Source organism: Pseudoalteromonas sp. SWN29 (assembly GCF_015864465.1).
In the GTDB taxonomy this organism is placed as follows: Bacteria; Pseudomonadota; Gammaproteobacteria; order Enterobacterales; family Alteromonadaceae; genus Pseudoalteromonas.
In genome coordinates, this window is record NZ_JADYXE010000008.1 from 57,672 (window position 1) to 112,939 (window position 55,268).

Below are 55,268 nucleotides of genomic sequence, written 5' to 3' on the forward strand. Positions count from 1 at the left end.
ATTTCATCTATTAAACCTTTTATTACATCACGGCCTAACTGGCCTGCACTTGATAGCTTTTGCAGCTCAACGGTGTTCTTACCGGTGCTTTTTTCTAATAGCTCCCATACTGGTATACCGCGCTCAATTAGCTGTAGTATTTCTTCGCCTTGTAACTTTTGTTTAGCCCAGGCTTGGCCTAATGCAAGGCTTACGCCCTCGACTTCTTGAAAACCACCGCCTAACTTTAGTGCTTGGTCGGTAATGGCTTGCATGGTGCCATCCATTGGATCAAGGCCAAAGGCTTTAAGCTTTACAAATGCCTGGCTTACTTCACCCATTTGCAATGGGGTGTTTTTAGTAAAGTCTTTTACCCACTCGGTGGCTTTTTCTCCACCAGCTATGCCGCCCATAAGCGCCTGCATTTGCACGCCTAGCTTTTCAAACTTATCGCCAGTGGTAAACACTTGTGTTACTGCTTGAGCCACACGGTCAAGGCCAACATAAGCGGCAGCCAATGCGGTTACTTTACCTATAACGCCGTCTAAGCTTTGTGCTTGGGTGCGCTGCGCTGTAGTTCCTATGCGTAAGTTATTGCTAAATTTATCAACTGAGCGGCCTGTTTTATCAAACTGGGCTGCTAAATCGCGCTTGGCTGCGCGTAGGTTATTGGTGTCTACGTCTGACTTTTTAAGAGCATTTTGTAGTGCCGTGTGCTTACTTGTTTGCTGTGTAAGCTCGGTGCGCATTTGTGTTAGGTCTTTTTCTGCGGCATCGAGTGAGCGTGCAAGCTGCACAAAAGGCTTATCAGTGTTTTTAGCTTCGGCTTGAAGTTTATCAAGGGCGAGCGCCGCAGCGGTTGTAGCAATTTCTTGTTGTTCTAATTTTTGCTTTGACTGCTCAAACGCACGAATAAGATCAGCTTGATTAGCTAACCCGTCTAATTCTTTAGCAAGTTTACCTGCTGTTTGACCTGTTTGTTTTGCACTGTTGTCGGTTTTGTCTAACGATTCACTGAGGCTTTTAGCTGCTGGATTAGCTGCATCTGCGCTTTGCTCAATATTTTCAAGCTCGGTTACTAGCTGCTCAATATTTTGCTTGCCTGTGGCTTCGGCAACAATGCGTAGGGCTAATTCTAGGGTTTTATTTGCCATGGTTTCAACTCAGTTTAAACAGTGCTTAAATGTGGGAGATAAAGGGACGAACGCCCCTTTATAAATACGCTTTATGAGGTTTATTCAGCGTCTAGCTCGTCAATGTAGTACGGCTCTTTTTTGCCTGTTACCAGTTTGGCTGTTCCTTCAAGCGCAGCGGTTACAAACTCACTGCTTGCTAAATCAAGCTCAGAGGTTGGCATCATTGAAGTGTCGTAAATTTCAAAGTTAACTTGCTTACCATTGGCTAAATTTGTGCCTTCACCAAAAATACGTAAGCGCGTTTGCGATACTGTTGCACCATTAATGCGTTTACCGCTGCGGGCGTTGTAACTACCTGTTACGGTAATGCTGCCGCCAGCATCCAATGCACCGCCTTTAATAGCGCGTATCATGCCCAGCGCAAAGTTAAACTCGTAATCAACACCGACAGCCAAGGTTACAGTGGCTTGTTTTACCACTACATCATTTGTAAAGTTTTGCCCAGGTACTGCAACCCATGATTGATTTGCAGGCATTGTTATAGCTTCATCGGTTAATGTACCGGCTGCATCGTTGATGGCAGCTACATCGCCCATAAGCGCCAGCGCGATCATTTCGGCTGGCTGGTCGTCAAACTCCCACGTAACAACCGTTGGCTTACCTATTTTTACGTCATCAAGTGCTTGGCCTTTGCTGCCTTTTTTATTTGATGTACGTACAACCGAATCGGCATCGGCTTTAATACCTAGCTTAGTGGTGTTAATTGGGCCAAAGATTTGGCCGGTGCTTACGCCTTGCTCGTTTAAACGGTCTACAAAAATGTTGCCCGCTAGTAAAATACCGTCGCTCATATTAAAGCGCTCCTTTAAGTCTCATTTGACAAGTAAAAGCCAGCGGGTAATACGCATGGCCTTTGGTGAATTGGGGTTTAGCTGGGGTGTTTACTCTAAGCCATGGCCCAGTACCGTTAAGCACTTTGCCTGCCATAGCACGAATAATGTTTGTTAGGTGCTCACCTGCGTTTGTGTCTTGCTTACGCACCACCAGTACAACAATCCATGTTTGGGTTAGCTGCATTAAATAGCCGGCGTTTTTACTCTCTGGTAAGTTATCGCCGTAGTACATAAGGTGAATACTAGGGGTTGTTTGGCGGTCTTCTTTTACGTCGGCTAACTCGTCGCTTAAATAAACACGCTTAATGCCTGGTACTTGTTCAAGTGCCTGTTTAAGTGGGTTTTGAGCGGCAAAATAGTCGGTGGTAATTTCAAACATTAAATAAACCCCTTTGACTTTTCACGTGAAAACACAGTGCCTGCGCTTTTTATGGTGGCGGTGTTTTGCACTTTTGCGTCCTCGCCTAGTGCGTTTACACCTATGCTTAACTCGCCTTTAGCTACAGAGGTTAAAAATTTAACTGCGTCCTTGTAGCGAGTTTCTATGTGCTCTGGGGTGTCGTTAGTGCCTAATTTATAGCGGGCAATATCACAACAAAATTGCTCAAGTAAGTTAGGCACCGTTACAAGCGGCAATTCATAACGCCCAGCTAAATAGCCGTTAATCATGTCGCTTGCATCGGTAATGGCCTGCTCAATAACTGCGGTATTAATTACATCAGCGGGGGTGTCCTCGCGCTCACTTAAATAAATAAGTTCTTGCTCGCCAAAGCGCTTTTGCATTGCGGCTATCGTTGCGTAGGCCATTTACTCGCCCTCGCCTGCTTTTGCTGCCTCTTGCAGCCATTGCCAAGCCAAATCACGGGTAAGCGCAGGCACTTTAACTTTGATTATCTCTCCCTCGGTTTCGCCTGGCGCTTCATAAGCTACCTGCTCGACAATCGGCTTAATCTCCATTTGAGCATCAATCATTAATGCAATAACGGGTTGCAGCTCTATTGGCGCTTGGGTGTAATCAACGTTTGCATAAAGTTTAGGGGCATCTAAATTTGCACCCATGTTATTTGCGTCCAGCTGTGGGTTCTGCGCAGTACTCGCATCGAGCGGTACAACTTGCACCGATAAGCGTGGATCATTTTCAATTGCTTCAAGCTGCTGTTGTGTAAGCTCGATAGCTGCAATAGTGTTTTTTCCGCTTGGGTGTGCAATGCCACCACGGCGGTAGCCCGTAGGCTGCGTGCAATGCACAATGATAGATGCAAGCGCAGTGAGCTTAAGGTTTTTAGCCATTTCATTATTACTCCTGGTTTAAAGTATGGGGCTAAGCAGCCCCGTACTTAATAGGGTTTTTTATGGGGTTAGCTGTTAAAGGTAATCAGCTACTAGCAGCTCTACACGGCCTTTAAGTTCGTTTGAGCTGTTTGATTCCATTTCACGCTCTAACATGCGGGTTGCTAGCTTTTCCATGCTTGCTGGTACAACCAACATGGTTGGCTTAATACCTAACTTACGGCCACCGTCGGCGGTAAAACTACGCATTGTTTCAATGCTGTCCCATAGGTTATCTGGCGTTAATGCTCGCTTATTAGCAAAAGCTAATTGCCAAAAACCAAAGCCTGCGGCATCACGGCAATCAACGCCGTAACGGTATTCTTTGCGAGTGAATACGGCTTCATCGTCGGTTTTTGTCATCGCAAGTAAGTTAGGCTTTTTACGCTCTTGAAAAATAAGCGGCTTAAGTGCTTTTGAGGTATCTAGCACGTACCAGGCATCACCAGTGTATTCAGCATCAATCGCCATATTAGCTGTAGATACCGCAGTACCTGTGCCGTCGGCTTTAGGATAAACTGGGTGTTCTTCGTCAAAATAGTTTTGCCCGTCGTAGCACAGCGTTGTAAAACCTGCTGCTAGTAATGGAAAAATCATTTCGTCCGGGTGAATGGCCGCCGCGTTACCCATTTCTTTAAAAATAGGTGAGTACACGCCTAGGTTGTCGTCTTCAATATCATTGCGGTCTACGCCTACCGTTGACTCGTAATCGTCGTTGGTAATGGTGTACGCCTGCGATTTCATACTTTGAATATTCCGATCGCCAATCCATTTAGCCAGGCTTGGGAACTTACCCAACCAGCCGTAGGTATTACTGGCCGATGTAGATTTAATTACACTGGCAATTTTATTAAATTGCGGTGCTGCTTCTGATTTACCTTGTTCAAACTCTGTTTTAAAACCAGTAAACAATGCGGTTAAAAGTGCGGGGGTCACTAAAGCCATTAGTTTTGCTCCTGTTTAGCTTTGGCATAAGCCGTGTGCGATAGACCTAACTGATCTGCTGCATACTTTTCGTCTGCGGTGAGTGCTGCTAAGCCTTCTTTGTTTTGCGCGGGCTTAGGTGCATTAGTTGTTTGCTGAGCGGTTAAGCTCGCAATAGGTGAACGAGCATCTAACACCGCTTTTAACGTGGCAATCCCTTGCTGATTACCTAAGCTAGTTAGGTATTCTTCTTCGCTAGCAATCACACGGCCATCTTGTTTAGCCTTGTTAATTTCCTGCTCAACGGTTTGGTTGTCGCTGGTGCTTTTAAGGGCAACCATTTCAGTATGTAATGCGTTGTAGGTTTCAACCGGCACATACTTAGCTAAATTAACCTCTGTAGAGTTATTTGCTTTAAGTGCGGCAACGACATCGTTTGCGTTACTTAGTTGATTGGTAAGCGTATCGGCTTCATCGGCTTTAGCTTTTAAAGCAGTGAGTGCTGTTGTTGCTTGGGTGTAATCTGCATCGGTGACGTTATCACCATCCACAGCTATACCTAGCAAGCTCAGCAATTTTTGAGCTGCATTCATGGTATTTTCTCCATTGTTAACATGGGTTTTAGAGGTCTTTAAAACGGCTACTTTGTCCATACCGTCTACCGCTGGGTCGTTGGTAAGGGCAAAATGGCGTAATTTGGTTGGGCGGCCTGTTTGTTTGTCGTAATGAAAAACAGGACTTATAAACCGGTACTCGTCGTTTTTTAGGTGAGCGCGGGCGCTAGGTGTCCAGCGTACATTAAGGGCATACAGCCCCTCGCCTGGTACGTACTCTAAATCGCTTGGGTTAAACCAACCGCTAGCAGGTGCAGGCTTGCCGTTTTCTTCGGCGTGTAGGGTTTGGTGCTCGTAGTCAAAGTGGTAGTCGTTAGTGCGGGTGCTTGCGGTGCTTTTAAGTAACTCAAATGCTGCTTGGTCTAGTAACCAGGCATTGGCTGGTACATCGAATGGGCGGCCATCGTGCGAGTTAAAATAGCCGTCTGGCATTACCATTACGCGCTCGCTTATGCCTTGCGCGTTTATTTCGCTTGCAAAGCGGCAAGCAGCAAAGCCTAAATCGGCAGGCTTGCTAGCTGATAAAACAGCTAGCCCCGATGTAAGTGAGGCAGTTTCAAGTAAGCATGTGGTAAATGGTTTTTTCATAGCTAAGCACAGTTTGAATAATCTGTGCTCAGTATGGATTTAAATTTGTTTTGGTTGGCCGTGCGGTGTTTCGGGAATTTGCAGAGTATCTTAAGCTAAAAACGGGTTTTATCGCGTTTCAACAATAAATACACCCCAGCATTAGCTATGTGGCCCTGTTTAAAAGGTGTTTAAAATCAACGTAGAGCTAATGTAATCATTTTAACGCCCATTGTATAGGTTTGCCACTCACAAGCGCTTAGGTTTAATTCTACTCGCTGAATACTATACAACTCTTTCATCTAAGAAAATTTTAGCCCTTTCTTTAGAAATTCGCTTACCACCTATATAAGCGTGAGCAGCTAAATCAGTTTGATCTTCATAAACAGAAACAAAACTTGCATGTTCATTTAGAGTATTTATCAGCTCAAATAACTCGTTTGGAAAATCAGGCTTTTTGATAAGAATTGTTTTTAACCTATAACCACGCTTTCGATCATCAGAAATTAAAATGTATGAATGTTCACTAAGCTTACTTTCTAAGACGTCTATATTCTTGACCACTACATCACTTTTTAAAGCAATATCATAATACATTCCTAAGACTGTTTCACAAAATAAAGGGTCTGGTTCACCGCTATCATTTTTATACTTATAATCAACTAAATACTGTCCTGTGGGGTAATCGTCAATAGTGACAGCACTCAAAAAAGACTGCGGGGTGATGTTATTGTTCATTTGGAAATTTAGATTTACTCCACCAAGTAAACTAATTGAAAGTAAGGTTATATTAGCTCCTTTTTTTAACCATTTTTTTAACTGAGATCGACTAAGCTTTTTTTCCACGGTCTGTTCCTTCAACACTCGATTATAAGATAACTTGTTAAGTATGATAGTATTTAGTTACATCAACAATATCAAATTAAAAAGTCACTCAATATCTCAATCACTTCTTTTTCGTCGTTGCTTGATAATCCTAAAAACGGTCTTGCAGGTATGGCGGCCAAGCGTGGGATCATATCACTGCTGCCACCAAATTGATGAATAGCGCCGTACTCCATGTTTGTACCAAACTCTAGTGATTCATCCCCCACGTTATAAGCGAACGTGTCGCGTAGTATGTCGTTTAGCCTGAGTATTTTATCTTTGTTCTTTTTTTTGCTTTTCGCGTAGTCGGGGCTAAGTGCTTGCCATGGGTCGCCGTCGGGGCTGCGCTGCTCGTCAAAGTGATCGCGATGGGTCAACATTAAATGCTCGCCCACGTTGCCAAGTGCTGGGGCTAAGTTATCTAGGTTCTTTACTAACTGGGTTAATACATCACTTACAGCGGTTGCGCCCTCTGTACTTATCTCAATACGCGCGCCTGACATTACACTAGCCCTTCATCAAATGCGTGCATATGGGTTTGTTGGTCAAGCCCTGCGATTAGTGCGGGTAGCAAGCTCGCTATAATATCGGCCTCTGCGCCTTTGGCTTTTGCTTCAAGCTGCGCGAACTGGCGACACGTCTCTATTGTGTATGGCGTTTTTTCTAGCAGTTTATTTACTTGTAATAATATTTTCATTTCTAAATAACCTATTGTCTGTTTTATTTTCATCGCTGTTTACTCTGCGATTTGGCGGCATCTTTTACTAGTTGGTCTATCCAGCTTACCAGATTAGGTTGCCATTTTTTAAGCTCTTTACGTGCAAGCGCCCAGGCGGTAAACGCCTCTGCAAAGCGCTCGTACTTGTTTACTGAGCCATAGTAAGTAACGGGTAATGCACCTTTTAGTAAGTCGGGTGCGCTGGCGTAGTAATGCACTTGATGCCCCAGTTCATGCAACCATGTGGCAATAATGCTGTGAGCGTGGTTTTTATCAAGCACATTTGTAACCGCCGATATTGAATGATCACGTTTTAGGGTTTGCCCTTGATATTCAAATTCGTATTTACCTGCATTGTTAGCGGCAGTTTTAACGCTAAGCGCGGCGGCATCTTTAACTGCTTGCATGTCTACTTTAGCTAAGTTTTGGCTGGCTTTTACTTTTACCACTACGTGCTCAAACCCGACGGAGGTAAACCCGCCTACGTTTTTAGCACCGCGGGTGGCGTATTGCATGCGGGCGTAAAAGTCGTCTACGTCTAGGTACTCGCCTACTTCACTGCGTATGGCGGCGTTTGCTTTAGAACCGGTGCTCATTTCGTTGTTTTTTACAAATACTGTTTTGGTTTTTTTAGCGGTAAGAAAGTCGTTTAAGCGGTTAATTACGTCACCATCTAACTGGGTCAATAATGGATCGAGCTTTAAAGCAGTTACGTTTTTAGCGGTGCTAAACGCCGATGGTACTATGCGCGCGGCCTCCAATGCGGCTGCGCGCTGTGGCAAAGTAGGCTTTTGCGCAACTTGCTTTTTAACCTGGCTTGTAAGCTGCTGGGTATTTGTGGGCGTGTAATCAAACCCCGGATCAATACCGCGTGGTAGCTCATGCTCTTCACCCGTTTTTTTATTAGTCCAGGTATAGCTGCCGCTATCGGGGGCGGTGCCTACACTTAGGCCACGGCGTTTAAGTTCACGTTCGCTTAGGCTAAACTTTTTACATTTACAGCCCCAGCCGTTTTGTGGGCTGTGGGTGTCCCACCAAGGATCATCTACCGATAATACTAGGTTATTCCATTTTAAATGCAGTACGCGTGGGGTTTCGCTATCGCCGTGCTTGTATAACGCATAAGGGCGGCTTGCTTTAAGCGCTTGTATTTGCCCCTCACGCCCTGCGTTGTAGGCTTGGCGTATATTGGTTTCGTATATTAACTGGCTACGCCATGCGGGTTCGCCATTGTGCTCCCATCCGTAACGCGCCTTGATATTATCAAACTCTTTTTGAAACCAATTTAAGCTTTTACCTTCGCTTATGGCTTTATTTACTGAGGTGTAAAAGTCGTTGAGCATATCGGCTTTGGTAACGCCAGCCACCATAAATGCGCGGTTATGGGCGTTTTGCCATACATCATCCCAGCTATCTGTTGGGGTGTTTAGCTTTTGCCTAAAAAACTTTATCCCGTCGTCAAACGGCAGTGAGCCGTATCTAACAGCCATTTAACGGCCCTCATCCACTTCTAATGCGCCTAGTAACTCACTGGCTGCCATAGCCTTTGCCATTAGCTCAGTAAAGCCCTCTGTGCTTATGTGTGGCTCTAATTCAAGTATGCCGTCGCGTATTTCTTCTAAGCTGCTGGCATTTTTAACCAACTCGGTTACAGCGTCGCTCATGCTATTTAAGTGAGTTTGTGCTTGTGCTGCTAGCTGCTCGGCTACTAAGTCAGCGTTGTCTTTTTGCGGTGCGGTTTTGAGTGCAGCAAAACCTTTTAAAGCGGTTTGTGGCTCAGTTGGGGTAAGGCTGAGTATCGCTTCTCCCTTTTCAGGGAGTGGAATTTGGGTTTTTTCGCTCACCCATTTTGCCGGGATTGGGTAGTTTACCTCGGTCAGTATTTTAAGGGCCGGCGCTAATAATGCGATATCGTCGGCTTCGCTTGTATCAAATTTAAAGCGTGGTATACGGCGTGCGCCTGAGTAGCTTTTAGAATTGAGTGCGTGCATTGGGTAAATAATATCGCGCGTTATAGTGTTGGCTACTTGTTTTAAATCGCTTTCGGTTATGTCGTTTAGTACGTCCATGTGTACATTACCAAGGGCGTTTGTGCTGGTTTTGCCATCCGCTTGGCTGGTAAGCGTTGCGCCTAATACGGCTTTACTTTGAGTGGTTTCACACCACTTGATCATAGCTTCAAATGGATCTGATTGACCATTGGCGGCATTTTGAAATTCAATCTCCATACCCTTCGGAATAATGCCGCCTGCGTTATGGCCGATGCTAAGCACGGCACGTAACAAAGTGGCTTTTTCGTCATCACTTGCGCCATTGGGGTATTTACCTAAACGCAGCGGTAAGCCGTAAATCTCTAGGAACTCGGCAAGGTCACGTATTGAATAGTTTTTAAATAAGTAAGGCCATGCCACCGTTGAGGTTAACCCGGTGCGGTGAATATACCCCGATTTACTGCGGTGAATATGCGCGCACCAGCCAAACGGATTTAGTGTTTGCCCTGTGTAGCTGTTGTCGCGCAACATTAACTGGTTGCGGTTATCTGGATGGGTTTTAAATAGGTTTTGGTCGCGAAACTCGTAGCCTGTAATAATGTGCTCGCCGCCATCAAACGCCCAACTTAACTCGTTACACGAAAACGATTTTAGTATTGCGTCGCTGCAATCAAAAAGAAGATCATCCAGCCAAGTAGCATCTTCTAGTATTTCTTGTATTGCTGCGGCGTCTTTTTCTTCTTGCTCTGTGGCGTTGCGCGGCGGCTCTACAGACCAATCGTATTTAAGCCAGCCTCTACGGCGCTTTGTTAGTTCACTAAATAAGTGACCATCTTTGTCTTCCATATCTTTTGCTAAGTCGGCTATGGCTGCTAAGTCTCCAGCTTCAGCATCTTTTAATAGCTGTGATAATTTAGCAGGGGTAAGCGCCTCGCTTGGGTGCTGTGCAAATTGACGCATAAGCATACCAACGCGGCTGTCTTGCTCGGTTTGAATTTGCTTAAAGTTGTTTGAATTTAGCGGGTTGCCGTGAATATCTACTATTTGGTTCATAGGTTTACTCTAACTTTAATGATGGGCTTAATGCTTAGTACGTATATATCAAGCGTTAATGTATGTTGGTGGGCCTTTGTTAAACTGGCGGCGGTTATGTCTAATTGCTGTACTTGTGCGGTGAATATCTCTTGATAAAACACCCTAAATCGCCGCGCTACCATGCAGCTTTACAATCACTTACAAAATCATCGCCGTGGTCTGGGCGTAGGCTGTTAGCGCTTTGCTGGGCTTTGCTTGGGAGTGGTGTAAATTCGATGGCGCTGCCGTCCATTTCTGCAGCGCGTATTAGCATAGCAATTGATACCGCGCTATCGCCGTGGCGTTTGTTGCCATCGCTGCCCGTATTTTTGCCTTTATCTACCTGAGCAATACCGTTTTTAAGTTTAATTTGGCCTAGGTCGTCTAGTACGTCCTGATCTTTAGGTAGCGTGATGTTGTCGGTTTCAAAGTAGTCTTTTAGTTTTGGCATCCATTCGCGATACCAGGCTTGTGATAAATGCACGCTATCTACTAGCTCGGTGCCGTATTTAAGGCTTGCTGCTTCGGCTAAGTAACCGCCGTTACCTGTGGCGTCAAACGCTAGGCCGCGCAGTTTTGGTAAACGGTCACAAATATACAGCATGATTTGCTTTTGCTGCTCGTAGGTTACGTTACGCAGCTCGACCATAAACGGCACGGTTAGGCTGGTGTCTTGGTTTATTTCACCAATACTGAATACGGTTAAATCGCCTTTACGGGCGAAATCTTCACCAAACGCATGGGTTAGATCAGGATTTAACCTACTTATAAGTTCGTCTATATTTTGCTCGCACCACGTACTAACATCTTTTACGCGCTGCTCTTCACTCCAGCTTTCAAAGTCCGTGGGGGCTGTGTAACGTATAACTTTGCAGTCGTCGCTTAGGGCACGCTCACGCAGGCGGCGGCTTAGGTATTGCCCTGCGCCTTGGCTTGGTACGCAGTACAGCTCTTCGTTAGCGGCATCGGCTGTGGGGTAAAAACCAACTTGGTTAGCTAGCCATTCGTCTTCTTTGGCTTGCGTCCACTCTTGCCCACTAACCAAACAAATACGTTTGTATAGGCCGTGTTTTAGTGCTTTATCAATAGGAATATGATGCACTGAATACTTTTTAGTGCCGCGCCTGGCTTGAGTTATTAGGGTGTTAAATAGGTTATCTACCCCGTTATGGGTCGAAATAATACGTACTCGCCCGCCCCACATGGTGAGTGCCATAGCGGCTTTTAGTACTTCGTCTAGCTTGTCATGGAATGCGGCTTCATCTATTACAACGTTTCCTTGACGTCCACGCAAGTTACGTGGGTTAGAACTTAGGGCAACTATTTTTTTGCCAGTGCTTGGGAATTTAATTTCAAAGGTGTTGATTGATCGCTTTGAGCCGTCGGGGTCTTTTTCTTCAAATATGCCCTCTTCTACTTCGCCCATAACCATGTTGAGCTTTTGCGCCCAAAATGCACAGGCGTCTATAAACTCCTTCGCCATTTCTTTATCGGAACCAAGGTAATAAGTGTTTTGTGCACCTTTACTGGCGCATGCGCTTAGCACGTCGTCGAGCGCTTCAGCAAAGGTTAGCCCAGTACGGCGTGACTTTCCGGCAATTTTTATTATTGCTTTGTCTTCCATCCATGCTTTTTGATAACCAAAAAGTATGTCGGTGCCCATGGCAACCGCTAACGAACCTGCCACTTTACTCAGTGGTAGCTCGTTGGTTTGGGTAACGCTTTGCGCTGTGCTAGTCATGCTTAAGCCCTAATATGTCGCGTTTAAAAAAGGCCAGCATGTCGTCTGCAGTTTGCGGTAGGTTTTCGTTTTTGACCTTTTGGTCTAGGTCTTTGGCGAGCTTTTGCGCGTAGGCTTTTTCTATTTCTTGCTGGCGTTTGTGGGCTGCCATAGCTGTTTGCTCTAGGCGCTGAGCTGCAAGCATGGCGTCTTTTATGATTGTAATGTCTATCGGTTCGTCATCTGGATTCGTTACTTGCTGCTGTAATACACGATACAACTGAGTACGAGCCATTTCTAAAATCAGTTTAGTGGTATCGCCCGTAGGTTTATCGCCAAGCTCAGCTGTAAGCGCTTTAGTTGTCTCGCGTAATTCGCGTAGCTTTTGGCCTACAGCTTCGGTTTTTTGTGCATGACGGCTAAGGCCACTGCGGCTAATTGTTGCGCCATCATCTAAGCCCGATTCAATAATAAGGCTGTTTACGGCGTCGAGTATTTCGCCCTGGCTAAAGCGTTTATCGCGTAGCATAGAGTCGAGCTGCTTTTTAATGTCTTCGGGTAGCAGGTCTACTTTGCTGGGTTGGCCTCTGCGGATTGACTCGCTCATAGTTAACCTCGTGGCCCAGGGCGTTTAATACCAGGCACAATGCTAATGCCCTCAGCGACGTCTATGCCCGATCGCGTAATACGTGCAACCCATGTGTTTTCTGTAAGTTTATCAAGTGTTATATAGCCGTTTTGCTCTAACCAATTAAGTAAGGTTTTAAGCTGATCGCGGCTACAACCCAGTGCATAGCGCTGTAGTACATCGGCTAGCATGCTGGTATTCGCGCCAAAATCGGCGGATTCTTTAAGCGTTATTAATATGCTAATTCGTTGGTGCTCGGCTTGAACTTCTAAAAATGCCATGATGTTTTTTCCTATGGGTGGGGCTTAAGGGCTGGCACGGTTTCTTCTACTGGTTCGCCGCATTTCATGCATCGATACAGCGTGTAATCGGTTATGCCTTTATTAAAATCGTCGGTGGTGACAACCTGAGCGGGTATGTTTTTATAACAAGCCTCGGTTTTATCCAACTTTGTAAGTACCGTGATTTTTACGCCGCATTGGCACTTGTCGTTAACTATCGCCACTACGCGTACCTCTGAGTTCGTTTTCCATTAATAGATCGGTTAACCGTTTTAGGTCTGTTAGCTGCGGGTTTAGGCCATCGATTTTGCCGCTAACTTCTATTAGCCGTTTATCAAGTTCGTGTAGGTCGTCCGCATTGGGCAGGTCCTCTACTGTTTTTTCTACGGCGCTTAAACGGCTTTCTAACACCTCATGCACCTTTTTAGTCACAAAGGTGCTGCGCAGCCATGCCAGTGCGCCAGCGCCAACTATGGCTACACAAACGGTTATAAATGCCTTTTGCCACTCCAAAATAAATTCCATACTAATGCCTGTAATGCTGTTGTTGTATTTCAATGAGTGATTGGCAATCAACACAGGTGCTACAGTTTTTAACTGCTTCACGGCGCTGCTTTGGTATATCTATGCCGCACTCTTGGCAGTGCATAAACTCTGCACCTGGTTTGTTTGATTTTTCGCGTTGAATGGATAGCGCAGCATCTAGTAGGTGTTGCTCTATTTTTTGTGCGTCGTCGAGTTTACTCAATTTGGCTTCCTTACTTTTTCAATTACGTTTTTAATACTTTGCTTAACGCTTGGCGCAGCCTTTTCAACTGTGCGACCAATAACGTAACCGCCTATGCCTAATTGCAGTAAATCCCATGCCTGCGCTGATAAGCGAAAAGCCAACCAACCAAATGAGTCAAAGCACACCAACACTAAAAACGTCAACATGGTAATGGGCCGCCAATTACGCTGTAACCAGCTTTCGCCTTTAGCCTCTGCGGTAATGATTTGTGATTGAGCAGCGAGCACTTTGCCTTGAAGCTCTACAATTTTGCCTTCAAGCTCTAATACTTGGCTTTGGGCCATATTTTCAATGCGTTTAAGTTCGTTGGTAATGGTTTGGCGCTCTTCGTCGCTGGTAAAGAGATCATCAATTAAATTGGTGATTGGCTCGACCACGTTAAACCAGTTGCTAATTGCCATTGGATTCTCCAAAGCCTTGTTTAAGGAATGTGCGGGCACGTTTGTAGCTTTGTTGGCCGTCTACGCGTAGTTGAATATCAATGGCTCTTACCGATTGCCAGCCTTTATTAAAGTAGCTTTGCATTGTGTTGCAGTGGCTGTGTAGTGGTATTTTGCGTGGGTCGAATGGCATGTTGTGCATGCGGGCGTCAACTTCCAATCCCATGCGTTTTTCGCGGCCTTTTTGATATGACCAATCCCAGTTTTTACCCATTAAGCCACCTCGCTTTGCTGGTTCACTGCAAATTCAGTTACATGGGCTAGGCGGTTATACCAGCCCTCTAGGTTTGGTTTTTGGCGGGTATCGTTTGCACAAATACGAGCGTACTTGCGACCACGGTTTACACTAAGCAGTACAATGAGGCTAAGGGCTGGGCGATCTAAAATAGCGGCTAGGGTTTTTGGTCCCATCCGGCCATCAGGCTTTGAGTTAACTAGACGCTGGGTTAATTGGGCCATGGCAGGTGCGCCGTGTTGTACTGCGCCATCGAGCAGCATAAAATCAACACCTGCGGGGCTTTGCTCGCAGTACATTGCACGCCAATAGTCGCGGTGATACAAGCTTACGGCTTTGGCGAGTGTTAGGTTTTTAATATCAAGCTTTGGATACGCGCGCTGGCTTATGCCATATTTTGTAAGGCCACCACGGTCTGAGGCTACGTTGTTTAACCCGCCGTCACTGCGTAAACCACCCTCTAAATACAAGATAGGTAATATACACTGGGCAAATTTAAGCGAGTACGGGGCAAGTACCGTGTGTATTTCGGGAGATTGTTTAAAGTAGTTTATAGATGGGAGCATACCGAAAAACCTTGTTGTTTTTCGGTATTGTGGTGCTGACTAGCTAGTTAATGGCCGTGCGGGATTTCGGGAAAGTTTATCTAAAAAGTAGACAGCCGCAGTAAAGTTTTTTATGGTACTGCAACTTAGCATTTTTCGCTAACCACCATTTAAAAGGATTTAACACATTGAGATACCCTGCCCTTATTTTGCTTGCTATATGGACTCTACCTAGCCAAGCAAAAATTTACCAATGCATTATTGATGATGTACCTACATTTAGCCAAACACCCTGCGCACCTGATGCAAAAGAGCTACACTTAAAAGTAACAAAAGCACCTGATACTAGCGCTGAAAGTAATGATATTTTGCAGCAGTGTACTGAGATGGCAAAAAAGAATGGAGGATGGCGAGATCCAAATTCCTTAATGGTTATGTCGCATGAAAAGCAATGGCGTAATGATGCCAGCGGAGCAAGGTTAGTTTTAGCTATGCAAGTTAACGCTAAAAATGGCTATGGCGGGTATGGGGGTTCTAAGCCGTTTTATTGCTTTTTAAATCACAGTGGCACGGGGTTAAGCTCTGTTCAACGGTGGGTTAATTAAGTAATAATTTGAGATAAGTCAACGCGACTTGTAAGCTAAGTAGAATGTTTGGGATTATAAGTAAAATTCTTGAATTTTTTGCCATACAAAATCAAAGGTGTTTTCAAAGTCAATCTAAATAAATTAGTTAATAATTCATGATGTTAACTGTTATATTTGATTCATAATATTCAATCAAATATAACAGTCTAAATGTGCCACAACTTTAATTTTTATAAGCTGCTATCGTCCATTTTCAGCATCATAGCGACAAATTTGGCATTTAAAGTCTTCCTCTAAATAACTTTGATAAAGAGATTCATCATCAACAACGCCTCCATTTACACAACTAGTATCCCAATTACCTTCATCGTCTTCGCGCATCCCAATAGGGCCTTCACATTGAACTCCTTCTAATAAAGGCTTAATAACTTTTTCATAATGAAAAGTTTGTTTGCCTTTTAAAATACTTAAGTCACCTGCATTTTCTTTAAGCAATTTAGCTATCCCAACACTGGCATTAGAGTCAACACCAACACTATTCGCCATTTCTTCAATGTAATTTTCGTTTTCAAGCAAAAATTCTAAAACTTCCAAGTTCATTTGTAATACTCCACTGTATTAGTTCAATTTAAATGTATTATTCAGTACCGTTTAAAAGCCAACAATAAATGATGGTATTTGAAGACCTTGATAAGAAGCTATTGTGCATAACAATAATAAAAACCAAATTCCACCTAAAGATATCGCCACCTGAATTGGAATACGGCTTACTGAGTGTCTATTCATTATCATTTTATTTATAAATGAAGCTGAACTAGAGCCAATCTTTTCTCTCACCATAGAGTTATAAACTTCTTGATCATCATGAAATAAAGCAAAAAGAGCACAACGCTCATCATTTGAATTTCTTAATTGAGAAAGTAATGCTCTTTCAAGTTTTGTGAGCGTAGCTTCCCAATATTCCTGCCAAAATTTAGCTCCAGAAGCCATGCGAGCTTGGAAACAGGATGTGACCAATCCAACTATACAAATCATAAAACTTACAATTGGAATTTCGTGCGTAGATTGAATAAGCCCCATAAAAATAACGCCTTGAAATATCATAAAGTAATTATTTCTTTGAACTAATTGAGTAATTTCAAAATTACGGCTATCTAGAGCTATTTTGAATAATTGTTTTAGTGCCTTTTCATCACTATTTTTAGGAATATCTATAAGTGTTTGAGGTTGATAACGGATCTTTTTCTGGGTATTGAAGCTATTATTTTTGTTATCTTTTTCTATTTGAGGCATAAATCAAAACTTCCTTTTTTGAAACTGAAAAATGTATTAAGCTTTTCTGCTCTATCAGAGAGCACTTCATTATTATCGTACGAAAATCCCTTGCGCTATTAATTTTACTAATAGCAAAAAATATAACTAATTGCCATTTATAAATATTATACTTAGAATTGACTTTTTTACTATATGTATAAAAGAACGATTACCTTATAGTATGTACACGAACAGCTATAAAATAGTAAAAAGCCGCTTTACGCGGCCCATTTATAATTAAACAAGATTATTTAGGTTTTGCTTCATTCGATGGGCATTATCAGCAAGTACCGTGGCGATATCGCTCAAACCTATAGGTACATCATTGCTGTTGGGGAGACTTGCAAGCTCTGCAAATAAAGATAAGGTGACTTGAATGTTGTGTAACTCATTTAATGCATGCTCTTTTAATTTGTTATCCATTACCTATTCCATAATAAACATTTACGTAATTATTGAGTAATTCAGCAGTTACGGAAGTACTTCAACGATTTCAGCCTCTAACTTAACTTAAAACGTAAATCGCGCAACTGATCAGGATTAACTACTGTTTATTTACGTAACTCCTTAATTTTTATCTGTAATTCAGCAACCCCCTTTAGTAATTCACTCGGTTTATGTATGAGCATAAACTCCAAATCGCCTGCTTTTACGCTCTCAAGCGCTGCCGGTGCTTTAGCTATCAGCGGAGCGCCTACTTCATCTATAAATTTGTTTTCGTCTTGCATTACGTGCAGTTGTACTTGTATATCGGTGTGTTGCATTTGAAGTGTGCCCAATAGCACGTAGTTGTTTGGGTGCTTGCCTTCTAGCATGTCTACTATTAGCGTATCAACACACTCTACCGCCTCAGCAGCTACATTCACTGCTTCATTAAGTACGTTACCCATTAATACTTTACTCATTAAAATAACCTCCGTTGGCGGCGCTCGGTTTCAACAGCTCGTTGACGTTGGACTATTTCAGCTATTCGTCGCTCTGTTAGTTTAAATTTATTACCTAGCTGCTCAATGTTATTACCTTTGTACTCTTGCCATATTTGTATATCGCGTAGTGCTGCTTTTAGGCGTTGGTCTGTTGGTATGTAAACATCACGCCCTCCAAAGTAGTGACCTATCGCAAGGGTGATAGCTTCACCTAAACCTTGAGGATCGTTTACGCCAGCTTTAGTAAGTTGTGACTCAATAAGCAACGCGAGCGATTGTAAGTTACTAGGCCAGCGCTTGCGTACCTCAGCTGCGTCTGCTGTAGATAGTTTGTTTAGGCAATCTTGCAGTTCTTCGATGCTCTCACCAAATAGCTCTGGTTGTTCCTCTTTTTGGTTAGCCATTATTACCTCGATGTTGCTCTTTTTGTAATTCGCGCTTTTGCCACTGCTTAAGTGATTCGAGTACTTTAAGCGCTTGTTGTTGGGTTAAAAAATGAGTATGAAAACTGATATTCTGACCTAGCTTATTACGATTTAAAACGCGATTAACGTAGCTATCTAGGGCGGTTTCTGAGCCATCACGCACAAAACCTTGTTTGTGCATGGTGATCCAAATTGCGCGAATTTTGTTTATCTCACCAAATTGCTTTGGATCTGATTTTGGGCTTAAACGGCGTTTAGCCTTTGTTTTAAACCCTGCTTTTTTAAAATGCTCTAACACTTTGTTTAGCTCTGGCACACTCATTTGGCTGCATGACGTTTTACCCGATGCGCCTAGTAGTGCTGCGCGGTAGGTATCGTCGTCTAGCCCTAGTTGGCTTTTCGCAATATGAATTAGCTGTATTAGCTTTACTTTAGTCATTTTTAAACTCTTCTAACTGCTCACGTAGGCTTAAATAGCTTTGGCCTATGTCGGTTGCTTCTTGAGCTGTAAATACGCTGGTGTCTATTGCCAGTTTATGTGAGCACTCTAAAAATTTAACGAGTGCAACAAGCTGCTTTAGTTCTAATGTGGGTTGTATTAATAGGGCCATGTGACCTCCTTTTGTTGCTTTGTTTTTATCAAAGTGCTTTTAGTTTTAGATAAAGCACTTTGATAAAAAGCCGCATCCGTGCGCGCTTTTTGGTTACTTAATTAGGCTTTATGGTTGTGCCTATTGGTGTTACTGGGTTTATGCTTACCAGTTGGCTTTGCACTACAAAGGTGATGTTTTGAAATACAAAGTTAAGGTTTACTGGCTCTTTACTTTGGGCTACCTGGTTAACGATATTTTGTAGCTCGCTGTATTCGCTTACTTGAATTGTTATGCCTTCCATGAATTACTCCTTACAGCTTGGCTATATCAAGTGAAATTGCGTGTTCTTGCTCGCCTATGGTTTCGTAAAAACGAATAAACCGAGTGGAGTCTATGACTTGAATTGCATCGGCTATGATGTCCATTGCGCGCTGCCATTTACCGGTATCGTCAGTAATTTTTAGACGACGCAAGCCAAGTACTTTTTGCACGCTTACTTTGCCTTTTTTATCGGTGGCAAAGGTTTGCTCAATAATGAGTTTTAGGTTTTCGTTTGCGCCCTCGCTCCATTCGTTTAGACACTCGTCTATTAGCTCTTTTGCTACTAATAGCTCTGGGCCAAGTTCTATGCTTTCTTGCACTTGTAGCGTTACTTTTTGTGAGTGATCAAAACTGCGTAGTGTGACGTTTCCTTTTTTACCGCCCATTTCTACTGCGTACTCTTGCGCTAGTAAGCCAAGGAACGCGTCGAACTCGCTAAATTGTTGTGCTTTAAATTCAGCCAAGGCTTTGCTTTGCTGTTTGGCTTTAGCTATTGCTGTTTGCACAAATTCATGGCGAATTATGTCGGCTGGGCGAATAGCCTTAACCGGTACTTGATGGCCTTTGTGGTTTATTAAAAACTCTTGTGGCATGGTGGTTTATCCTTCTATAAACATGATGATTTGACCGTGTAACTTGGCTGGGCGAACCTGGCGAGTTTGCCCGTTTTTAGTTTCAGTTATTACTGGTAAATGTGCTGGGGCTTGGCCTGCTACCTCGATTACATGGCAGCTAAAGCCTTTGTGCGAGCTGATTACTTGCAGCCCTCTTTTTTGTAGTTCGATTAGTGTGTTACGTAGTTGCATGGTTATTTACTCCCGCATAGTTTTGAGTTGGAGCAACCATTGCGGCATGCTTTATAAAGAGCGACGCGTATATGATTGGTTGCTGCGAACTTTCTGTTTTGGTGCTCAAGACACTGATTTACTGCTATATCGCCAAGGATTGGGCAATCAACTGTAAATGCCATATAAACGCCCTCTACACGCTGCTGTATTACGTGTGTAGAGGCTTTATATTTATTGTTTAGTACCTGGCTTACAGTTGCTTTGCTCACGCCAAGTTTTTCTGCTACTAGGCGCATTCCCTGCCTTTCAACTTCGTCTTTTAAGACGTGTAACCAGTTATTGGTAATCATGCGCCTCTCCTAATGTTACGGGTGCTATTACATTGGCTTTGCGCTTTACTTCTCTGAACTTTACGAGCTTGTTTAGGTTAGTGTCGTATATACCTGAGGCCTTTGGTATTGGTCGCGTTGGGCCGGTATTTTTAAGCAGTCGATAAATTGTTGCTTCACCCGCTCGCTCTATTATTGAGCCTGTACGCGGAGCTGATTTAGCAATAAATACATATCCTGCTTTTTTTAAAATTGAGATATATGATCGGGCCGAGGCTAACGACACATCGGATGTACTGGCTACTTGGCCCGCGTCAAATTCGTTGAGGATTCGCATTGATTGCCACATGCGCTGTCTCCCTGAGTTTTGTTTAGTGGCACCATCATTTATAGGCTGTTCAAACGGGTTATATTGGTCGTTTAAAAGCGAGTATGTGACCTCTTCATGGTCTACATGCTCAGCAAGTGCTTTTGCTATGACTAAGCGTTTAGCAAAGGTTTTTAACTGAGCTAATGTGGTGTGCTCTATTGCATCGCGCACTTGCTGCAATGAGAATTTTTTTAAGATTCTCATTGCATCCCATGCATCTTTTAGTTGTGGGCGGCTCACTAAGTTTCTCCTACGCTTTTTTAAGGAAAAATTCTTTGCTGCCCCACTGCTGTAGGTCGATGCTTGTTAGCCCGTTTGCCAGCGCGAATGCTTCAACTTTTGAAAGCCCTGTAATGATGCGGCGCACTTCTCCGTCGGTGTCGCTTAAGAGCTGTTTTAGTAAGTCATCTTGAATCGTTAAGTTTGGTTCTATCACTGCACTTACGATTATTTGTAGGTCGTTGAATTGCAGTGGTTTGAACTCTAGCCATTCTGATATGCGGTTAAAAAACTGGCGGTGGCGCTGTAATTTACGGCGTACTGATTCCATGCCAATAAGTACAACTGGGCAGTTAGTTAGATCGTGTATGTCGCGCACAATTTCGAGTGTGTTTTTGTCGTTTAGCAGGTAGTCGGCTTCGTCTATGAATAGCGGACGATTAGAGATTGCCATGTGCTCTATGATGTAATTAAGCATGGCTTCACGGGTGTAAATGTCAGGGCCACTTAGTTCTTTAACTATTTGACGTAACAACTGGGCTAATGTCATGCCCGATGTAGCACGTATGTATATGCCGTCGCAGCGGTTAACCAACCATGCTGTTGCGGTGGTTTTACCAAGACCTGGATCACCGTAAATAAGGCCAATACCTGGCACTCCATGAGCGCGTTGATTTAGTGCTTCTACCATCATTTGTGTAGCTACTACGTTGCTTACGATTGCTATTTTAGTTTTCATGGTTTTTCCTTTTACTGGTTATGTAATTTTGTGGTTGCAGCGGGTGCTGGGTTCATGTCGTTTAGTAAGTCGTCTAAGCGCTTTGACGTTGCGCGATTCTTTTGCTCCCATCCGTTTAGCCATAGCGCATCTACATCACTTAACTGATTATCTCGGCACTGCTTTTTATGAAACATGGCTTTACTTTGCGGGTTGTCGAATAACGGTGTTGGGTTTACCTTTGCTATTGCGGTTTCTTCATCTAACTGCTTACGGCGCTTTTCAAACTCACTTAATTGCTCGTCACTAAAGCCAACTGCTGGCTTACTATCGAGCGCTTTAATAGCTGATTGCGTTATGACGTTGGTGTGTTCTACTGACTGTTTAGGCAGTGTTGCAAGTGCTTTATTTTGGGTTGTGTAATGCCCTAACACTTCGTTTGCTATGTTTGAAACGTTGACGCTTTTAGCGGTCTTTTTAAGCTCTTTTAGCTTGCGTGATGTTTCGGCTGATTGGCTGCGTTTTGCATGCTGCGCTACGTCTTGGCGTGTCATGCCTGCTGACTCTATTTCGTGGTCTACTGCGATACAGATAAACTCGTTATTCATGCGATTAAACACGTAAATACGGCCTACGTTTTTAGGGTCCCACTTACATAGCACTTCATCGCCTACGATTGCGCCTAGTTCCGGTGCTATATAGAAACCACCACTTAATTTTATGCCCTCTTTGCCTACCATGCGTAAACCGCGATTTGATGGTATTGGCTGTAGCATTACATCAAGCAAACGCTCGTCTTTGATCACTTTGATTTGGTCGCGACTTGCTGCGAATAAATCGAATGGCGTTTTGTTACCTATGTTGCTGTGTGGCTTGTGGTGGTAACGGCTGTCAATCCAATTATCTACAAACTCTTGCAGCTGCTGGGCTGTCATGTTGATTTCGATAGCTGACTTATCACCGCCTTGCTTTGCTAATAAGCGTTGTGCAAAGGTTTTTCGCGCTTCGATTGCTTGGCGTTCTGATACGTTGTGACCAACATAGCCTGTTAATAACTCTGCTATATCGTGCGAGAATGTTTTGAAAAAACGTTCAATGTAAGGCTTTTCTTCGCCTGAAAACGGGCGTGTTGTTTCGTGCTTTATGTCTAGCGCGTCAAACACACTTTTAATTTGTATTGAGGTGTAGTCTTTACCGTTATCTGTGCGTGCTATTTCAGGGATACCCCAATCAAGTATTGCTTTACGGATAACTAAACAAATACCGGTGCTGTCACTTGTTGGGTGAATAACGACTTTTGCACGGCGACTAAATACGTCAATAATTCCGATTAATGAGTGACGGCCATCGGTTAGCATTACGTCTGATGGGGTTGAATCGAACTCCCATAATTGGTTTAGACGTTTTACGTTTTCGTCCATTTTACCCATGGCGCTCATATACTTGTTTTTCCAAGCATCTGGGTTTGCCATTTTGGTATAAAGTGCGCTGTTTTCGCGCTTCCAACGTGTTAGCCAATCGCGAATTGTGGTTTCAGCTGGTAGTGCTTTACCTACTTGGTAAAAGCGAGCGATTAAACCCTCTTTTATTTGTGTGGCTTTTACGTGTGGGTATTGGTAGATCATGGCTATGCAAAAATCGGCTAGCTCTTTGTCTGAATCGATGATTGATTTGCCTGTACGCTTTGGCTTTAAAGCAAGCCCAGCTATACCTTTTTCAGTAATGGTTTTTTGCCAGCGTATGAGTGAGTTACGCGACACTGATGGTATAAGTGCCTTGTACTCTACTGGGATGTCTAACATGCACTGGTTGTAGTGTTCACTAAAAAGCTTTAAGCCTGCAATCTTCCCTAGCTTGTTTAAAGCTATAAATGAATCGGCAGCCTCTAATATGCGCACTTTCGCATTTACTTTAGGATCTATGTTTTGCAATCCGGCCAAACTTTTAAGATTTGACTGGCGCTGTTGATTGATTAAATCTTTATTTAAGCAGCTCACTTTTTCATTAAGAGCTAAATATGATTCGCCGCTTTTAGATGCGGACGTATCTAAGGATTTAATAATAGCCTCTTCGATTTGTATACGTACGTATACAGGTAACTCACTGAGCGCGTATTTACGCACTTTCCCACCACGGCTTTTAACTTCGGTAAAAGGCCAGTTTTCATTTTTTGCTTTAATTTGAATGCTGCGTTTACTAAAAAGTAAGTAATCAGCAATTTGCTTAGCAGTGTAAAGTTCCATGACTTATGCCCCGTTCATCTTACGACGTCCGATCTTACGGTTTGGCTTGCCATCTTTACCGTAACGCTCTGGCCATATTTCACAGGCACTTACACCGATTACATCTGCAATGATTCTTTCAATAGCTGGGTATGGTCTATGCAGTGCGGTTTGCACTGCATTTGAGGTGTAACCACGACTAAAAGATAATTGGCGACATGACCAACCCTCATCTTCTAACGCAGCTTTTATGTCTGCTTTTGTCCAACCGAGGTATTCTATGCTATCCATTTTAGTTACCTTTTATGTATATTCTTGTATCCATGAACACAAGCATATACATACAATCGTATACATTCAAACTATAATTTATACGATTGTGTACATTCATTATTAAAGTGTTGATATTTATAATTATTTATTTTTAATTGGAGGGGTTCGCAGTTCGCACTTTTAAAGCGCGAAAGATCGCACTTGATAACATGGTTCGTGTTAATTTTTTATTTTGTATGCACGCGCTTGTGTGATTAAATACATGATAAGTCCATCATCCGAACACAGACCTAAAGAAACATGACTGCATTCAATGACTATTTAAAAGCGCTAAGAGAGCAAAAGTCCCTAGATATAGGCACTGTGGCTAAGCGTATTGGTGTGCATAGGCATACCCAATCAAATTATGAAGGCCATAGAGATCCTCCTATTGATTATTTGATTGAGTTTGCTGAGGTGGTTGATGTGCCATTTACCGACATTCTTAAGAAGCGCCTGGATGATTCAAAGGCTACAGAACAGGCAAAGAATAATGCCCTCGATTCACTAAACTCTGTGAAATCAAATGACAACACGCTTGATGATATTTACGCAAGAGATAACGATCTTTTGCAAGTTAAGCTGAGTGAAGTATCCCATACCTCTATCCCTGTGGATGCAACTGTATACATAGACACCAAGGATAAATCCATAGCGCCAGGTAGTATGTACGGTTTCCTCAGCCCAATGAATGGTTGCTACTTTGCTGCTAAACTGGCTATAACCGATACCAAGCTCAAGCTAGTATTTGATAGCATCGAACGTAAAGATACTGAGTTTTATATTGAAGATGGAAGTACTGAATCGCACTATATTTTGAAGACTCTCGGGTTATTGGGTAAAGTTGTCAAAGCAGAGATTGTTTTTTAGTTACCCACCTGTTCCCGTGTAGCAAAACAGGGTTTTAATTTTACCCATTTTATTCGCTCTTTCTTTTTCGCACTTAATTTTTATTAAACTCCTCTTAAACCCTTATTTCTCCCACCTATTCCCATATATTCTTATCTATTCCCTATTACCCAGTTAGATCTGTCAGTTACACTCACACTAAAAATTGTAGCTCGCCGGTTTTTCTTCTTAACATAGTTGTACGTTGGTAAACAAAAAACGTTTAAGACAAAGTTAAGTTATTGATTGTTCTATTTTTGAACGCAGAAAATAAATACCCTATTTATAAATAGTGATTAGATCACAATTAAGGGTAAAAAATACTTCTGTGAATATTCACAGAAGTATTTTTTTAGAAAATTAAAGCAAAAAAGTAAATAAATGCGAAGAATACCCACTAAGAAAAAATGAGTTTTTATGTTTTTGGGCCGATTTTTAATTACAAGTGACTTTAATAGCGTGTTTAATTTAACCAATTTAAAGACTCAACAATAATAAAAGTCACATTGTTATTCTTAAATTTTTAAAAAAGTAACTTTAATAGAGCTACAAAACACGCAGATCGAACACAAAAACAACGAATAAACCTCTTTTTTCAATTTATGACTTTTATATGTTGACACTTTGCGGCTCGGTCATTAATATTTCGCCCCGTTGAAAGGCAAGACGCTTCCCCCTTAGCTCAGTTGGTTAGAGCGACGGACTGTTAATCCGCAGGTCCCCCGTTCGAGTCGGGGAGGGGGAGCCAAGTTTATGATGTAGTTCCCCCTTAGCTCAGTTGGTTAGAGCGACGGACTGTTAATCCGCAGGTCCCCCGTTCGAGTCGGGGAGGGGGAGCCAAATCATCATAATAATATCACTACTTTAGTTCCCCCTTAGCTCAGTTGGTTAGAGCGACGGACTGTTAATCCGCAGGTCCCCCGTTCGAGTCGGGGAGGGGGAGCCAATTCTAAGAATTTCATAGACATCTCAAGCTAATTCCACTACTCTTCCTTATATAACTAAAGCATTAGTTTATTATTCTTATGCATTGTAACTTAGTTTATTAATCAAGGACTTGATTTCTTCCATTTTGAATTATTAAAAGACTGAAAACATGGCTGGATTTAAAAAACTTATTTTTATACAAATTATCTCTTGGTTATTGTGTGTGGCAGCAGGAAGCTACTTCATATCTATAAACTTTGATACTGCGGTGAGTGATGCGCAAAAAAGTGCACAAACTACTGTTACTAAGTATATTAATGACCTTTCTTTAGACGATATTTCTGCTCAAAATCTAAAACAATCAATTGCAGATGGTAAAACGTTTACAAGCTTTACTCTAAGAGACTACCAAGGGGCTGAAATATTCAGCGTTAAACCCCCTACCCAATTACCAATGTTTGCTGATTTTGTACTATCAAAATTGAACTCTGTACGCCCTCAATTTGCTGTAAACGATGCAGCAGATATAAAAGTTGAATTTGTACTTAACATTGAGCATTTAGCTGCTCAGCTGCAAACATCCCTTTTTATCGTTATTTTGATTTCTGCTATTTTGGTTATTATTCCAATAATCCTAATGCAATCTATTTTTTACCGTTTAAATAAAAACATAAGTACAACGGTAGCTGACATTATCGATATTTATATCAACCAAAACCAAGTTGATAATGATTTAGAAACAGCATTAGATGGCACTCGATTAAAAAAACTAGGTAAAGATTTAGTTCCTAGCTTTAATCGTTTATCTCACTTTTTGAAAAGTAAAAGTGAAGATATACAAAACGCTGCATTAAACATTAAACATGAAGCATATAAAGATGTAATTACTTCGCTTGGCAACCGTAATATGTTTGTTGAGTATTACGAAAAAAACATTGAAAACAGTGAGCAAAGTACATTTGGCTCTTTAGCTATGATACGTTGTAGCGAGTTACAAGCAATAAATCAGAGCCGTGGTTATCAAAAAGGTGACGAGTACGTTAAAGGCGTTGCCGATATTATTAAGCACATAAGCGGCACTTACACGGGTAGCCAAGTGTTTAGATTAAACAGCTCTGACTTTGCTGTAGTACTGCCCCACACTCCATTGAAAGAAGCAGAGCGCTTTGGTGAAAATCTACAATCGCGTTTTACTCAGTATCAACAAAACCAAGAGCTAAGCTCTGTTGCTAACACGGGCATTGTCAGTTACGAAAAAGGTAAGCCTTTGGGTGAACTACTTTCTGTTGTTGATAACGCGATGAGTATGGCGCAATCAAAACAAGTAAATGCATGGCACGTGCAACGCGAGACCGATTTAGTTAATAACGTAAGTGCAGGTTTTGGTAATCAAAACTGGCGTAAGGTTATTAACGAGGTTATTGAATCTAAGCGTGTACATTTAGTTATGCAAAACATTATGCCGCTTGGTAAAAGTATTAAAGCCTATGCTGAAATACAAGTGCGATTTAAAACAGAAGACAATCAAGTACTTCCTACGGCCTCTTTTTTAGCGATGGCCGAAAAGCTTGATATGGCAATAGAAATTGACCGCCTGATAATTGACTCTTCCCTTGAAAAAGTGAAAAGCCGTAATTTATCTGAAAAGTTTTTTGGTTTAAACGTTACAGCCTCAAGTGCACACAACGATCAGTTTGTTATTTGGCTTGAACGCCGCTTATTAAAAGACACGCATATTGCATCAAAGCTTATTTTTGAAGTAAGTGAGTTTGGCTTACAACAAAATATTAAAGCCAGTAAGCGCTTTATTGATATGGTACACCGCGTAGGCGCCCGCGTTACAGTTGAACGCTTTGGTGTTGGTTTAACCTCATTTAAGTTTTTCCGCGATTTAAAACCTGACTTTATTAAAATGGATGCAAGTTATACTCGCGGCCTAGAAGATGATAAAAACAATCAGTACTTTATGCGCTTAATGGTCGACTTAGCCCACCGTATAGGTGTTAGCGTATTTGCTGAAGGTGTTGAGAGCCAAGAAGAAAAACATATTATAGAAACGTTGTGTTTAGATGGCGTTCAAGGTTATTACATAGAAAAACCTAAAGACATTTAATTAGTTTTAACAAATACAAAAAAGAGCATTCGTTGCTCTTTTTTTGTTTCTGCTATTTTATCCTTACATCAAAATCACATTAATTTTACAGCCTTGTGATCAATATGTTTGTCCTCGCGTTTATTTAACTGATAACGACTCGCAAATGTTGTTTATCGGGGCAGAAAAAAGGATAATACGCAGGACTTTAATAGCGTGAGGCACACATGACAGAATATGTCTTGTTATTGATTGGAACCGTTCTAGTTAATAACTTTGTATTAGTACAATTTTTAGGCTTATGTCCGTTTATGGGCGTATCAGGTAAGCTTGATACGGCGATTGGTATGTCTTTGGCAACCACGTTTGTGCTTACGCTTGCCTCGGTGACTAGCTATTTAGTTAATCAATATATTTTAATCCCTCTGGATATCGAATTTTTACGTACCATGAGTTTTATTTTAGTAATTGCCGTTGTAGTGCAATTTACCGAAATGGTTGTGCGTAAAACAAGCCCTACCCTATATCGTTTACTAGGCATATTTTTACCGCTGATCACCACTAACTGCGCGGTATTAGGTGTTGCTCTATTAAATATCAAAGAAGATCATTCGTTTTTACAATCTGCAGTGTATGGTTTTGGTGCTGCAGTTGGTTTTTCTTTAGTGCTTGTATTGTTTGCAGCACTACGAGAGCGTTTAGCGGCGGCTGATGTTCCTACGCCTTTTAAAGGCGCCTCCATTGCAATGATCACCGCAGGCTTAATGTCGATGGCGTTTATGGGTTTTACTGGATTAGTGAAGTTTTAATATGACCTTGTTTTATGCCTTGATAGCGATTGGCTCGCTAGCACTCGTTTTTGGACTTATTTTAGGATTTGCAGCAATACGCTTTCGTGTTGAAGGCAACCCTATTGTTGAACAAATTGACACTATTTTGCCGCAAACTCAATGCGGTCAATGTGGCTACCCAGGTTGTCGCCCTTACGCCGAAGCCATAGCCAATGGCGATGAAATAAATAAATGTCCACCGGGCGGCGAATCAACCATGAAAAAGCTTGCCGGCTTAATGGGTGTTGATGAAAAACCACTTGCTGGCGGCGAGCAAGCAGAACCTATAAAAACAGTGGCTTATATTCGCGAAGACGAATGTATTGGTTGTACCAAATGTATTCAAGCCTGCCCTGTTGACGCTATTTTAGGCGCAACTCGTCAAATGCATACGGTGTTAATTGATGAATGTACCGGCTGTGACTTATGTGTTGAGCCTTGCCCTGTAGATTGCATTGATATGCTACCTGTAGCCGAAACTAAACAAAACTGGAAATGGCAGCTAGATGCTATTCCTGTTACACAAATAGATTAGAGGTTTGAGTGGACAAGTTACTTGAACAAATAAAAAAAGGCACCGTGTGGGCATTTCCTGGCGGCATACACCCACCACAACAAAAATCACTCTCTAATAGTGCGAGTATTACTCGCCTACCGTTGCCCGATAAACTTATTGTTGCGCTTAAGCAACACATAGGCGCAAATGGCAAGTTACTGGTAGAAAAAGGCCAACACGTATTAAAAGGCCAACCACTCACAGCGCCTGCTGCTAACTGGTCGGTACCTGTGCATGCGCCAAGCTCTGGTGTGGTTACTGACATAGCACCTATGCCATCAGCTCATCCATCAGCCCTGCCTGAGCTAAGCGTTATTATTGAGCCAGACGGCAAAGACGAATGGACAGCACTTAATAAAAATAAAAATCCTGCTGAGCTTAGTCATGACGAGCTGATAAATATTATTCACCAAGCCGGTATTAGCGGTATGGGTGGTGCTGGTTTTCCTACTTATGTGAAAGCAGATACCAAGCAACCTATCGAATTTTTGATTGTAAATGCCGTTGAGTGCGAACCTTATATTACTGCCGATGACGTTTTAATGCGCGAACACGCTAAAGAAGTTATCCAAGGCATTGAAATAATGCAGCAGCTTTTAAACCCAACGCTATGCATTGTGGGTATAGAAGATAATAAGCCGGAAGCGATTGCCGCGATGAAGCTGGCAGCTGAGCATAACTCAAAAATTATTATTCAAACGGTTCCCACTATTTATCCATCGGGTGGTGAAAAGCAATTAATTAAATTACTTACCAACCGTGAAGTTCCCAGCATTGGTATTCCTGCTGATATTGGTATTTTAGTGCATAACACGGGTACTTTATTTGCCGTACAGCAAGCCGTTTATGAAGGTAAACCACTGATTGAACGTGTAGTTACCGTAACAGGTAACACTATACATAATCCAGGGAATGTATGGGCGCTCCTTGGCACTGAAATAAAGCACTTACTTGATTGCCAAGGTTTTTCGCCTGTACCGCAACAAAGTGTTGTAATGGGCGGCCCTATGATGGGCTTTACGCTACCAACAGTTCGTATTGGTATAGTTAAAACAACTAACTGTATTTTAGCGCCTGATCATAAAGAGCTCGCAGAACCTGGCCCTGAAAAAGCCTGTATTCGATGTAGCGCATGCGCCGATGCTTGCCCGGCTTCTTTATTGCCTCAGCAACTACAATGGTTTGCTAAATCAAAAGAGTACGACAAGCTACAAGAACATAATTTATTTGATTGTATTGAATGTGGTGCCTGTGCATATGTGTGCCCAAGCGAAATTCCACTCGTGCAGTATTACCGTATAGCTAAGGTTGAAATTAAAGAACAACAAGCAGACAAAATTAAAGCAGACAGAGCAAAAGAGCGCTTTGACGCAAGAAAAGAGCGCCTAGAGCGCGAGCAAGAAGAACGTAAAAATCGTCATAAGCGTAAACCTGCCGCTAAATCAGACGACGAAAAGCAAAAAGTGGCCGATGCCCTCGCCCGAGTTAAAAATAAACCCGATAACGGCGGTGAAAAATCAGCGGTTGCAGCCGCTATTGCTCGTGCTAAAGCTAAAAAGCTAGGCGATCAATCTGCTGAATTAGAGCCAGACAATAGCGAAGTAGCAAAAGAGCGTGCACTGCGCAAAGAACAAGCTCGACAATATAAAGAACAAAAATCTCAAACAGAGGTATCAACCGATACTGCACCCGTTGATGATAAAAAATCAGCAGTAGCGGCAGCCATTGCTCGTGCTAAAGCCAAAAAGGCAGCACAAGCAAGTGAAGAGCCACAGAACGATGCTCCTGTTGATGATAAAAAAGCAGCAGTAGCGGCAGCCATTGCTCGTGCTAAAGCTAAAAAAGCAGCACAAGCAAGTGAAGAGCCACAGAACGATGCCCCAGTTGATGATAAAAAAGCAGCAGTAGCGGCAGCCATTGCACGCGCTAAAGCTAAAAAAGCGGCACAAGCAGTGAGTGAAGAGCCACAAACCGATGCCCCAGTTGATGATAAAAAAGCAGCGGTAGCGGCGGCCATTGCTCGTGCAAAAGCTAAAAAAGCAGCTAAAGCATTAGAAGAAGCTGAGCAAACCGTGAGTGAAGAGCCACAAAGTGCGGCCCCTGTTGATGACAAAAAAGCAGCGGTAGCGGCGGCCATTGCGCGCGCAAAAGCCAAAAAAGCGGCTAAAGCACTTGTAGAAGCCGAGCAAATTCAAGAGCTACAAATTGATAGTGTTGCACCAAAGGGTGCAGACAATAATACCGATGAATCATCCAATTCTACTGAAGCAGATAAACCTAAATCAGCCGACGATAAGAAAAAAGCCGCCGTGGCCGCAGCAATTGCGAGAGCAAAAGCTAAAAAGTTACAAAAAGAAGGAAATAATCAGTCATGAAATTAACCATGGCCAGTTCGCCGCATAATCACAGCCATAAATCGTTAACGCGATTAATGCTTAGCGTTATTGCTGCGTGTATTCCTGGGCTAATTGCTCAAGTTTTCTTTTTTGGAACCGGTGTACTTATTCAACTGGTGCTCGCGCTCGTTGCTGTAAGCGCTTTTGAAGCTGCCATAATGCTAATGCGAAAGCGCCCTGTTTGGCCTGCACTGAGTGATGGCAGCGCATGGCTTACTGGTGTGTTATTGGCATTGAGTATTCAGCCCCTTGCGCCTTGGTGGGTAATTGTTATTGGTTGTTTATTTTCTATCGTTATAGTTAAACAGCTTTATGGCGGCCTTGGGTTTAATTTATTTAATCCAGCAATGGCTGCTTATGTACTGCTTTTAGTGTCGTTCCCTGTACAAATGACCGCGTGGCTGCCTGTCACCGATTTAATAAATACGCCAATAGGCTTTGCAGATCAGCTAAGGCTCATATTTACCGATTTTACGGCCTCTGGGTTCAGTCTAGATCAAGTACGTGCAGGGGTTGATGGCCTAACAATGGCAACACCACTGGACACAGTTAAAACAGATATAGCCCACGGCTTAACCGTAACCGAAAGCATGCAAAAACCATTATTTAACGAATGGGCTGGCCTTGGTTGGGTATGGGTTAACTTAGGCTTTTTAGCCGGTGGTTTATACTTATTAAAAGCAAAAATAATTAACTGGCATATTCCCGTCAGTTTTATTGCAAGTTTAGCTGTATGCAGCGCAATTGGCTATATTGCTGCATCAGGTACTGAGCCGGGCACCCTATTTCACTTATTAAGTGGTGCCACTATGATGGGTGCATTTTTTATAGCGACCGATCCGGTATCTGCAGCAACCACCAATAAAGGGCGCTTAATTTATGGCGCGCTAATTGGCTTACTAATTTATTTAATTCGCACTTTTGGTGGCTTCCCTGATGCCATCGCCTTTAGCGTATTATTGATTAATATTGCAGTACCGCTAATTGACTACTACACACAGCCGAGAACTTACGGTCATGGGGCAGTAAAATGATTATTTCTTCAATGGCCAAAAACGGCGCCATTTTAACGGCTTTTGCGCTGGTAACAACGGGTTTAGTTGCCTCTATCAACGCACTTACTGCTGATAAAATTGCAGAGCAAGAACAGCTGCAACTTACTGCGCAACTACAAGAAGTACTCGACCCAAAATCGTACGATAATCAATTATCACAAGATTGCGTAGTTATTTCTAACGAAAAGCTAGGCCCACACGCAGACCAAGTAATTTATCGTGCTCGTAAAAACAATAAACCGGTCGCCGTTGTTATTAGGCATGTTACGCCAAACGGTTACAGTGGCGATATTAACTTATTAACAGCCGTATTGAGCGATGGCACTATTGCTGGCGTTCGTACCACTAAACACGAAGAAACACCTGGGCTTGGTGACAAAGTAGAAGTTAAAAAATCGCTTTGGATCACCACCTTTAAAAACTTAACAGTTGAAGGTGAAGAAGACGCTCGTTGGGCTGTAAAAAAAGATGGCGGCCAGTTTGATCAATTTACAGGTGCAACCATAACGCCTCGTGCTGTTGTGGGTTCGGTTAAAAACGCCGTATTGTTCGCACAAACTAATTTTGATGATATTTTTGCAGCGCCTAATGGTGAATGTGTAGAGGCAACTAAATGAGTGAGTTAAAAACATTATACAAAGACGGTATATGGGTAAATAACCCTGCTCTTGTGCAGCTGTTAGGCTTATGCCCGTTACTTGCCGTTACATCAACTATTACAAATGCTTTAGGTTTAGGTTTAGCTACTTTATTGGTACTCATAGGCTCAAACGTGACCGTATCGGTTGTACGTAACTGGGTGCCAAAAGATATTCGCATACCTGTATTTGTCATGATCATCGCAGGTTTTGTAACTATTGTTCAATTACTGATGAACGCTTACACCTTTGGTTTGTATCAATCATTGGGGATTTTTATCCCGTTGATTGTAACTAACTGCGCCATTATTGGCCGCGCCGAAGCATATGCATCTAAAAATCCTGTTCATTTATCAGCATTTGACGGCTTAATGATGGGTTTAGGCTTTATGATTGTGCTTGTTGTTTTAGGCGCAATGCGCGAGCTAATTGGCCAAGGTACTTTATTTGACGGTGCCGACTTATTACTTGGCCCATGGGCACAAAGTTTACGCATAGAAGTGTTTAACTTTGACAACCAGTTTTTACTCGCCATTTTACCACCGGGTGCCTTTTTAGGCCTTGGGTTACTTATTGCCGCTAAAAACGTAATTGACGCACAAATAAAATCAAAACAAATTGCACCGCCAGAGGCTGAAAAAGGCCCTCGCGCACGCGTTACTAGCTTAACTTAAGGGGAAAACGTATTGACTTAGTAAATAGTTAATACGTTTTAAGTTGCATGAATAAAGAAAAACGTCACCAAATACTATCGCGCCTGCGCGACGATAATCCACACCCAGTAACAGAGCTTGAATATTCAAGCCCATTTGAGTTACTGGTTGCCGTTACGCTCTCAGCGCAAGCAACCGATGTAGGTGTTAATAAAGCCACTCGAAAATTGTTCCCTGTTGCTAACACACCCCAAGCCATTTTAGATATAGGCCACGATACACTGCGTGATTATATAAAAACCATTGGCTTATTTAATTCTAAAGCCGCCAACGTATACAAAATGTGCCAAATATTGGTGGATGAACATAACAGCATCGTGCCAGAAAATCGTGAAGCCCTAGAAGCTCTACCAGGCGTTGGCAGAAAAACAGCTAATGTTGTACTCAATACCGCCTTTGGCTGGCCTGTAATAGCCGTGGATACACATATATTTCGTGTTTCTAATCGTACTAAGCTTGCCATGGGTAAAGATGTTGTAGCCGTTGAACAAAAGCTTGAAAAAGTAGTGCCTGCTGAATTTAAAGTAGACGTACATCATTGGTTAATACTTCACGGACGTTATACCTGCGTAGCCCGTAAGCCCAGATGTGGCAGCTGTATTATTGAAGATTTGTGTGAGTTTAAAGAAAAGACTGATTAGCCCCAAAAGCGCGGCATGTAGTCGCGAGTTTACCTCGCGCAATAAAGCACAAGCTTCAAAACCCCAAAAGCGCCGCATAAAGCCGCGCCTACAAACATAACGCCAACCCCGTAGTCGCGAGTTTACCTCACGCAATAAAGCACAAGCCCCAAAAACGCCAAAAACGCGGCATAAAGCCTCACCTACAAACATAACGCCAACCCTGTAGTCGCGAGTTTACCTCGCGCAATGAAGCACAAGCCTCAAAACCCCAAAAGCGCCGCATAAAGCCGCGCCTACAAACATAACACCAACCCTGTAGTCGCGAGTTTACCTCGCGCAATAAAGCACAAGCCCCAAAAAACGCGGCATAAAGCCGCGCCTACAAACATAACACCAAACCTGTAGTCGCGAGTTTACCTCGCGCAATAAAGCACAAGCCCCAAAACCCCAAAAACGCGGCATAAAGCCGCGCCTACAAATACAACACCAAACCCTGTAGTCGCGAGTTTATCTCGCGCAATAAAGCACAAACCTCAAAACCTCAAAACCCCAAAGCGCGGCACAAAGCCGCACCTACAAACATAACGCCAACCCTGTAGTCGCGAGTTTGCCTCGCGCAATAAAGCACAAACCTCAAAACCCCAAAAGCGCCGCATAAAGCCGCGCCTACAAACATAACACCAAACCCGTAGTCGCGAGTTTACCTCGCGCAATAAAGCACAAACCCCAAAGCCCCAAAAAACCCAAAAACGCGGCATAAAGCCTCACCTACAAACATAACACCAACCCTGTAGTCGCGAGTTTACCTCGCGCAATAAAGCAAAAAACCCCAAAAGCGCAGCATAAAGCCGCGCCTACAAACATAACACCAACCCTGTAGTCGCGAGTTTACCTCGTGCAATAAAGCACAAGCTTCAAAACCCCAAAAGCGCCGCATAAAGCCGCGCCTACAAACATAACGCCAACCCCGTAGTCGCGAGTTTACCTCGCGCAATAAAGCACAAGCCCCAAAAACGCCAAAAACGCGGCATAAAGCCGCGCCTACAAACATAACACCAAAATATTTCTCGACTTTCATCTTTCCCCAACTCACTAGGACGTGTAAAACTAACAGGTGAAAATTTTCAAAGTATTAATTTCACAAGTCTCACTCCTTTAGTTATGCTGTTGAGCATTATAAAATTTTATTGTGAAATCCCTATGCTACCTTTACTTCGTATCTTGATTATTGAGCAAGACCCAATCATCCTGCAAGAACTTTGCGCTAACCTGTCAAAAACGATTCCTAATTTTGAGCGAGTTGATATCGATATCGATATTATTGAACGTCTCGATCTGAAGCAGGCACTGGAATGTGTAAAGGAAGATGGCGATATTCAAGCCGTGGTTCTCAGTTGGGATGTACACAATAAAGTGGGTGAACAAATTTATAGTCGCTTTATCGAAGACTTAAAGGCAATTCGTCTCGAGTTACCAGTTTATGTTATAGGCGACGACACTAAAGGACTGGAAATCATCAACGAATCGGAAGAAATCGAATCCTTCTTTTTTAAAGATGAGGTAATTTCTGACCCTGAAGCCATTTTAGGTTATATGATCAACGACTTCGATGATCGCTCTGAAACGCCATTTTGGACGGCCTATCGTCGTTATGTTGGCGAAGCGAACGACTCTTGGCATACACCGGGTCATAGCGGCGGTTCTAGCTTTAGAAACTCTCCTTATATAAACGATTTTTATCAGTTTTACGGTCGCAATGTATTTGTTGGCGATCTGTCAGTTTCGGTAGACTCACTAGGTTCATTGTCAGACAGCACCAATACCATTGGCCGTGCTCAAGAATCAGCAGCGGCAACGTTTGAAGTTAAGCACACCTACTTTGTTACAAACGGTTCGTCTACCTCAAATAAAATCATCTTGCAGACTCTACTTCGCAAGGGAGATAAAGTCATTGTAGACCGTAATTGCCATAAATCTGTGCACTATGGCATTTTGCAATCAGCCAGTTACCCCATTTATTTGGCGAGTATACTAAATCCAAAATACGGTATTTTCGCGCCACCGTCGTTGGCCGACATTAAGTTGGCAATTGAAAACAATACAGATGCTAAATTATTGGTGCTTACTGGTTGTACTTACGATGGCCTACTTAGCGATCTTAAACAAGTGGTAGATTACGCTCATCAACATGGTATTAAAGTGTTTATAGATGAAGCCTGGTTTGCATATTCTTTGTTTCATCCTAGCTTTCGTCATTATTCTGCCATACATGCTGGGGCTGATTACATTACACATTCCGCGCATAAAGTGGTATCAGCATTTTCTCAGGCGTCTTATATTCATATTAACGACCCAGATTTTGATGCAGATTTCTTCCGCGATATTTACAGTATCTACGCCAGCACATCGCCTAAATATCAGCTTATTGCGTCTCTCGACGTATGCCAAAAGCAATTAGAGATGGAAGGCTATAAGTTGCTTAATGCGCTGCTAAATCATGTTGAAGAGTTTAAACAACAAATGGCATCACTCAAGCAAATTAAAGTGCTCGGTAAAGAAGATTTTATGAAAATATTCCCGCACTTTAGTGGCGATAACATGGGTCACGATCCGCTAAAAATCCTTATTGATATTAGTGAACTACCTTATTCATTAAAAGATATTCATAAATACTTACTGGATGAAATTGGCCTTGAGATAGAAAAATACACGCACAGCACCATTTTAGTTTTACTTACGCTTGGTGGCACGCGCTCGAAAATCATCCGTTTGTACAATGCGTTGAAAAAGCTAGACAGCGGTAAGGTGAAGCTGTCGAAATCGACGCGTAGAGCCCGCTTACCTGAAAATTTACCTGCTATCGACTTAGCATGTATTCCAAGTGATGCATTTTATGGCGATCGCGAATCTGTGCCTATTAGCAAAAGTAACAACCGCATTTGTGCCGGTTTAGTTACTCCATATCCACCGGGCATTCCGCTTTTAGTACCGGGCCAGCATATTACTGAAGATCATATCGAATATTTACAAGAGTTGGCAAGCCAAGGGCTGACGATTCAAGGCAGTTTCGATGGTGAAATTTATGTTCTTAAGGGTAAGGTTAATAAGTAAAGTATTCACATAATACTACCTCAATAATGATAACTGGCGGCTGTGGTGTCGCAAGACATCGCCGCTGTAATATTGAAGATTTGTATGAAACCACAGCACAGACTTGTCTAAGTAGCTTACCTCAAAGCTACTTATTTCTGTTCTGGCTTTTTTATTAATTTACACCTTCTATCCTTTAGCGAATAAAACCCGAATTATAAACGTGGAAAAGGCGGTTCATAAACCGCCTTTTAAATTTGTTCTAATATTTAGCTAAATTACAGCTTGTAGCTTAAGCCTAAGAATAAGCGTGGGCCGTAGTCATTCACTTCACCTAGGTTGCCTTCAACAAAGAAATCTTGTGATTTAGGTGCGCTGAACAAGTTAATTGCTTCTGCTTTAACTCTAAAGTGCTCATCAATTTTGTATGATGCGCGCATTTCCCATACACCTACAGCATCAACATAGCGTAAGCGTGTGCCATTGCTTGTATAAGGTTGGAAATACTCGCTGCGATATTTGTAAATAACAGCAGTGTCAAATCCACCAATTTGGTAATACAACTGGCTGCTAAATACGTGCTTAGAAAAACCAGGAACTGAGGCCGACTCAACAATACCGTCAGTTAGTTGTGAAGTATTACCGTCTACGTCAGTAACAAACGTATCGCCGTATAAGCTATCTTGGAACTCAAAATCAGTGTCTGCATAGTTGTAACCAAATTTCATACCGATGCCATTATCCCAGCGGTAAGAAAATGAAGCTTCAAGACCTAATATTTCACTGTCTTCGTCTGATGTAACAGAGTTAGTAATTGGTAATGAAACAGTTTCACCAGCAACAGTAAATTCTTCAATTACTGTTTGTTGTTGAAAGCCACCGTTGAACTGTTTGTAGTATAGGCTTAACGCTAAGATTGAATCTTCGTTAGGGTACCATTCAAATGCAGCGTCGTAGTTCCACGACATAAGCGGTTGAGTGTCTGGGTTACCAGAACCATTTACACCGACTAATAAATCGCTGATTGATGTTGCTGTACCTTCTGTATCTTCTTGGAATGTACGGCTGTAACCTAAATCAGATGGATCTGCGCGTGACATACCACGGTATATACCAGCTCGTAATAAAATATCTTCACTGTAATCAATAACTAGGTTAAAGCTTGGTAAATACTTAGTGTAATCACCACCGCTTTTTATTTTATCCAATGAGCCATTATCAGATTCAACAAGAGAAAGTACACCAGTATCACTTGTTACTACATCAAAGCTGTTTCTAAAGCCAATTGATGTTACTTCTGTATCTACAATACGAAGGCCAAAGTTACCACGAATGAATTTACCAAAAATTTCAGTATCGTAATTCGCCATTAAGTACACTGATGTTGTTTTTTCTGTTACATCAATTGTACCTGCATTTTCGTATTCAACTTCTGGGTAAGCAAATACACCATCAACGTTAGAACCGGCAACCGCTTGTGAGAAACACACATTGTCGTATGTAGCCCATGATGAACCGGTACCGCTATCTACAACGTTACCGTCACTATCAACATTTGTTACGATATCGCCATCAGATACACTCGATAAAAAGCCTGATTCTGGGAAATCAATTTGACAACCTTGTAATACGTCAAGCGCTTCAGTGCCTGAATCTAGTGTGTATTCATTTCGTGAACCATTACCTTGGCCACCGCCATACTGTAGGAAGGTCATTTCAGATGTTCTAATACCACCTTGAACACTGGTAAAAACATTGCCATCTAGCACATAGTCAAAATCTAGTCGCGCTGAGATAACTTCGTTTTCACGAACATTTTCACGGTCAAGTCGTGTTCTTAGGCTATCTGTAAAGTTTGAAATATCTGTTACGTCAAAGTCTGTTAATGTGAAATGAGGGATCTCATCGCCCATATCCCAAGAAAAGAAATTACGACCTGATGTTCTACCACGGTTAGATATTTGAAGTTCTTCGCGTTCTGTTTTTGAGTACGCTAAATCTAAATCAACAGTTAATCTATCTGTAACTGTATGCTCTATATTTATGCCGTAACCTTGGTAGTTTTCTTCACGAGAAAATTGCTCACCCGCTGACTCAATACGCTCTTCACCTTCCCAATGTAAAATACCGCCTACATCGTTAGTTACAAGTGTTGGACCGGTTACACCTGGTGTTGCACGTTTTTGTAAAAAGATTAAATCGTGGCGTGCTTCTTTTTGTGTTCTATCTGAAATTTGCGCATCAAAATTAACATCCCAATCAGCTGACGGCTGGTACTGCAATGCAAAAAACATTGCATCACGCTCATCTGATGTTTCATTTTGACGAAAGCTTCGACTACTGCCAGTCCAAGCATACGGAGTACCATCGCTTTCGGCTTTACCAGTTTGTGAATCAATTTCGGGTTGGTAACCTTGGTTTTTTAATTTGTCGCCGCTTACTTGATCTTCACAGTCACCTGCGCTGCTACGGTAAAAGCCTTCATTGGTATTATTAGGATCGTTTAAACACGCCCATAATGAAGAACCTGATGGGCTAGAGCTTCTGTATTCAGCTTCTGGTTGGCTAATATCTTGACGTTGTACACCAAAAGACACACCAACGGCTTGGCCGTTATCAAATTCAAACTGGTCAACATAACTAAACGTGCCACGGTAACCCGCGTCACTTTGAAGTGAGTTATCTACATTACCTTCATCAGGGTTGTAGTTTAATTTAACTTCAGCAGATACACGTTGCTTGCCAAAATCAAGTGGAGTTATAGTTTCAAGTGCAATAACACCTGCAACACCACCTTCAATCATTGATGCATCTTGTGTTTTATATATAGCTACTTTTTTAACAAGTTCAGAAGGAAACTGCGAAAAGTTAACTGAGCGGTCACCACTACCATTCGTCGCTTCACGACCATTAATGTGAGTTGCACTTAAAAATGGACCAAGACCACGAATAGTGATTTCTGTTGCACCACCGTTTTCACGGTGAGATGCAGCACCTGTAATTGATTCCAGTGCTTCACCGATAGACAGTGCTGGTAAGTCACCAATATCTTCAGATGAAAGACCATCAACTACCGTTGTTGACTCGCGTTTAATTGCTATTTGATCTTGTATTGTTCTACGTGTACCGGTAACACTAATTATTTCAACGTCTTCTTCAACTTCTGTCGCTTTTCCCTGATCTTCCTGTGCGCTTGCTGTAAATGCGCAAGAACTTGCCATACCTGCGATGACCGCTGTTCTTACCCACTTTGCAACTGGGCGCATTGCAAACTGCCCTGTTGTAGAATTATTATTCTTTTCTGACTTCAACGACATGTGAATTCTCCGCTGGTTGTTGTTGTGTGATTTTAGTGTGTTAGCTTGTTATGCTTATGTATATTTTATGTATTCACTGACGTTAATATACTTAAACACAACGTTATGATCAACCAATTTTGAGTTTTAATATTACCATAAGGTATACCAATTTTAACTTAACGACATTACCACGGTGTAAGATGGGTTCAAAGCGAAGAATACTAACAATTAAGAACAGGGAATGATTAGTAAAAATAAGTCAAATAAAACCAAGTACTCGAAGCTAATAGCACACAAGTTTAAAGAATTGATTAATACTGTTCCTTAATAGCTATTTAAGAAACTAGGTTCTGATACCGATTGAGTAAGGGAAGTGGATATTAGGGATACGTTAGATAAATTGTTAAAAAGTAGGGGCTGTTATCTTGCCCCCTACTTTATTTATATACTAACTGATGCTTTATAACATAGCGTTATTATAAAACTCTACAGGTTCGTTTGAGCCTAAAGCAACCGGCACACGTTGATGCAAACTAGTTGGTGCAATATCTAAAATTCGCGCTCCTCTAGAGGTTGCTTTACCACCTGCGTTTTCAACTAAAAGTGCTAACGGGTTTGCTTCGTAAAGTAGTCTGATTTTTCCGTTATCATTACCGGTACGTTTATCTTGTGGATACAAAAATAAGCCACCTCGGCATAAAATACGATGAACGTCCCCTACCATAGCTGCATTCCAGCGCATTGAGCTTTTTTCAAAGGTTTCGCAGGTATATAGCAATTTATCAAAATACACTTGAGTCGGCTCATCCCAATAACGGTAGTTAGCCATATTAACGGCAAACTCACGACTTTGCTCAGGCACACTCAATTGCTTATTTGTCAGCAAATAGCCACCATGTGTTGAGTCTAATGTATAACAACGTGTTGGACCGCCAGTGCTCATTACAAGTAATGATGAAGGACCGTATAACACGTAGCCTGCACATACTTGATTTACACCAGGCTGACTAAATTGCTCGTCGCTGTCGAAGGCAACATCATCACGGGCTAAGTAAATAGTAAATATAGTGCCTATTTGGCCATTAACATCAATATTAGAAGAGCCATCTAGTGGGTCAAAAGCAACAATAAACTTGCCTTCTGGATGACCACCTACTGCATGATCTTCTTCCTCTGATGCAACTGTGCGTACGCTGCTGTCGTCAAGTAGTATGTCTTTAAGCAGTTGGTTTGCAATTACATCCAACTTTTTTTGCACTTCACCCTGAATATTTTCGTTAAGCGTTGAGCCTAAAACACCGGCTAATTCACCTTGGCTTACTCGAAAAGCAATTTCTTTACTGGTCGCTAAAATTGTGCGAATAAGTAAAATAAGATCGGTATCTACGCCATCTTCTTTTAATACTGTATTTAGTCTTTTCATGCGCTATACCTATTTACACAATTTAGATCGTCAAAGCATTGCTCTAGTCTTGCAACCATACTTTGCTCTGAATGACGCAGCCATACGCGAGGGTCATAGTATTTTTTGTTTGGCTTATCATCCCCATCAGGGTTACCAATTTGCTCTTGTAGGTATGCTTGGTTAACTTTGTAGTAGTCTAAAATACCTGTCCAACACGCCCACTGCGTATCGGTATCAATATTCATTTTAACTACACCATAGGTTAAAGACTCTGCAATTTTATCGTACTCAGAACCACTACCACCATGAAACACAAAGTTGATTGAGTTGCTTGGTAGATTAAATTTTTCTGAGACGTAAGCTTGTGAATCTTTTAGTATAGTTGGCGTAAGAACAACGTTTCCTGGCTTATATACACCGTGAACATTGCCAAAAGACGCTGCAATTATAAAGTTAGGGCTAATACGACTTAAGCGTTCGTAAGCAAATGCAACATCTTCAGGCTGAGTGTATAAAGAAGAGCTGTCTAGGTGTGAGTTATCAACACCGTCTTCTTCGCCGCCTGTACAGCCAAGCTCTATTTCTAGCGTCATCCCTATTTTTGCCATACGTGTTAAGTAACGTTCACAAATTTCAATATTTTCTTCTAGAGGCTCTTCTGAAAGATCAATCATATGTGAGCTAAACAATGGTTTGCCAGTCAGTTCAAAGTGTCTTTCACCTTCGTCAAGTAAACCATCAATCCAAGGTAGTAGCTTTTTAGCTGCGTGATCAGTATGAAGCATCACTGCTACTTCATAATGTGCTGCCACTGAATGTACATATCTTGCAGCACTTACCGCCCCAAGCACCGCTGATTGTTGCTCTGGTAAAGATAGGCTTTTACCACAAAAAAACTGCGCTCCACCATTAGAAAGCTGAATAATAACGGGCGAGTTTTTCTTTTTAGCAGCTTCTAGCGTCGCATTTATAGATGTTGTACTAACAACATTTACCGCTGGCAACGCATATTGATTAGTACGCGCATGTTCATACACAGCACTTACTTCTTCGCCAACGATTACGCCTGGCAGTATTGTTGGGGCTAAATAATTCATTTCTAAGATCCTTTCTACTTTAAAGCTTGGATACAAGAATCGGTAATTGCTTGCCAATTTTCTTGCTCAACCCATTCTTTTTTCGCTATCCAAGTACCGCCAACGGCGAATACATTATTTAATGAAAGGTAGTCTATTTTATTACTTTCGCTAACGCCACCTGTAGGGCAAAAACTTACTGATCTAAATACTGTTGAAACAGCTGATACAAAAGGTGCTCCACCAGCAAGCGATGCTGGGAATAATTTTTGCTCTTTAAAGCCATATTCAAGCGCCATTAAAATATCACCTGTGTTTGATACACCAGGAAGTACTGGTACATTACATTTAGCAAGTGTAGTAAGTAGCGCAGGAGAAACCGCTGGTGTTACAATAAAGTCAGAACCCGCTTCAAGTGCTTGCTCTAAAATGTCAGTATTTATGACTGTACCCGCACCTACTTTTAGCTCAGGCACTTGTGCTTTAATAGCTTTTAATGCCTCTATTGATGCCTCTGTTCTAAGTACTACTTCAACTAAAGTAAGACCAGCTTTAGCCATAGCTTTCGCTATTTGAACACCTTGCTCTGGTGTATCAGCTTGGATTATAGGTAGCAGTGTTTGTCCTGACATAAGTTCAGAAAAGCGAGTCATAACGTTGTTCCTTTATAAAAAGTAATGTAGCCGATGTAGGGCGGCCTTTAATGTTTGATTATTGTGTTAAATCCCAGCTTCAATCATTGCTAGCTGAAATATATCTTTTGGAGCAATGGCGCCTGGCTGTTGTATAACAGCACCTGCCGCTTTTGCAGCAAGTTGTACAGCACTTGAAATTGATTTATCAGATAAACGAGCACCTAAATAAACACCGTTAAAGGCATCCCCTGCGGAGGTAGTATCTACAACATTTGTTACCGGTATTATAGTGTGGCTTTGAAGCGTATCGCCCTCTTTTGTCACTACCGATTCAGGGCCATTTTTAACAATAATTTCTTCAATTTGGTAAGGTTTTAAATATTCAACAACCGCTTCTACGCTATGTACGTCATAAAGTGTTGTTAAATCTTCAACGCCAGGTAGGGTAATATCTGCAAGCGTAAAGGCTAAATGATACTGCTCTTTAGTTTCCTCTACGCTATTCCACAAACGCGCTCTGTAGTTAGGATCAAAAACTATTTTAACCCCAGCATCTTTAAGCTGCTTTACCACTTTCCAAAATTGCTCACGTGCACTTTCTTCAATTATTGCTAATGAAATTCCTGAAAAGAAAAACATATCACCTTGGCTAAGCTGCTCGAGTGCATCAGCATCTAAAAAATCAACAACCTTTTTAGCTGCAGAATCATTACGCCAATAAATAAAGCTACGCTCACCATGCTCATCGGTTTCTATGTAATACATGCCGGGTACTTTGGTATCGTGAGCAAATACGAGTTGTGTACTTATTTGTTCACTTTCAAAGCGCTCAAGCATTTTTTTACTTAAATTATCTTGACCTAAAGCCGTAACAACCGAGGTAGTAACCTGCGGGAAGCAACGTTTTAAATACACTGCAGAATTATAAACATCGCCTGCAAATGATTGGTGTAGTGTGGCTGCGCTCATAGCTCTAAGCTCGACCATGCATTCACCGATAAAGTAAATATTTTTCATCTTGGAAGTTACCCTATGTAGTTAACTGCTATGCGCTTATACAAAACATGTTGGCATAGCAGTTATTATCTAGATTATTGAGGCTTTTTAAGAGGTTCTATTTTTGGAATTAAAATCCAAACAGCTGCCATTGCAATGATGGCTAAAGAAGCACCAATAACAAATGCTGGCGTATAGTTACCATCAGCAGTAAGAATTGGCACTAGCGATGTAAGGCCTACAGCGCCAAGTTTTGCCGCCATACCAGAGAAACCTGATAGTGTACCTACAGCTTTTTTGCCTAACAAATCACTTGGTAGTGTTTGCACATTACCAATTGCAGTTTGAAAACCAAATAAGATAACAGCCATAATTAGTACCGCAGTTGTTGGTCCACCTGGATTTGCCATTGCAAGTAACGCAGGTAGCATAATTAAACAACCCAGCGTAATAGTTAGCTTACGTGTTTTGTCTGTATTCCAGCCTGCTTTAAGTCGGTTTTGAGCCAATAAGCCACCAAACCAAGCACCAAACATAGCGCCAACATAAGGTACCCAACCGTATATACCAATAGACTTAACATCCATGCCATATACTTCGTTTAAGTAAATTGGAATCCAAAAAACAAATAACCACCAAATAGGGTCAATTGCAGCAGAGGCAATAATTACGCCCCAGCTTTGTTTACGAGAAAGTAGCTCTTTAGTCGAAGGATTATATTCTTCTTCGTCTTCACCAGTTACATCGCCGTTATCATCAACACGTCTTTGACCTGTTAAGATGTACTCGCGTTCTTGTGCAGTAAGCCAAGGATGAGAGCTAGGCGGCGCTTTAACTAAAATTAACCAAGGCACTAACCAAAGAAAACCTAATACACCGACAAAAACAAACACCATTTTCCAGCTAAAGTAGATAGTTAAGTATGCAATTAAAGGAATCGCAATAATACCGCCAATAGCCGCGCCAGAGTTAAAAATACCCTGCGCTAAAGCACGCTCTTTGGTAGGAAACCATTCTGCGTTACCTTTAGCTGCACCAGGCCAGTTACCGGCTTCTGCTACACCTAAGATTGCGCGAAAAATACTAAGACTAAGTACACCTTGTGCAAATGCATGCGCAACGGTGGCAATAGACCAAACACCTATCGATAAAACAAAACCGAAGCGTGTGCCAACCCAGTCAAATATTTTTCCAAATATGGCCTGACCAAATGCATAAGCAAATACAAATACAATTGAAATGTTAGCGTATATTTGTTTACGCTCTAATGCTGATTCATCAGGGAACAAATCTTCAACAATGTCCGGCCAAAGCACACTAAGTGCTTGGCGGTCTATATAGTTAATAATGGTAGCTAGCGCAATTAGCGCTATAACCCACCAACGTAAGCCTTTAAGTTGCATAATTAGTCCTCAAGAAAGTCTTCACGCGCTGGGCTAAAGGTATCAATCAGGATTCCGCCTGTTGGACAGGTAGCACCATGATCAGCAAATGGAGGGATTAAGCAGCTATCACCCGGTTTTAAGATTTTAGTTACGCCATCAATGTTAAAGTGAAACTCACCTTCAACAACATACGTTACTTGAGAATGTCTGTGAGCATGGTTATACCCAATAGCCCCTTTCTCAAACCAAATTTTAACGGCCATTAGCTCTTCGTTATAACCTAGCATTTGACGTTTTAGACCATTTCCTAAATCTTCAATTTCGGTCTCGCTGCCAAATGAAAAGTTTGCGCTTTGCTTTTGCATCCTGTTTACTCCTGATTATTGTTCATCATATAAATGCCTAATCGGCCATTTAAAGTGAACTCTTTATTTTGATAATTGAATGTGTGTTTGCCAGGCTTAGCTGATTCAGCAACTTTGTTAATAGCCACTAAATACGAATTGCCTTTAATATCAAGTTCAACAAGTGTTAAATCGCCCTGCTGACTATATTCAAGCTTTGTAACTCTACTAACAGCTTCTAACGTATATTCTTTACTTGGATTGTATTCACCGTGAGGCTCTAATACTGATATAAATTTATGATTTTTTTGACCCTCAACACGACGAATAAAACCGTTTTCGTTGCGTAAATTAAAATCTGGGTCATTTGCGCCTATTTGAGTAAATAAGAAAGACTCATCACCTTCAACCAAACTCGTTTGCGTATAAAATCGGCCGTTTTCGTTCAGCCACGTTACTTTAGCTAAACCACTTTGAGGTTGCGCTTGAGCTTTAAGCCATAGATGCTGGTAACCATTTTTAGTACCTAATGCAGCGAGTTGTGTTGTATTTGCTTTTAACTCAAAGCTGGTATCTATAAGCTGACCTTTATAATGCAAAGGCAAATCAAGTTGGTGTGCTTTATTTGCAGCAACATCAAATATATCAAGTGCAACGGTGCTTTGTAGTTCAGGTAAGTTAATAAGTGCAAGCGTACGCTCAAGATCAACGCCCTTATAAGCTGTGCTTATTTCGCCGCTTGAAACCGTGCCGTATTTATTTGTTTCGAAAAAGTTAAGTGAAGGGTAATTACTATTTCCTACTTCAACATTTGCATTAAAATGCGTTGTTTCGTCAACCACTACCGTATTGTGCGCAACAGTGTGTTTAGCGTAAGTTTCGTTTTCAGGTAAATAACGACCGCCGTATTTAGCTTCTACATTTAAAAAACGTGCTGCGCCATAATCAGATACAATTTCATTACCGTGGTCGTAAAATTGCCATGTTAGTTTATCAAAATGACCATGGCCCAAGCCTTGTGCAGCAGGTTTAAATAGTAGAGCTTGATCGCCACCTACCTGCGTTCTCATTACAACTAGAGCACCTTGCTTTCCGTCATTACCATCACCGAAGGCAACAGATTTAAACGAATAAGGTTTTGCCATGTTGTTATCAAGTGCTTGAGCTACTTTTAGCCCATCACCAGAGAGAATTATTTGGTCTTGTTGCTTAGCAATATCTAAATAACCTGCATCGTTGGTTAAGCCATACGCTGCCGTTACCCCATTTACTAACTCAATGGTATCGATACCTTTACTTTTTATTGCATCGTTAATTGGGAAAAACAAACCGTTGTAGCTAAGTTGAATCGTCGTATCAATCGCTTTTAATAATATGCCATCGCGATATTCAAATATTTTTCGTTGTGGTTCGTTGTTTTCAATCGCTTTAGCAAACGTTACAAAAGGTAGTAGTGCAAAGCGTTGATAGTAAGGGCCTTCGTTATAGTAACCTTGTGGTGAAAACAGCATTTCTAGCTGCTTAATAAAGCCACCCTTACCCGACTTTTCTAAATCGTATAATGATTTTTCTACCCACTCAGGTTCGCCTAATACATACCCTGCCATGCCAACACCCGCTGTTGCCCATGTTCCATGATTATGTACTTTATTAAATGTAGACGGTTGTCCTACAGATGTGAACAACGAAACAGGACGTAGTAAGTCATTTTCGATTGTTTTAATGTTATTGGCATTTAACGAGTCATGAATTAGATCATAAGCTTGTATTGTGTACACAAGCCACATTGCTTCATTTAGGCTTTGCCAAAAAAACTTACCTGGATTTTGCGAGTCCATTTTACGTTTTGGATGCAGACCAAGCGTTGGGTATAATTTTGCGTACTCAAGCAACATATCACGTACATAGTTTGCATATTTATCATCTTGGCTTAATTGATAAATAATGCCCGCGTTGTACATAAGTTGGTAATTTTTCTTATGACGCTCATGTGTATAACCACCACCGCCATCTTTTGGAACTGGTACAGTTATAGGTTGAGCAATTTGCCCATCAACTTGCGCTTTTAGCGATTCAAACGCAGTAGCAAACTTTGTGCTGCCGTTGCTACCAATTGCTTGGCGCATTTGCTTAACATCATCAGTGGTAATCACTAAGTTTGGGTGCGCTGCATGCGCACCCAATGATGTAAGTAATGTAAGTGCAGCTACAGCAGCTATTTTAAAACGTGTTTGGCATTTTAATAAGTACATAGTATTTACCCTGCCTTATTTAAAATGTTGTTGTTTTTTAATACTGCCGTGTGTGGGCCTTTTACTCTTAGCTCTTTAACGCTTGGTGCTTTAGTTGCATCAAATATATTGTCTGAGATTTCAGTTTTAGGCTCGCCTACTGTGTGCTCTACAACAATAGGAGCAGATTTAACAAATTTATTTTCTTTAATATTAGTAACCTGAACACCGTGAACATAAATGCTCGCTTGCTCTTTGTTACGCTTACCAAGGCCAACGTTATTAAGCGTGTTATTTGTCATTTCAAAATGAGGGCCAAATGTACTTTCATCAGTGCCACCACGGTAAAGCTTAAGTACACCGCCTTCTACATTATTAAATGTATTATTATTTACAATAACGTATTCCGCGTTATAAACACCTAAGTCTTCAATTTCGGTGTTTAGGCGTAAAATGTCACCGGTTACTGTATTAAAGGTATTACCTGTAACAATAATTTCATCAGCCATTGCACCTTTACCCGTAATAAAGAAATGGAATGAATGATTAATATCTAAAGCATTTAACTCTGAGTCGGTCATTACAAAGCGGTAATTATCAACCATACCCCATTTTTGCGTACGAACAATGCTGTTACCTATTGCATCTGGCGCGTTTTCACCTGAAATTGATAAACCATCTAGTTTTAAGCTGCCGCCATCATGTATTTCAAACAAGGTAGAGCGTTGAAAAGTAAGTTTAGACTTTGTGCTCTGCTTCGCTTTAATTGTCAGTGTTTTATCAATTTTAACCAGTTTAGAAACATCATACTGGCCAGGCGCTAGTTCTAGAATATCGCCCGACTCTGCATTATCAATAGCGTCTAGTAATGCACTTACATCAGCTTTAACAGAATGTGTCTTACCAGAATCAAAATCAACTAAAGCAGGTACTTTTGCATACCAGCTAACACCGGTATCTTCTTTTTTAAGTACTTTTAAATCGCGCTTTGCACCTACATTTAAACTTTTAGATGTTGGATAAAGTAGACCATTACTTGCTTTTTTAAGTGTGATTTTTTCTTTTTTTACACCGTACGTTAGCTCAGAAAGTACTTTTGTATCAGCAATGTTGTTACTTAGTACCAGCCCGCTTACATCATCAAATGTTGTAAATGGCTGTTCACCATCTTGATTTATGATTAAGTTGTTTTTCATTACGCTATCTTTAGGTGCAGCGCTACGCTCAGCATCGCTACCTGCGGCAAGTTGAATATGACGCACATTTATAAATGTGTTGTTTTCAATTGTCGCATTTTCAACTTGGTGATAACGATTTATAGATGAATTTGGTACGCCGTTCATCACAGTAAAACCACTGCCAAAACGGTACCCCGTTAGACCTTGTAGGTAGTTATTTCTTACAATTTGGTCTTTATTGATAACGCGAATACCACCGGTATGGTCAACACCATTACCAATAAATATATTTTCTTCTATAAGGTTACCGTTACCGTGGCGCAGCGTTAATGTACCGCGCGCTTCATAAAACACGTTATTACGAAGGATGTTTTTGCCTGACTTAACCGACACAATTTCTACTTCACCATTGGTGCGTTCAAAATAGTTATTTTCTACCAATGTATGCGAATCAGTTAATGAGTAATGACTAGTACCAATACGAAGAGTTTCACCACCGTTCGAACCAAAAGTAGGACGGTAGCCAAAATAGTTATTATCTATGCGGTGATAGTTTTTCTGACTTGCTTGAGTGTTTAAACGAACAGCAACTGTCACGCCTTTATTTCGTTTGCCAACTAAATGACTATGATCAAAGCGGTTATGTTGTCCATATAATGCAACCCAATAATCAGACTCTCGTTTGTCTGGATTACTGTAATTATCAATTACAATTTCTGTTACTCGTGAATTGTAGGCTAATTCATTTTTATTTTTACGAAATTCTATTACAGCTGAGCTCGGTGTGTAGCCGTCTTTAAATACTAAACCAGAGGCTTCAAGGTATTTACCTGCAAGTCTTAGGTTAGATTGACCCGATAAAATTACTTTACCGTTAGTTTCAGCGGTCAATAAAATAGGAGCGTTTTTTGTACCTTGGCCTTCAAGTAGGATTTCGAAGTCAGACCAAGTACCATTTTTGAGGATTATTTTATCGCCAGCAACTAAGTTAGACGAAATATTAAGGAAAGCTTGTTTATCATCTACAAAATAATCTTTGGCCGCTATTTGTGTGGATATGCAACCGATGAGAACTAGACTAAGCTTTATTGTGTTAATCAAACGCATAGTTAACTCTTTTTCGTTGTGACTGAAAGTAGTGCTTCATCAGAATTTAAAAAAGCTGACATTGCACAAAGACTTTAGTCAATTGGTGTCATGTGTGTTAAAGCGCCTTAAGCTAAAAGCCTAAAGCGCTCAATAAGGTCGAGAAGTATTACTTTTCTAACTTTTTGAAGTAATCAAAAATTTCAGGAACGTTACCTTGACCCATACCAGCGTCAAACGCTGCTTGTAGGTTAGCTGATGAACCTTCAGCGATTTTTGATTCAGTACCTAGGTCTTCTACCATTTGTAGGAAGTAGCCTAAATCTTTGTTTGCATTAGCAATCGAGAAACCGAGGTCACTAACATTATCAACTGCATAGTTTTTACAAAATTGCATAAACGGTGAGTTAGATGGACCAGTCGACATAATGTCGAAAAGTTGTTGACGGTCAACACCAGCAAGCTCTGCAACTGCAAATGCTTGTGACATAGCACATACTGTAGTCATGCCCATGAAGTTGTTGATAAGTTTAGTTGTGTGACCTGCACCAAGTTCGCCAAGATGGAAAACGTTTTCACCTTGATCCTCTAGTACTGGTTTAACTTTATTGAATGTATCAATATCGCCTGCAGCCATTATGTTTAAAAGGCCGTCTTTAGCATGTGCTGGTGTACGACCAAGAGGAGCATCAATCATGCCTGCGCCTTTAGCTGCTAAATCAGCACCAATTTTTTTAGTAGATGATGGGATAGAAGTACCAAAATCAACTAGTACTGCACCTTCTTTAATACCCGCTAGGATACCGTCTTCTGCATAAATGATTTTTTCTACAACTGCAGAAGTTGTAAGACAAAACATAACAATATCTGAACCTTCAGCTAGCTCTTTAGCAGTGCTTGCTGTTTTTGCGCCTCTAGCAACACATGCTGCAACCGCATCTTTGCTAAGGTCCATAACAATTAGCTCATAGCCTTTGTTTTGTAAATTTTCGGCCATATTGCCGCCCATTAAGCCTAAGCCGATGAAACCGATGACAGGTTTTGACATGAATAACTCCTAAATATGTGGCGCATACTTTTATAAGAACAAGTAAAATCTACTCTAAAATACGCTGTGTCTTTGTTTCAATTTGTAGAGTAACTTTAAGCTTGAGTTATTTATAAATTAACCTGTGCAAAACGTAACTCTGATTAATTACCAATACATTGTATTCACTCAAACCAAGCAACTTACCAATTGGTATGCAAAAACTGTATTACCATACGCCTTTTTTGTCAACCAATAAGTTAACCAAGTAAATCCCATACTTTTACAAATTACATACAAATAAATTTAATATCAATTAAAAACAAATAGTTAGGAACAGAAAACCCAATCAGACATAGGTTAAATTTTGTTGAACAATCAGTAACTTTTTTTATACTAATAGGTTGACCAATAATTGAGTGTTCTTTATTTAAATATCCAAAATTCAATAAAATGGTTCATTAATTGGTAATTTACAATTGATGTTATTGGTAAAATTATAAAGCTCATATTCAAACTGCTTTCAACTCCCCTCACATTAAGGTTGTGATTTATATGCAATGCCTACATATATGGCTAATACATATAAAAACTATAGAATGCGCTTAATAATAGCGCTTAGTTAAAAACATACTGAACTTTGAAAAATCACTAAAGGAACTGAAAAATGCGTTTATTACATACTATGCTGCGTGTAGCTGATTTAGATAAATCAATTGCTTTTTATACTGAAGTATTAGGTATGAAAGAGTTGCGACGCGCAGACAATGACGAGTATCGATATACATTGGCTTTTATTGGGTATGGAGATGAGAAGGACACGACAGTACTAGAATTGACTTATAACTGGGATGAGGATAGCTACGATCTTGGTAATGCTTATGGCCATATAGCCATTGAATTTGATGATATTTACAAAGCCTGTGCTGATATTAAAGCAGCCGGTGGTAATGTTAGTCGTGAACCTGGGCCTGTAAAGGGCGGTACTACTGAAATTGCTTTTGTAAAAGATCCTGACGGTTATTCAATAGAACTGATTCAGAAAAAAGAAGATATGAGTAACTTTTAAGTTATGTAAGTTATAGGTGCTAGTTTAAATTAAAAAAGGTGCTTTGTAGCACCTTTTAACGCAACTGACTGTCTTTGCTGCCACGTCTATTAAACGATTTAGCGCTAGCACCATTACCTTCTATTGCAGCTTGGCATGCAACACAGTAGCGCACTCCTGGTAACGCGAGCTTTCGTGCTTGTGGGATTTTCTCATCACACTCGTCACATAGCTCTGCACTTGCACCTGATATTAAATTGCTTCTCGCATATTGTACGGCGTCGTTAACACTCGCATCAATTTGATCTTGAATTGCACCGTCTCTAGCCCATCCACTTGCCATAAATCCTCCTAATAAAGTTGGATGTTTAAATTTATGCTACCAAATCGAATCTTTATAAGTACTGAATATTTTTGGATTTTTGGATTTTTGGATTTTTGGATTTTTGGATTTTTGGATTTTTGGATTTTTGGATTTTTGGATTTTTGGATTTTTGGATTTTTGGATTTTTGGATTTTTGGATTTTTGGATTTCATCTTAATAACACTGCACTTCCCTATTAAAATAAGTAAGTGGCGTCCCCAAGAGATTAGTACTCTTGATAACGTCGTGCATAGAGAGTGCGGTGTCACACTGCTTTACACAATACTTAAAATAAGTAANGTGGCGTCCCCAAGGGGATTCGAACCCCTGTTACCGCCGTGAAAGGGCGGTGTCCTAGGCCTCTAGACGATGGGGACACAGAAAACTGCTACCCTAGGACAAAACACTAATTTTTGGTGGAGCCATGCGGGATCGAACCGCAGACCTCTTCACTGCCAGCGAAGCGCTCTCCCAGCTGAGCTATGGCCCCAACTTAATCAATACCCGTTGTGATAAACACATCGTGTATCGCTTAGTGCGGGGCGCATTCTATGCACCACCCAAAATAAAGTCAACAGTTTTTTACCTAGCTTTATTTAAATGGTTTAATTTTCAACAAACTGGCTATCAAGCGTGCTAAAAAATACAATTTGAATAAGATTCTAGCCCTACTGCTTATAATTACATCACTATTTTGCAGCGAATACTCAATCACGCCCTACTCTCCCTAATTGATGCAACAAAGTTGTATCAAAGAAAAGGTATACATTTATATGCAAATTGAACTTATTTAAAAAACTACCGAGTTAGGCCTTACTAATCATCTTAATCTTTTAACCGGTTGCAAAACAACAGGGCTTAAATATAAATCTGTAAGTATCGTCATCTTCACTCTATTACTAGATAAGTTTAATTTAGAAATGCTCGCTTATTTTTGAATAGAGGATTTTGAATAGAGGAACTACGGCGCCTTATGATTCTGCGTACAGGATAGTAATGATATCTGATCTATCCAGTTTTAAATCGAAGGCTATTACTGAAGAATGCATCTTTACGAGTTAGCTAGGGCTGGCTTGTGAAATAAAGTAAGTATAAAAAGAGAGTTAAAGTGCTATTAATTCACTCACTTTGAGAAATTTAGATTAATTTTATTCTAAGGTCCTGCCCTATTAACTAAATAACTAATCCTAATATTAATCCATTTTGTCCATAGCAATGAAAAGTGATACCAAATAAAAAGACAATGAGCTACGTACTATTACAACTCCCTACTCACTTTTAGGTGCTTATTTGAACTGCAATCTTAAATTTGACGATAAAATATACTTCAACTGTATCCTATTGTTTATAAAACCTTCACTCAGTACATTTTTATCATTCAAGTGTTGACACATTTCCAACTCTATCTATAATAGCGCCCCACAACAACGCAGCAATGTGATGTTGTTTAGATGTGGGTGATTAGCTCAGTTGGGAGAGCATCGCCCTTACAAGGCGAGGGTCACTGGTTCAAGTCCAGTATCACCCACCA

At 41.4% G+C, this 55,268-nt stretch carries 59 protein-coding genes and 6 tRNA genes (1 of these 65 only partly in view); 16 read left to right on the forward strand and 49 right to left on the reverse strand.

The window, feature by feature from the left end:
- The 21 genes from I6F53_RS04680 to I6F53_RS04780 form a co-directional block, all read right to left on the reverse strand.
- On the reverse strand, nt 1-1,133 hold the beginning of the coding sequence (locus I6F53_RS04680) for a tape measure protein (protein ID WP_197238663.1). The gene continues 2,470 nt to the left of window position 1, outside the view; only the first 1,133 of its 3,603 coding nucleotides appear in the window; its start codon is at nt 1,131-1,133; its stop codon lies beyond the left edge, outside the window.
- 80 nt (nt 1,134-1,213) lie between these two features.
- Nucleotides 1,214-1,966: a hypothetical protein gene (locus tag I6F53_RS04685; RefSeq protein ID WP_197238665.1), complete on the reverse strand. Its 753-nt coding sequence runs from the start codon at nt 1,964-1,966 to the stop codon at nt 1,214-1,216.
- A gap of 1 nt (nt 1,967) precedes the next feature.
- Nucleotides 1,968-2,387 carry a phage tail terminator protein gene (locus tag I6F53_RS04690; protein ID WP_008172265.1) on the reverse strand — a complete coding sequence of 140 codons (420 nt, stop codon included), beginning with the start codon at nt 2,385-2,387 and terminating at the stop codon, nt 1,968-1,970.
- The gene (locus I6F53_RS04695; protein WP_197238666.1) at nt 2,387-2,815 is read right to left on the reverse strand and encodes a gp436 family protein; all 429 of its coding nucleotides are present in this window, start codon (nt 2,813-2,815) and stop codon (nt 2,387-2,389) included. The genes I6F53_RS04690 and I6F53_RS04695 overlap by 1 nt, the downstream gene beginning before the upstream one ends.
- The gene (locus I6F53_RS04700; RefSeq protein WP_197238667.1) at nt 2,816-3,298 is read right to left on the reverse strand and encodes an HI1506-related protein; all 483 of its coding nucleotides are present in this window, start codon (nt 3,296-3,298) and stop codon (nt 2,816-2,818) included.
- Between the two features lie 75 nt (nt 3,299-3,373).
- Nucleotides 3,374-4,282: a Mu-like prophage major head subunit gpT family protein gene (locus I6F53_RS04705; RefSeq protein ID WP_197238668.1), complete on the reverse strand. Its 909-nt coding sequence runs from the start codon at nt 4,280-4,282 to the stop codon at nt 3,374-3,376.
- Nucleotides 4,282-5,463: a phage protease gene (locus I6F53_RS04710; protein WP_197238669.1), complete on the reverse strand. Its 1,182-nt coding sequence runs from the start codon at nt 5,461-5,463 to the stop codon at nt 4,282-4,284. The genes I6F53_RS04705 and I6F53_RS04710 overlap by 1 nt, the downstream gene beginning before the upstream one ends.
- A gap of 264 nt (nt 5,464-5,727) precedes the next feature.
- Nucleotides 5,728-6,288 (reverse strand): hypothetical protein, encoded by a 561-nt coding sequence (locus I6F53_RS04715; protein WP_197238670.1) that lies wholly within the window; start codon nt 6,286-6,288, stop codon nt 5,728-5,730.
- Nucleotides 6,289-6,359: 71 nt separating this feature from the next.
- A complete protein-coding gene (locus I6F53_RS04720; RefSeq protein WP_197238671.1) occupies nt 6,360-6,812 on the reverse strand; it encodes a phage virion morphogenesis protein in 453 nt (150 codons plus the stop codon).
- Nucleotides 6,812-7,006 carry a hypothetical protein gene (locus I6F53_RS04725; RefSeq protein ID WP_197238673.1) on the reverse strand — a complete coding sequence of 65 codons (195 nt, stop codon included), beginning with the start codon at nt 7,004-7,006 and terminating at the stop codon, nt 6,812-6,814. The genes I6F53_RS04720 and I6F53_RS04725 overlap by 1 nt, the downstream gene beginning before the upstream one ends.
- A gap of 29 nt (nt 7,007-7,035) precedes the next feature.
- Nucleotides 7,036-8,517, reverse strand: a complete 1,482-nt coding sequence (locus I6F53_RS04730; RefSeq protein ID WP_197238674.1) for a phage head morphogenesis protein — start codon at nt 8,515-8,517, stop codon at nt 7,036-7,038.
- Nucleotides 8,518-10,071, reverse strand: a complete 1,554-nt coding sequence (locus I6F53_RS04735) for a DUF935 domain-containing protein (protein WP_197238676.1) — start codon at nt 10,069-10,071, stop codon at nt 8,518-8,520.
- Nucleotides 10,072-10,228: 157 nt separating this feature from the next.
- Nucleotides 10,229-11,833 (reverse strand): terminase large subunit domain-containing protein, encoded by a 1,605-nt coding sequence (locus tag I6F53_RS04740; RefSeq protein WP_197238677.1) that lies wholly within the window; start codon nt 11,831-11,833, stop codon nt 10,229-10,231.
- The gene (locus I6F53_RS04745) at nt 11,826-12,419 is read right to left on the reverse strand and encodes a DUF3486 family protein (RefSeq protein ID WP_197238678.1); all 594 of its coding nucleotides are present in this window, start codon (nt 12,417-12,419) and stop codon (nt 11,826-11,828) included. Before I6F53_RS04745 ends, I6F53_RS04740 begins: the two co-directional genes overlap by 8 nt.
- A gap of 2 nt (nt 12,420-12,421) precedes the next feature.
- Nucleotides 12,422-12,721: a VpaChn25_0724 family phage protein gene (locus I6F53_RS04750; protein WP_197238680.1), complete on the reverse strand. Its 300-nt coding sequence runs from the start codon at nt 12,719-12,721 to the stop codon at nt 12,422-12,424.
- An 11-nt stretch (nt 12,722-12,732) separates the two neighbouring features.
- Nucleotides 12,733-12,945 carry a hypothetical protein gene (locus I6F53_RS04755; RefSeq protein ID WP_197238681.1) on the reverse strand — a complete coding sequence of 71 codons (213 nt, stop codon included), beginning with the start codon at nt 12,943-12,945 and terminating at the stop codon, nt 12,733-12,735.
- Nucleotides 12,932-13,246, reverse strand: a complete 315-nt coding sequence (locus I6F53_RS04760) for a DUF2730 family protein (protein WP_197208723.1) — start codon at nt 13,244-13,246, stop codon at nt 12,932-12,934. The genes I6F53_RS04755 and I6F53_RS04760 overlap by 14 nt, the downstream gene beginning before the upstream one ends.
- Before the next feature lies 1 nt (nt 13,247).
- Nucleotides 13,248-13,469, reverse strand: coding sequence for a TraR/DksA C4-type zinc finger protein (locus tag I6F53_RS04765; protein WP_182692949.1), 222 nt, complete (start codon nt 13,467-13,469; stop codon nt 13,248-13,250).
- Nucleotides 13,466-13,912 carry a 3TM-type holin gene (locus I6F53_RS04770; RefSeq protein WP_197238682.1) on the reverse strand — a complete coding sequence of 149 codons (447 nt, stop codon included), beginning with the start codon at nt 13,910-13,912 and terminating at the stop codon, nt 13,466-13,468. The genes I6F53_RS04765 and I6F53_RS04770 overlap by 4 nt, the downstream gene beginning before the upstream one ends.
- Entirely contained in the window at nt 13,902-14,165 is a 264-nt protein-coding gene (locus tag I6F53_RS04775) for a hypothetical protein (protein WP_197238684.1), read from the reverse strand. The genes I6F53_RS04770 and I6F53_RS04775 overlap by 11 nt, the downstream gene beginning before the upstream one ends.
- Nucleotides 14,165-14,752, reverse strand: coding sequence for a glycoside hydrolase family 108 protein (locus I6F53_RS04780; RefSeq protein WP_197238685.1), 588 nt, complete (start codon nt 14,750-14,752; stop codon nt 14,165-14,167). The genes I6F53_RS04775 and I6F53_RS04780 overlap by 1 nt, the downstream gene beginning before the upstream one ends.
- Before the next feature lie 167 nt (nt 14,753-14,919).
- On the opposite strand from I6F53_RS04780, the gene I6F53_RS04785 reads away from it, so the two are divergent.
- Nucleotides 14,920-15,336: a DUF4124 domain-containing protein gene (locus I6F53_RS04785; RefSeq protein WP_197238687.1), complete on the forward strand. Its 417-nt coding sequence runs from the start codon at nt 14,920-14,922 to the stop codon at nt 15,334-15,336.
- 222 nt (nt 15,337-15,558) lie between these two features.
- Here I6F53_RS04785 and I6F53_RS04790 read toward each other — a convergent pair whose 3' ends face one another.
- The 15 genes from I6F53_RS04790 to I6F53_RS04860 all read right to left on the reverse strand — a co-directional run bounded on the left by I6F53_RS04790 (nt 15,559) and on the right by I6F53_RS04860 (nt 23,834).
- Complete coding sequence (locus tag I6F53_RS04790; RefSeq protein WP_197238688.1) at nt 15,559-15,918, reverse strand: hypothetical protein; 360 nt, start codon at nt 15,916-15,918, stop codon at nt 15,559-15,561.
- Nucleotides 15,919-15,969: 51 nt separating this feature from the next.
- The gene (locus tag I6F53_RS04795) at nt 15,970-16,611 is read right to left on the reverse strand and encodes a RipA family octameric membrane protein (protein ID WP_197238689.1); all 642 of its coding nucleotides are present in this window, start codon (nt 16,609-16,611) and stop codon (nt 15,970-15,972) included.
- A 258-nt stretch (nt 16,612-16,869) separates the two neighbouring features.
- On the reverse strand, nt 16,870-17,055 hold the full coding sequence (locus I6F53_RS04800) for a hypothetical protein (protein ID WP_197238690.1): 186 nt from the start codon (nt 17,053-17,055) through the stop codon (nt 16,870-16,872).
- Nucleotides 17,056-17,183: 128 nt separating this feature from the next.
- Nucleotides 17,184-17,537, reverse strand: coding sequence for a hypothetical protein (locus I6F53_RS04805; protein ID WP_197238692.1), 354 nt, complete (start codon nt 17,535-17,537; stop codon nt 17,184-17,186).
- Nucleotides 17,537-17,962, reverse strand: a complete 426-nt coding sequence (locus tag I6F53_RS04810; protein WP_197238693.1) for a Mor transcription activator family protein — start codon at nt 17,960-17,962, stop codon at nt 17,537-17,539. Before I6F53_RS04810 ends, I6F53_RS04805 begins: the two co-directional genes overlap by 1 nt.
- Entirely contained in the window at nt 17,955-18,422 is a 468-nt protein-coding gene (locus tag I6F53_RS04815; RefSeq protein WP_197238695.1) for a gp16 family protein, read from the reverse strand. Before I6F53_RS04815 ends, I6F53_RS04810 begins: the two co-directional genes overlap by 8 nt.
- Nucleotides 18,415-18,594: a hypothetical protein gene (locus tag I6F53_RS04820; protein ID WP_197238696.1), complete on the reverse strand. Its 180-nt coding sequence runs from the start codon at nt 18,592-18,594 to the stop codon at nt 18,415-18,417. The genes I6F53_RS04815 and I6F53_RS04820 overlap by 8 nt, the downstream gene beginning before the upstream one ends.
- A gap of 97 nt (nt 18,595-18,691) precedes the next feature.
- The gene (locus tag I6F53_RS04825; RefSeq protein ID WP_197238697.1) at nt 18,692-18,877 is read right to left on the reverse strand and encodes a hypothetical protein; all 186 of its coding nucleotides are present in this window, start codon (nt 18,875-18,877) and stop codon (nt 18,692-18,694) included.
- Nucleotides 18,878-18,887: 10 nt separating this feature from the next.
- Nucleotides 18,888-19,490 carry a DUF3164 family protein gene (locus I6F53_RS04830; protein ID WP_197238699.1) on the reverse strand — a complete coding sequence of 201 codons (603 nt, stop codon included), beginning with the start codon at nt 19,488-19,490 and terminating at the stop codon, nt 18,888-18,890.
- Between the two features lie 6 nt (nt 19,491-19,496).
- Nucleotides 19,497-19,703: a hypothetical protein gene (locus I6F53_RS04835; protein WP_182693909.1), complete on the reverse strand. Its 207-nt coding sequence runs from the start codon at nt 19,701-19,703 to the stop codon at nt 19,497-19,499.
- 2 nt (nt 19,704-19,705) lie between these two features.
- On the reverse strand, nt 19,706-20,035 hold the full coding sequence (locus I6F53_RS04840; RefSeq protein ID WP_182693910.1) for a LacI family DNA-binding transcriptional regulator: 330 nt from the start codon (nt 20,033-20,035) through the stop codon (nt 19,706-19,708).
- Nucleotides 20,022-20,624 carry a hypothetical protein gene (locus I6F53_RS04845; RefSeq protein ID WP_197238700.1) on the reverse strand — a complete coding sequence of 201 codons (603 nt, stop codon included), beginning with the start codon at nt 20,622-20,624 and terminating at the stop codon, nt 20,022-20,024. The genes I6F53_RS04840 and I6F53_RS04845 overlap by 14 nt, the downstream gene beginning before the upstream one ends.
- Before the next feature lie 10 nt (nt 20,625-20,634).
- The gene (locus I6F53_RS04850) at nt 20,635-21,342 is read right to left on the reverse strand and encodes an AAA family ATPase (RefSeq protein WP_197238701.1); all 708 of its coding nucleotides are present in this window, start codon (nt 21,340-21,342) and stop codon (nt 20,635-20,637) included.
- An 11-nt stretch (nt 21,343-21,353) separates the two neighbouring features.
- Nucleotides 21,354-23,564: a Mu transposase C-terminal domain-containing protein gene (locus I6F53_RS04855; RefSeq protein ID WP_197238703.1), complete on the reverse strand. Its 2,211-nt coding sequence runs from the start codon at nt 23,562-23,564 to the stop codon at nt 21,354-21,356.
- A gap of 3 nt (nt 23,565-23,567) precedes the next feature.
- Complete coding sequence (locus I6F53_RS04860) at nt 23,568-23,834, reverse strand: helix-turn-helix domain-containing protein (RefSeq protein ID WP_197238704.1); 267 nt, start codon at nt 23,832-23,834, stop codon at nt 23,568-23,570.
- 282 nt (nt 23,835-24,116) lie between these two features.
- On the opposite strand from I6F53_RS04860, the gene I6F53_RS04865 reads away from it, so the two are divergent.
- The 13 genes from I6F53_RS04865 to I6F53_RS04925 all read left to right on the forward strand — a co-directional run bounded on the left by I6F53_RS04865 (nt 24,117) and on the right by I6F53_RS04925 (nt 37,684).
- Nucleotides 24,117-24,725, forward strand: a complete 609-nt coding sequence (locus tag I6F53_RS04865) for a helix-turn-helix domain-containing protein (RefSeq protein ID WP_197238706.1) — start codon at nt 24,117-24,119, stop codon at nt 24,723-24,725.
- Nucleotides 24,726-25,414: 689 nt separating this feature from the next.
- Nucleotides 25,415-25,491: transfer RNA gene (locus I6F53_RS04870), tRNA-Asn, on the forward strand.
- A 15-nt stretch (nt 25,492-25,506) separates the two neighbouring features.
- Nucleotides 25,507-25,583, forward strand: a tRNA-Asn gene (locus I6F53_RS04875).
- Nucleotides 25,584-25,612: 29 nt separating this feature from the next.
- Nucleotides 25,613-25,689 (forward strand) — tRNA-Asn (locus I6F53_RS04880).
- Nucleotides 25,690-25,839: 150 nt separating this feature from the next.
- A complete protein-coding gene (locus tag I6F53_RS04885; RefSeq protein WP_197238708.1) occupies nt 25,840-27,783 on the forward strand; it encodes an EAL domain-containing protein in 1,944 nt (647 codons plus the stop codon).
- 206 nt (nt 27,784-27,989) lie between these two features.
- Nucleotides 27,990-28,571: an electron transport complex subunit RsxA gene (gene rsxA / locus I6F53_RS04890; protein WP_008134172.1), complete on the forward strand. Its 582-nt coding sequence runs from the start codon at nt 27,990-27,992 to the stop codon at nt 28,569-28,571.
- 1 nt (nt 28,572) lies between these two features.
- On the forward strand, nt 28,573-29,127 hold the full coding sequence (gene rsxB / locus I6F53_RS04895; RefSeq protein ID WP_002960333.1) for an electron transport complex subunit RsxB: 555 nt from the start codon (nt 28,573-28,575) through the stop codon (nt 29,125-29,127).
- Nucleotides 29,128-29,135: 8 nt separating this feature from the next.
- Nucleotides 29,136-31,523 (forward strand): electron transport complex subunit RsxC, encoded by a 2,388-nt coding sequence (rsxC, locus tag I6F53_RS04900; RefSeq protein ID WP_197238710.1) that lies wholly within the window; start codon nt 29,136-29,138, stop codon nt 31,521-31,523.
- Complete coding sequence (rsxD, locus tag I6F53_RS04905; RefSeq protein WP_197238711.1) at nt 31,520-32,578, forward strand: electron transport complex subunit RsxD; 1,059 nt, start codon at nt 31,520-31,522, stop codon at nt 32,576-32,578. Before rsxC ends, rsxD begins: the two co-directional genes overlap by 4 nt.
- Nucleotides 32,575-33,216: an electron transport complex subunit RsxG gene (gene rsxG / locus I6F53_RS04910; protein WP_197238713.1), complete on the forward strand. Its 642-nt coding sequence runs from the start codon at nt 32,575-32,577 to the stop codon at nt 33,214-33,216. Before rsxD ends, rsxG begins: the two co-directional genes overlap by 4 nt.
- Complete coding sequence (locus I6F53_RS04915; protein ID WP_166421072.1) at nt 33,213-33,911, forward strand: electron transport complex subunit E; 699 nt, start codon at nt 33,213-33,215, stop codon at nt 33,909-33,911. Before rsxG ends, I6F53_RS04915 begins: the two co-directional genes overlap by 4 nt.
- A 47-nt stretch (nt 33,912-33,958) precedes the next feature.
- Nucleotides 33,959-34,591, forward strand: a complete 633-nt coding sequence (gene nth, locus I6F53_RS04920; protein ID WP_197238714.1) for an endonuclease III — start codon at nt 33,959-33,961, stop codon at nt 34,589-34,591.
- A 1,182-nt stretch (nt 34,592-35,773) separates the two neighbouring features.
- Nucleotides 35,774-37,684: an aminotransferase class I/II-fold pyridoxal phosphate-dependent enzyme gene (locus tag I6F53_RS04925; protein ID WP_197238715.1), complete on the forward strand. Its 1,911-nt coding sequence runs from the start codon at nt 35,774-35,776 to the stop codon at nt 37,682-37,684.
- A gap of 257 nt (nt 37,685-37,941) precedes the next feature.
- On the opposite strand, the gene I6F53_RS04930 is transcribed toward I6F53_RS04925, so the two are convergent.
- The 10 genes from I6F53_RS04930 to I6F53_RS04975 form a co-directional block, all read right to left on the reverse strand.
- Nucleotides 37,942-40,980, reverse strand: a complete 3,039-nt coding sequence (locus tag I6F53_RS04930; RefSeq protein ID WP_197238717.1) for a TonB-dependent receptor — start codon at nt 40,978-40,980, stop codon at nt 37,942-37,944.
- 442 nt (nt 40,981-41,422) lie between these two features.
- Nucleotides 41,423-42,385, reverse strand: a complete 963-nt coding sequence (locus I6F53_RS04935; protein WP_197238719.1) for a class 1 fructose-bisphosphatase — start codon at nt 42,383-42,385, stop codon at nt 41,423-41,425.
- Nucleotides 42,382-43,464, reverse strand: a complete 1,083-nt coding sequence (gene fbaA, locus I6F53_RS04940) for a class II fructose-bisphosphate aldolase (RefSeq protein ID WP_197238720.1) — start codon at nt 43,462-43,464, stop codon at nt 42,382-42,384. Before fbaA ends, I6F53_RS04935 begins: the two co-directional genes overlap by 4 nt.
- Nucleotides 43,465-43,478: 14 nt before the next feature.
- Entirely contained in the window at nt 43,479-44,096 is a 618-nt protein-coding gene (gene eda, locus I6F53_RS04945) for a bifunctional 4-hydroxy-2-oxoglutarate aldolase/2-dehydro-3-deoxy-phosphogluconate aldolase (RefSeq protein WP_197238721.1), read from the reverse strand.
- Nucleotides 44,097-44,162: 66 nt separating this feature from the next.
- Nucleotides 44,163-45,095, reverse strand: a complete 933-nt coding sequence (locus tag I6F53_RS04950) for a sugar kinase (RefSeq protein WP_197238722.1) — start codon at nt 45,093-45,095, stop codon at nt 44,163-44,165.
- 74 nt (nt 45,096-45,169) lie between these two features.
- Nucleotides 45,170-46,477, reverse strand: a complete 1,308-nt coding sequence (locus tag I6F53_RS04955) for an MFS transporter (protein WP_166421081.1) — start codon at nt 46,475-46,477, stop codon at nt 45,170-45,172.
- Nucleotides 46,478-46,479: 2 nt separating this feature from the next.
- Nucleotides 46,480-46,824, reverse strand: a complete 345-nt coding sequence (locus I6F53_RS04960; RefSeq protein WP_166379477.1) for a cupin domain-containing protein — start codon at nt 46,822-46,824, stop codon at nt 46,480-46,482.
- A gap of 5 nt (nt 46,825-46,829) precedes the next feature.
- Entirely contained in the window at nt 46,830-49,055 is a 2,226-nt protein-coding gene (locus I6F53_RS04965) for a heparinase II/III domain-containing protein (RefSeq protein WP_197238723.1), read from the reverse strand.
- A gap of 5 nt (nt 49,056-49,060) precedes the next feature.
- Entirely contained in the window at nt 49,061-51,319 is a 2,259-nt protein-coding gene (locus tag I6F53_RS04970) for a polysaccharide lyase 6 family protein (RefSeq protein ID WP_197238724.1), read from the reverse strand.
- Nucleotides 51,320-51,467: 148 nt separating this feature from the next.
- The gene (locus I6F53_RS04975) at nt 51,468-52,346 is read right to left on the reverse strand and encodes an NAD(P)-dependent oxidoreductase (protein WP_007585320.1); all 879 of its coding nucleotides are present in this window, start codon (nt 52,344-52,346) and stop codon (nt 51,468-51,470) included.
- A gap of 646 nt (nt 52,347-52,992) precedes the next feature.
- On the opposite strand from I6F53_RS04975, the gene gloA reads away from it, so the two are divergent.
- Entirely contained in the window at nt 52,993-53,394 is a 402-nt protein-coding gene (gloA, locus tag I6F53_RS04980) for a lactoylglutathione lyase (RefSeq protein ID WP_197238725.1), read from the forward strand.
- A 55-nt stretch (nt 53,395-53,449) separates the two neighbouring features.
- Here gloA and I6F53_RS04985 read toward each other — a convergent pair whose 3' ends face one another.
- The 3 genes from I6F53_RS04985 to I6F53_RS04995 all read right to left on the reverse strand — a co-directional run bounded on the left by I6F53_RS04985 (nt 53,450) and on the right by I6F53_RS04995 (nt 54,227).
- The gene (locus tag I6F53_RS04985) at nt 53,450-53,716 is read right to left on the reverse strand and encodes a DksA/TraR family C4-type zinc finger protein (protein ID WP_197238727.1); all 267 of its coding nucleotides are present in this window, start codon (nt 53,714-53,716) and stop codon (nt 53,450-53,452) included.
- Between the two features lie 322 nt (nt 53,717-54,038).
- Nucleotides 54,039-54,114, reverse strand: a tRNA-Glu gene (locus I6F53_RS04990).
- A 37-nt stretch (nt 54,115-54,151) separates the two neighbouring features.
- A tRNA-Ala gene (locus I6F53_RS04995) sits at nt 54,152-54,227 on the reverse strand.
- A gap of 965 nt (nt 54,228-55,192) precedes the next feature.
- Here I6F53_RS04995 and I6F53_RS05000 point away from each other — a divergent pair.
- Nucleotides 55,193-55,268, forward strand: a tRNA-Val gene (locus I6F53_RS05000).

What these genes read in the sequence shown, in the direction of transcription:
- I6F53_RS04730 (WP_197238674.1), bottom strand. Translation starts at nt 8,517, where the DNA reads ATGGCTGTTAGATACGGCTCACTGCCGTTTGACGACGGGATAAAGTTT.
- I6F53_RS04795 (WP_197238689.1), bottom strand. Translation starts at nt 16,611, where the DNA reads ATGCCTCAAATAGAAAAAGATAACAAAAATAATAGCTTCAATACCCAG.
- I6F53_RS04690 (WP_008172265.1), bottom strand. Translation starts at nt 2,387, where the DNA reads ATGTTTGAAATTACCACCGACTATTTTGCCGCTCAAAACCCACTTAAA.
- nth (WP_197238714.1), top strand. Translation starts at nt 33,959, where the DNA reads ATGAATAAAGAAAAACGTCACCAAATACTATCGCGCCTGCGCGACGAT.
- I6F53_RS04960 (WP_166379477.1), bottom strand. Translation starts at nt 46,824, where the DNA reads ATGCAAAAGCAAAGCGCAAACTTTTCATTTGGCAGCGAGACCGAAATT.
- I6F53_RS04760 (WP_197208723.1), bottom strand. Translation starts at nt 13,246, where the DNA reads ATGGAATTTATTTTGGAGTGGCAAAAGGCATTTATAACCGTTTGTGTA.
- rsxG (WP_197238713.1), top strand. Translation starts at nt 32,575, where the DNA reads ATGATTATTTCTTCAATGGCCAAAAACGGCGCCATTTTAACGGCTTTT.
- I6F53_RS04815 (WP_197238695.1), bottom strand. Translation starts at nt 18,422, where the DNA reads ATGACTAAAGTAAAGCTAATACAGCTAATTCATATTGCGAAAAGCCAA.
- I6F53_RS04735 (WP_197238676.1), bottom strand. Translation starts at nt 10,071, where the DNA reads ATGAACCAAATAGTAGATATTCACGGCAACCCGCTAAATTCAAACAAC.
- gloA (WP_197238725.1), top strand. Translation starts at nt 52,993, where the DNA reads ATGCGTTTATTACATACTATGCTGCGTGTAGCTGATTTAGATAAATCA.
- I6F53_RS04835 (WP_182693909.1), bottom strand. Translation starts at nt 19,703, where the DNA reads ATGCAACTACGTAACACACTAATCGAACTACAAAAAAGAGGGCTGCAA.
- I6F53_RS04805 (WP_197238692.1), bottom strand. Translation starts at nt 17,537, where the DNA reads ATGAGTAAAGTATTAATGGGTAACGTACTTAATGAAGCAGTGAATGTA.
- I6F53_RS04970 (WP_197238724.1), bottom strand. Translation starts at nt 51,319, where the DNA reads ATGCGTTTGATTAACACAATAAAGCTTAGTCTAGTTCTCATCGGTTGC.
- I6F53_RS04850 (WP_197238701.1), bottom strand. Translation starts at nt 21,342, where the DNA reads ATGAAAACTAAAATAGCAATCGTAAGCAACGTAGTAGCTACACAAATG.
- I6F53_RS04830 (WP_197238699.1), bottom strand. Translation starts at nt 19,490, where the DNA reads ATGCCACAAGAGTTTTTAATAAACCACAAAGGCCATCAAGTACCGGTT.
- I6F53_RS04820 (WP_197238696.1), bottom strand. Translation starts at nt 18,594, where the DNA reads ATGGCCCTATTAATACAACCCACATTAGAACTAAAGCAGCTTGTTGCA.
- I6F53_RS04965 (WP_197238723.1), bottom strand. Translation starts at nt 49,055, where the DNA reads ATGTACTTATTAAAATGCCAAACACGTTTTAAAATAGCTGCTGTAGCT.
- eda (WP_197238721.1), bottom strand. Translation starts at nt 44,096, where the DNA reads ATGACTCGCTTTTCTGAACTTATGTCAGGACAAACACTGCTACCTATA.
- I6F53_RS04780 (WP_197238685.1), bottom strand. Translation starts at nt 14,752, where the DNA reads ATGCTCCCATCTATAAACTACTTTAAACAATCTCCCGAAATACACACG.
- I6F53_RS04800 (WP_197238690.1), bottom strand. Translation starts at nt 17,055, where the DNA reads ATGGATAACAAATTAAAAGAGCATGCATTAAATGAGTTACACAACATT.
- I6F53_RS04885 (WP_197238708.1), top strand. Translation starts at nt 25,840, where the DNA reads ATGGCTGGATTTAAAAAACTTATTTTTATACAAATTATCTCTTGGTTA.
- I6F53_RS04935 (WP_197238719.1), bottom strand. Translation starts at nt 42,385, where the DNA reads ATGAAAAGACTAAATACAGTATTAAAAGAAGATGGCGTAGATACCGAT.
- I6F53_RS04840 (WP_182693910.1), bottom strand. Translation starts at nt 20,035, where the DNA reads ATGATTACCAATAACTGGTTACACGTCTTAAAAGACGAAGTTGAAAGG.
- I6F53_RS04985 (WP_197238727.1), bottom strand. Translation starts at nt 53,716, where the DNA reads ATGGCAAGTGGATGGGCTAGAGACGGTGCAATTCAAGATCAAATTGAT.
- I6F53_RS04930 (WP_197238717.1), bottom strand. Translation starts at nt 40,980, where the DNA reads ATGTCGTTGAAGTCAGAAAAGAATAATAATTCTACAACAGGGCAGTTT.
- I6F53_RS04825 (WP_197238697.1), bottom strand. Translation starts at nt 18,877, where the DNA reads ATGGAAGGCATAACAATTCAAGTAAGCGAATACAGCGAGCTACAAAAT.
- rsxB (WP_002960333.1), top strand. Translation starts at nt 28,573, where the DNA reads ATGACCTTGTTTTATGCCTTGATAGCGATTGGCTCGCTAGCACTCGTT.
- I6F53_RS04975 (WP_007585320.1), bottom strand. Translation starts at nt 52,346, where the DNA reads ATGTCAAAACCTGTCATCGGTTTCATCGGCTTAGGCTTAATGGGCGGC.
- fbaA (WP_197238720.1), bottom strand. Translation starts at nt 43,464, where the DNA reads ATGAATTATTTAGCCCCAACAATACTGCCAGGCGTAATCGTTGGCGAA.
- I6F53_RS04770 (WP_197238682.1), bottom strand. Translation starts at nt 13,912, where the DNA reads ATGGCAATTAGCAACTGGTTTAACGTGGTCGAGCCAATCACCAATTTA.
- I6F53_RS04745 (WP_197238678.1), bottom strand. Translation starts at nt 12,419, where the DNA reads ATGAGCGAGTCAATCCGCAGAGGCCAACCCAGCAAAGTAGACCTGCTA.
- I6F53_RS04710 (WP_197238669.1), bottom strand. Translation starts at nt 5,463, where the DNA reads ATGAAAAAACCATTTACCACATGCTTACTTGAAACTGCCTCACTTACA.
- I6F53_RS04720 (WP_197238671.1), bottom strand. Translation starts at nt 6,812, where the DNA reads ATGTCAGGCGCGCGTATTGAGATAAGTACAGAGGGCGCAACCGCTGTA.
- I6F53_RS04860 (WP_197238704.1), bottom strand. Translation starts at nt 23,834, where the DNA reads ATGGATAGCATAGAATACCTCGGTTGGACAAAAGCAGACATAAAAGCT.
- I6F53_RS04725 (WP_197238673.1), bottom strand. Translation starts at nt 7,006, where the DNA reads ATGAAAATATTATTACAAGTAAATAAACTGCTAGAAAAAACGCCATAC.
- I6F53_RS04695 (WP_197238666.1), bottom strand. Translation starts at nt 2,815, where the DNA reads ATGGCCTACGCAACGATAGCCGCAATGCAAAAGCGCTTTGGCGAGCAA.
- I6F53_RS04855 (WP_197238703.1), bottom strand. Translation starts at nt 23,564, where the DNA reads ATGGAACTTTACACTGCTAAGCAAATTGCTGATTACTTACTTTTTAGT.
- I6F53_RS04865 (WP_197238706.1), top strand. Translation starts at nt 24,117, where the DNA reads ATGACTGCATTCAATGACTATTTAAAAGCGCTAAGAGAGCAAAAGTCC.
- I6F53_RS04775 (WP_197238684.1), bottom strand. Translation starts at nt 14,165, where the DNA reads ATGGGTAAAAACTGGGATTGGTCATATCAAAAAGGCCGCGAAAAACGC.
- rsxD (WP_197238711.1), top strand. Translation starts at nt 31,520, where the DNA reads ATGAAATTAACCATGGCCAGTTCGCCGCATAATCACAGCCATAAATCG.
- I6F53_RS04740 (WP_197238677.1), bottom strand. Translation starts at nt 11,833, where the DNA reads ATGACTAGCACAGCGCAAAGCGTTACCCAAACCAACGAGCTACCACTG.
- rsxA (WP_008134172.1), top strand. Translation starts at nt 27,990, where the DNA reads ATGACAGAATATGTCTTGTTATTGATTGGAACCGTTCTAGTTAATAAC.
- I6F53_RS04790 (WP_197238688.1), bottom strand. Translation starts at nt 15,918, where the DNA reads ATGAACTTGGAAGTTTTAGAATTTTTGCTTGAAAACGAAAATTACATT.
- I6F53_RS04925 (WP_197238715.1), top strand. Translation starts at nt 35,774, where the DNA reads ATGCTACCTTTACTTCGTATCTTGATTATTGAGCAAGACCCAATCATC.
- I6F53_RS04810 (WP_197238693.1), bottom strand. Translation starts at nt 17,962, where the DNA reads ATGGCTAACCAAAAAGAGGAACAACCAGAGCTATTTGGTGAGAGCATC.
- I6F53_RS04685 (WP_197238665.1), bottom strand. Translation starts at nt 1,966, where the DNA reads ATGAGCGACGGTATTTTACTAGCGGGCAACATTTTTGTAGACCGTTTA.
- I6F53_RS04915 (WP_166421072.1), top strand. Translation starts at nt 33,213, where the DNA reads ATGAGTGAGTTAAAAACATTATACAAAGACGGTATATGGGTAAATAAC.
- I6F53_RS04705 (WP_197238668.1), bottom strand. Translation starts at nt 4,282, where the DNA reads ATGGCTTTAGTGACCCCCGCACTTTTAACCGCATTGTTTACTGGTTTT.
- I6F53_RS04950 (WP_197238722.1), bottom strand. Translation starts at nt 45,095, where the DNA reads ATGAAAAATATTTACTTTATCGGTGAATGCATGGTCGAGCTTAGAGCT.
- I6F53_RS04955 (WP_166421081.1), bottom strand. Translation starts at nt 46,477, where the DNA reads ATGCAACTTAAAGGCTTACGTTGGTGGGTTATAGCGCTAATTGCGCTA.
- I6F53_RS04750 (WP_197238680.1), bottom strand. Translation starts at nt 12,721, where the DNA reads ATGGCATTTTTAGAAGTTCAAGCCGAGCACCAACGAATTAGCATATTA.
- I6F53_RS04700 (WP_197238667.1), bottom strand. Translation starts at nt 3,298, where the DNA reads ATGGCTAAAAACCTTAAGCTCACTGCGCTTGCATCTATCATTGTGCAT.